The 57,671-nt window shown below is 53.1% G+C and carries 44 protein-coding genes and 1 tRNA gene (1 of these 45 running past the window's edge); 26 read left to right on the top strand and 19 right to left on the bottom strand.

Annotated features, from left to right (window positions below):
* The 3 genes in view from JIN87_RS19520 to JIN87_RS19510 are tightly spaced (at most 49 nt apart) and all read right to left on the bottom strand, a layout consistent with a single transcriptional unit that may run on beyond the window.
* On the bottom strand, window positions 1-1,088 hold the 5' portion of the coding sequence (locus JIN87_RS19520; protein ID WP_200357295.1) for a PQQ-dependent sugar dehydrogenase. 2,161 nt of this gene lie to the left of the window's left edge; 1,088 of the gene's 3,249 nt are visible here — the first part of the coding sequence; it begins with the start codon at window positions 1,086-1,088; its stop codon lies beyond the left edge, outside the window.
* Between the two features lie 15 nt (window positions 1,089-1,103).
* A complete protein-coding gene (locus tag JIN87_RS19515; protein ID WP_200357294.1) occupies window positions 1,104-2,303 on the bottom strand; it encodes a serine hydrolase domain-containing protein in 1,200 nt (399 codons plus the stop codon).
* 49 nt (window positions 2,304-2,352) lie between these two features.
* A complete protein-coding gene (locus JIN87_RS19510) occupies window positions 2,353-3,084 on the bottom strand; it encodes a 3-keto-disaccharide hydrolase (RefSeq protein ID WP_200357293.1) in 732 nt (243 codons plus the stop codon).
* Window positions 3,085-3,355: 271 nt separating this feature from the next.
* Here JIN87_RS19510 and JIN87_RS19505 point away from each other — a divergent pair, with 271 nt between their 5' ends.
* The 3 genes from JIN87_RS19505 (at window position 3,356) to JIN87_RS19495 (ending at window position 8,188) form a co-directional block, all read left to right on the top strand.
* On the top strand, window positions 3,356-4,969 hold the full coding sequence (locus tag JIN87_RS19505; RefSeq protein ID WP_200357292.1) for a right-handed parallel beta-helix repeat-containing protein: 1,614 nt from the start codon (window positions 3,356-3,358) through the stop codon (window positions 4,967-4,969).
* Between the two features lie 36 nt (window positions 4,970-5,005).
* Complete coding sequence (locus JIN87_RS19500) at window positions 5,006-7,507, top strand: beta-mannosidase (RefSeq protein ID WP_200357291.1); 2,502 nt, start codon at window positions 5,006-5,008, stop codon at window positions 7,505-7,507.
* Between the two features lie 117 nt (window positions 7,508-7,624).
* Window positions 7,625-8,188, top strand: a complete 564-nt coding sequence (locus tag JIN87_RS19495) for a thioredoxin domain-containing protein (RefSeq protein ID WP_200357290.1) — start codon at window positions 7,625-7,627, stop codon at window positions 8,186-8,188.
* 19 nt (window positions 8,189-8,207) lie between these two features.
* Here the strand turns inward: JIN87_RS19495 and JIN87_RS19490 are convergent, their stop codons facing one another.
* Together JIN87_RS19490 and JIN87_RS19485 are read right to left on the bottom strand one after the other, a co-directional pair.
* The gene (locus JIN87_RS19490) at window positions 8,208-9,911 is read right to left on the bottom strand and encodes a potassium channel family protein (RefSeq protein WP_200357289.1); all 1,704 of its coding nucleotides are present in this window, start codon (window positions 9,909-9,911) and stop codon (window positions 8,208-8,210) included.
* A gap of 210 nt (window positions 9,912-10,121) precedes the next feature.
* Window positions 10,122-11,996 (bottom strand): tagaturonate epimerase family protein, encoded by a 1,875-nt coding sequence (locus JIN87_RS19485; protein WP_200357288.1) that lies wholly within the window; start codon window positions 11,994-11,996, stop codon window positions 10,122-10,124.
* Between the two features lie 152 nt (window positions 11,997-12,148).
* Between JIN87_RS19485 and JIN87_RS19480 the strand changes: the two genes are divergently transcribed.
* A complete protein-coding gene (locus JIN87_RS19480; RefSeq protein ID WP_200357287.1) occupies window positions 12,149-13,186 on the top strand; it encodes a LacI family DNA-binding transcriptional regulator in 1,038 nt (345 codons plus the stop codon).
* 6 nt (window positions 13,187-13,192) lie between these two features.
* On the opposite strand, the gene JIN87_RS19475 is transcribed toward JIN87_RS19480, so the two are convergent.
* From JIN87_RS19475 to JIN87_RS19460, 4 genes are all read right to left on the bottom strand, one after another.
* Window positions 13,193-15,496 carry an Ig-like domain-containing protein gene (locus JIN87_RS19475; RefSeq protein WP_200357286.1) on the bottom strand — a complete coding sequence of 768 codons (2,304 nt, stop codon included), beginning with the start codon at window positions 15,494-15,496 and terminating at the stop codon, window positions 13,193-13,195.
* A gap of 163 nt (window positions 15,497-15,659) precedes the next feature.
* A complete protein-coding gene (locus tag JIN87_RS19470) occupies window positions 15,660-16,796 on the bottom strand; it encodes a Gfo/Idh/MocA family protein (RefSeq protein WP_200357285.1) in 1,137 nt (378 codons plus the stop codon).
* A gap of 196 nt (window positions 16,797-16,992) precedes the next feature.
* Window positions 16,993-17,772 (bottom strand): 3-keto-disaccharide hydrolase, encoded by a 780-nt coding sequence (locus tag JIN87_RS19465; RefSeq protein WP_200357284.1) that lies wholly within the window; start codon window positions 17,770-17,772, stop codon window positions 16,993-16,995.
* 57 nt (window positions 17,773-17,829) lie between these two features.
* A complete protein-coding gene (locus JIN87_RS19460) occupies window positions 17,830-19,140 on the bottom strand; it encodes a Gfo/Idh/MocA family protein (protein WP_200357283.1) in 1,311 nt (436 codons plus the stop codon).
* Between the two features lie 90 nt (window positions 19,141-19,230).
* Between JIN87_RS19460 and JIN87_RS19455 the strand changes: the two genes are divergently transcribed.
* From JIN87_RS19455 to JIN87_RS19435, 5 genes are all read left to right on the top strand, one after another.
* Window positions 19,231-19,971, top strand: a complete 741-nt coding sequence (locus JIN87_RS19455; RefSeq protein WP_200357282.1) for a helix-turn-helix domain-containing protein — start codon at window positions 19,231-19,233, stop codon at window positions 19,969-19,971.
* Between the two features lie 118 nt (window positions 19,972-20,089).
* A complete protein-coding gene (locus JIN87_RS19450; protein WP_200357281.1) occupies window positions 20,090-21,265 on the top strand; it encodes a PHB depolymerase family esterase in 1,176 nt (391 codons plus the stop codon).
* The gene (locus JIN87_RS19445; protein ID WP_200357280.1) at window positions 21,255-21,785 is read left to right on the top strand and encodes a GNAT family N-acetyltransferase; all 531 of its coding nucleotides are present in this window, start codon (window positions 21,255-21,257) and stop codon (window positions 21,783-21,785) included. Before JIN87_RS19450 ends, JIN87_RS19445 begins: the two co-directional genes overlap by 11 nt.
* Window positions 21,786-21,991: 206 nt before the next feature.
* Complete coding sequence (locus JIN87_RS19440) at window positions 21,992-23,503, top strand: alpha-L-fucosidase (protein ID WP_200357279.1); 1,512 nt, start codon at window positions 21,992-21,994, stop codon at window positions 23,501-23,503.
* Between the two features lie 20 nt (window positions 23,504-23,523).
* On the top strand, window positions 23,524-24,564 hold the full coding sequence (locus JIN87_RS19435; RefSeq protein WP_200357278.1) for a glycoside hydrolase family protein: 1,041 nt from the start codon (window positions 23,524-23,526) through the stop codon (window positions 24,562-24,564).
* Between the two features lie 22 nt (window positions 24,565-24,586).
* On the opposite strand, the gene JIN87_RS19430 is transcribed toward JIN87_RS19435, so the two are convergent.
* From JIN87_RS19430 to JIN87_RS19420, 3 genes are all read right to left on the bottom strand, one after another.
* A complete protein-coding gene (locus JIN87_RS19430) occupies window positions 24,587-24,778 on the bottom strand; it encodes a histidine kinase dimerization/phospho-acceptor domain-containing protein (protein WP_200357277.1) in 192 nt (63 codons plus the stop codon).
* Window positions 24,779-25,045: 267 nt separating this feature from the next.
* A complete protein-coding gene (locus JIN87_RS19425; RefSeq protein WP_200357276.1) occupies window positions 25,046-26,026 on the bottom strand; it encodes a family 16 glycosylhydrolase in 981 nt (326 codons plus the stop codon).
* 114 nt (window positions 26,027-26,140) lie between these two features.
* Window positions 26,141-28,522, bottom strand: coding sequence for an alpha-amylase family protein (locus JIN87_RS19420; RefSeq protein WP_200357275.1), 2,382 nt, complete (start codon window positions 28,520-28,522; stop codon window positions 26,141-26,143).
* 170 nt (window positions 28,523-28,692) lie between these two features.
* On the opposite strand from JIN87_RS19420, the gene JIN87_RS19415 reads away from it, so the two are divergent.
* From JIN87_RS19415 to JIN87_RS19400, 4 genes are all read left to right on the top strand, one after another.
* Window positions 28,693-29,883, top strand: a complete 1,191-nt coding sequence (locus JIN87_RS19415) for an AraC family transcriptional regulator (protein ID WP_200357274.1) — start codon at window positions 28,693-28,695, stop codon at window positions 29,881-29,883.
* Between the two features lie 104 nt (window positions 29,884-29,987).
* Window positions 29,988-31,460, top strand: a complete 1,473-nt coding sequence (locus JIN87_RS19410) for a sulfatase (RefSeq protein WP_200357273.1) — start codon at window positions 29,988-29,990, stop codon at window positions 31,458-31,460.
* Window positions 31,461-31,691: 231 nt separating this feature from the next.
* Window positions 31,692-34,451: a response regulator gene (locus JIN87_RS19405; protein WP_200357272.1), complete on the top strand. Its 2,760-nt coding sequence runs from the start codon at window positions 31,692-31,694 to the stop codon at window positions 34,449-34,451.
* Window positions 34,452-34,603: 152 nt separating this feature from the next.
* Window positions 34,604-34,810: a hypothetical protein gene (locus tag JIN87_RS19400; RefSeq protein WP_200357271.1), complete on the top strand. Its 207-nt coding sequence runs from the start codon at window positions 34,604-34,606 to the stop codon at window positions 34,808-34,810.
* A 31-nt stretch (window positions 34,811-34,841) separates the two neighbouring features.
* On the opposite strand, the gene JIN87_RS19395 is transcribed toward JIN87_RS19400, so the two are convergent.
* Window positions 34,842-34,926, bottom strand: a tRNA-Leu gene (locus tag JIN87_RS19395).
* A gap of 272 nt (window positions 34,927-35,198) precedes the next feature.
* On the opposite strand from JIN87_RS19395, the gene JIN87_RS19390 reads away from it, so the two are divergent.
* Both JIN87_RS19390 and JIN87_RS19385 read left to right on the top strand, forming a co-directional pair.
* Window positions 35,199-36,491, top strand: coding sequence for a TolC family protein (locus tag JIN87_RS19390; protein WP_200357270.1), 1,293 nt, complete (start codon window positions 35,199-35,201; stop codon window positions 36,489-36,491).
* A gap of 23 nt (window positions 36,492-36,514) precedes the next feature.
* Window positions 36,515-37,630 carry an efflux RND transporter periplasmic adaptor subunit gene (locus JIN87_RS19385; protein ID WP_200357269.1) on the top strand — a complete coding sequence of 372 codons (1,116 nt, stop codon included), beginning with the start codon at window positions 36,515-36,517 and terminating at the stop codon, window positions 37,628-37,630.
* Window positions 37,631-37,669: 39 nt separating this feature from the next.
* Here the strand turns inward: JIN87_RS19385 and JIN87_RS19380 are convergent, their stop codons facing one another.
* The 3 genes from JIN87_RS19380 to JIN87_RS19370 all read right to left on the bottom strand — a co-directional run bounded on the left by JIN87_RS19380 (window position 37,670) and on the right by JIN87_RS19370 (window position 41,834).
* Entirely contained in the window at window positions 37,670-38,566 is an 897-nt protein-coding gene (locus JIN87_RS19380) for a nucleotidyltransferase family protein (RefSeq protein ID WP_200357268.1), read from the bottom strand.
* A gap of 95 nt (window positions 38,567-38,661) precedes the next feature.
* Complete coding sequence (locus JIN87_RS19375; RefSeq protein ID WP_200357267.1) at window positions 38,662-39,834, bottom strand: energy transducer TonB; 1,173 nt, start codon at window positions 39,832-39,834, stop codon at window positions 38,662-38,664.
* Window positions 39,835-40,046: 212 nt separating this feature from the next.
* Entirely contained in the window at window positions 40,047-41,834 is a 1,788-nt protein-coding gene (locus JIN87_RS19370; RefSeq protein ID WP_200357266.1) for a DUF255 domain-containing protein, read from the bottom strand.
* A gap of 143 nt (window positions 41,835-41,977) precedes the next feature.
* Here JIN87_RS19370 and queF point away from each other — a divergent pair, with 143 nt between their 5' ends.
* The 3 genes from queF to JIN87_RS19355 all read left to right on the top strand — a co-directional run bounded on the left by queF (window position 41,978) and on the right by JIN87_RS19355 (window position 43,732).
* The gene (gene queF, locus JIN87_RS19365; RefSeq protein ID WP_200357265.1) at window positions 41,978-42,358 is read left to right on the top strand and encodes a preQ(1) synthase; all 381 of its coding nucleotides are present in this window, start codon (window positions 41,978-41,980) and stop codon (window positions 42,356-42,358) included.
* Between the two features lie 11 nt (window positions 42,359-42,369).
* Complete coding sequence (locus JIN87_RS19360) at window positions 42,370-43,149, top strand: rhomboid family intramembrane serine protease (RefSeq protein ID WP_200357264.1); 780 nt, start codon at window positions 42,370-42,372, stop codon at window positions 43,147-43,149.
* A gap of 307 nt (window positions 43,150-43,456) precedes the next feature.
* Complete coding sequence (locus JIN87_RS19355) at window positions 43,457-43,732, top strand: response regulator transcription factor (protein ID WP_200357263.1); 276 nt, start codon at window positions 43,457-43,459, stop codon at window positions 43,730-43,732.
* Between the two features lie 275 nt (window positions 43,733-44,007).
* On the opposite strand, the gene JIN87_RS19350 is transcribed toward JIN87_RS19355, so the two are convergent.
* From JIN87_RS19350 to ychF, 3 genes are all read right to left on the bottom strand, one after another.
* Window positions 44,008-46,332: a carboxy terminal-processing peptidase gene (locus JIN87_RS19350; protein WP_200357262.1), complete on the bottom strand. Its 2,325-nt coding sequence runs from the start codon at window positions 46,330-46,332 to the stop codon at window positions 44,008-44,010.
* A gap of 151 nt (window positions 46,333-46,483) precedes the next feature.
* Window positions 46,484-47,353 (bottom strand): rhomboid family intramembrane serine protease, encoded by an 870-nt coding sequence (locus tag JIN87_RS19345; protein WP_200357261.1) that lies wholly within the window; start codon window positions 47,351-47,353, stop codon window positions 46,484-46,486.
* Between the two features lie 167 nt (window positions 47,354-47,520).
* Window positions 47,521-48,624 carry a redox-regulated ATPase YchF gene (gene ychF, locus JIN87_RS19340; protein WP_200357310.1) on the bottom strand — a complete coding sequence of 368 codons (1,104 nt, stop codon included), beginning with the start codon at window positions 48,622-48,624 and terminating at the stop codon, window positions 47,521-47,523.
* 94 nt (window positions 48,625-48,718) lie between these two features.
* Between ychF and rpsP the strand changes: the two genes are divergently transcribed.
* The 8 genes from rpsP (at window position 48,719) to rfbA (ending at window position 56,792) form a co-directional block, all read left to right on the top strand.
* Complete coding sequence (rpsP, locus tag JIN87_RS19335) at window positions 48,719-48,988, top strand: 30S ribosomal protein S16 (protein ID WP_200357260.1); 270 nt, start codon at window positions 48,719-48,721, stop codon at window positions 48,986-48,988.
* Between the two features lie 134 nt (window positions 48,989-49,122).
* Window positions 49,123-49,800 (top strand): tRNA (guanosine(37)-N1)-methyltransferase TrmD, encoded by a 678-nt coding sequence (trmD, locus tag JIN87_RS19330; protein ID WP_200357259.1) that lies wholly within the window; start codon window positions 49,123-49,125, stop codon window positions 49,798-49,800.
* Window positions 49,797-50,162 carry a 50S ribosomal protein L19 gene (rplS, locus tag JIN87_RS19325; RefSeq protein ID WP_200357258.1) on the top strand — a complete coding sequence of 122 codons (366 nt, stop codon included), beginning with the start codon at window positions 49,797-49,799 and terminating at the stop codon, window positions 50,160-50,162. The genes trmD and rplS overlap by 4 nt, the downstream gene beginning before the upstream one ends.
* Window positions 50,163-50,475: 313 nt before the next feature.
* The gene (tkt, locus tag JIN87_RS19320) at window positions 50,476-52,449 is read left to right on the top strand and encodes a transketolase (protein ID WP_200357257.1); all 1,974 of its coding nucleotides are present in this window, start codon (window positions 50,476-50,478) and stop codon (window positions 52,447-52,449) included.
* A gap of 464 nt (window positions 52,450-52,913) precedes the next feature.
* Window positions 52,914-53,543 (top strand): polysaccharide biosynthesis/export family protein, encoded by a 630-nt coding sequence (locus JIN87_RS19315; RefSeq protein ID WP_200357256.1) that lies wholly within the window; start codon window positions 52,914-52,916, stop codon window positions 53,541-53,543.
* A gap of 26 nt (window positions 53,544-53,569) precedes the next feature.
* Window positions 53,570-54,496, top strand: coding sequence for a sugar nucleotide-binding protein (locus JIN87_RS19310; RefSeq protein ID WP_200357255.1), 927 nt, complete (start codon window positions 53,570-53,572; stop codon window positions 54,494-54,496).
* Between the two features lie 109 nt (window positions 54,497-54,605).
* A complete protein-coding gene (gene rfbB / locus JIN87_RS19305) occupies window positions 54,606-55,712 on the top strand; it encodes a dTDP-glucose 4,6-dehydratase (RefSeq protein WP_200357254.1) in 1,107 nt (368 codons plus the stop codon).
* 198 nt (window positions 55,713-55,910) lie between these two features.
* Entirely contained in the window at window positions 55,911-56,792 is an 882-nt protein-coding gene (gene rfbA / locus JIN87_RS19300) for a glucose-1-phosphate thymidylyltransferase RfbA (RefSeq protein WP_200357253.1), read from the top strand.
* Window positions 56,793-57,671 lie beyond the last annotated feature (879 nt).

Raw genomic sequence — 57,671 nt, 5'->3', positions numbered from 1 at the left:
CCGTCGTAGACCCATGCGTTACGGTTTAGGTAGTAGAGGTCGCCTTCAGGTCCCAGGTGAATGGCGACAGGACCAGCGAGTCCGGTTGCGAAGGTTTGGACATCTTCCGGGTTTTTAGGGTCGAGGGTGTTTACCCAGTTTGCCATGTAATCCATGAAGAAAAACTTACCGTGGTATTCTTCTGGATACGGAAGCTGGGAGCCCTCGTAGAATTCTCCTCCCACGATGGATTGGCCAATGGCGGGGGTGAAGGCATGGATGGGGGCGATTGATTCGAAGGTATCGGACTTGGTGGGGGGACCTTCTTCCTCTGGCCAGCCGTAGTTACCTCCCTTCACGATGACGTTGACTTCTTCGTACGCGGTTTGGCCAACGTCGGTTAGGTAGAGATCTCCGGTTGACTCCTCGAAAACGAGGCCAAATGGGTTGCGGATGCCAGTCGAGTAGATCGAACGGTAGACGCCTTCGAGCTGATCGTAGTAGGGATTGTCGCTTGGGATTGTACCGTCTTTGTTGATACGGAGAACTTTCCCGGCGATGGTTTCGAGTGACTGGGAAGGCCAGCTCGCAGTGTACTCGCCTGTCCCAATATAAAGTTTCCCGTCTGGCCCGAAGGCGAGGACGCCGCCTTGGTGACCCGCTGGCTTGAATCCGCCGTAGGCCAACTGGTCTTTGCCTTCGATAAGGACTTCCTCGCTTTCTCGGAGGGCACGGTTTCCGTCGATTTTGAAGCGACTGATTACTGTCTTCGGGAAGTCGACATTGGTAGCGTAGAAAACGTAGATCCAAGGCTCGTTTTCGAAATCGGGATCGATCGCAAGACCGATGATACCGCGTTCCCAGTAGTGGTCGACCTCGAGCTCCAGCAGTGGTTCTGGGAGCAGTTTCCCGTCTTGGTGGACGAGGATACGCCCCTTTTGCTCGCACAGCAGAATTCTACCGTCGGGAAGAAAAGAGAACGCGGTCGCAGCCGAAATCTCGGGGACCACGGTTTCTTCTATGAAACCTTCGGGGAGTTTGATGCCTCCGGAAAGAGAGAATGGGAGGGCGAGACCTGCGAGAAGGGCTGCGAGTCTTAGCTTGAGCATGCGATAGAGCTGGGGTCAGCCGTTTATGTTTTTGTAGACGAGACGCTTGAAATCGGCTCTCAAAGGGAGTTGGGCGAAGGGGAAAACCTGAGTCATCAAAATACCGATGAGCTCTTCCTTGGGATCGACCCAATAGTAGGTGTTGAAGATGCCGCCCCAGGAGATGGAACCGATGTTGGATGGATCGGTGCCTTCATCCTTTTCGGTTACGACTCCGAAGCCGTAACCATAGCCGCTGCCATGTCCCTCCAGGTAGATCGGAAAGTCGCCCGTGTGATTCTGGCACATCAGATCAATCGTATCCGGGGAAAGTATACGATGCCCTTCAAAGACTCCTTTGTTGAGCAGCATCTGGAGGAAACGGAAATAGTCGGCAGCAGTCGTGCAGAGTCCGCTGCCAGCCGAGTGATAGTTCGCGTTACCTTCTGTGATGTAGTCGCTGGAAAACTCTAGAAAATCACGTTGGGTTCCGGAGCCAGTTTCACGATTCAGGGGCGGAACTTTTTCGAGATTCTCGTCGGCATCGAAGGTATAGAGTTCCGTAAGGCGATTCGCTTTCTCTTGAGGGACTTCGAAATGGGTGTCGACCATGCCGAGCGGCGAGAGGATGTGCTCGTCGAAGTAGGCGTATAGCGATTGGCCGGAGACAATTTCAATAACACGGCCGAGTACATCGTAGCTGAGACTGTAGTCCCACATCTCTCCTGGCGTGAACTTGAGTGGGAGGGTGGCGAGTTGATCGATGCGTTGTTCCAGTGTGTCGCTGGTCGGCAGAAACAGACGGTTGAGCTCCTTTTCCTGGTATTTCGCATCCAGTTCCTCGGGGCCGAACCAGCCATAGGTGATGCCGGAGGTGTGAGTGAGCAGGTGGTGGATGGTAGGAGCGATAGGGGTAGGACTTGTACTCTCTTCTCCCGACTCGCTTACCGCGAAGATCTCGAGGCCGGTAAATGCGGGGATGATCTTGGCTAGCGGATCTTGCAGCGAGAGCTTGCCAGCCTCAACGAGCTGCATGACCGCTACTGCGGTTATGGCTTTGGTCATCGAAGCGCCGCGGTAGATCGTGGTTTCGGATGGGGGCTTGTTTAGTCCTTCCTGTACCTTGCCAGCTCCAAACGAATAGAGCGGACGTTTTTTTTTGGATACGAGCGCATAGAGGCTCGGAACCTCCCCCGCATCGATAGTGGATTTTAGGTAGTCGGTAAGCTTATCCATGCTCGCTTGATATGGATCTCCTCGTTAGACGGGCACTTTCTAGCGGTGGCTAGAGCTCGGTTACTTGGATGTTCCGGACTTCGATCTTCATCGGTGGGCCGGAATGAAGCTGGAAGCCGATGTGTCCCTCGGAGGAGGCCTCTTCCGAATCTGTGTCTATGGTTACGGAAAGGACTCGTCCATTGACGATGTGGGTCAGAGCATTGCCGGAAGCGATGATGGTGTACTTGTTCCATTCGCTGGGCATGAGAATTGAGGTGAGGTCTTCTGGGGTTCCGAGCGAGCCGTATTTGATAATCTGGGACTTTCCGTCGTCGCTGTCTTGCGGGCGAGTAACGACGAGTTCGCCGCGTTGGGCGATAAAACCGCGTCCGCCTTCCTCGTAGTTCATACCAGTGAAGCGGTCAAAGGGGGCTGGCTCGGAGTCGTTTTTGTGCCATTCTGCTTCGAAATCCGCCTGTGGTCCTTTCATTGAGAAACCGTCTAGAACTTGCGACCTGTACTGGACCCCCGAATTGAAGCCTTCTACCTTGTATTCAAATTCTAGTACGAAATCGGAAAAGGTAGAGGCAGTGTAGGCGAGGAAAGTGTTTGATTTGAGTGGATTCTCCTTTGTTGTTTGGCCAATTATCGAGTTGTTGGACACACTCCAGATTGCAGGGTCTCCCTTCCAATTGGTGAGATCAGTCCCGTTAAAGAGGCTCTTGGGGGCGGGAGAGGCCGCTAAGTTGAAAGTGCAAAGTAGGGTCAAAATAGCGAACGTGAAAGCTGTTCTTTTCATCAGTTTTTGTTGGGTTGTCGGCTTTTTAGAAAGGCTCGTGGTGGGCTTTTGAACGCTCGATGTACGGGTGCCCAAGCTGCCTTGTCAATGGCCCCAAACCGTCAAATTGTTGACCTGAATCGTCAGTTGAATCCCCGTCTCGCTGGGAGTGTTTAGGTCTGTTTGAACGGGAACAGTCGTTCGTTTTGTTGAGCAGGATCAGAGAGTGCTCTTGCTTGAACTGTATGTCTGAAGAGTGGTCCCTTGTGTCTATAGAGAGAGGTGGTGAAGGATGAGAGAACTGCAGCTTAGCATCAGCTCTGGCTCTTATCTCGAAAACGATCTTTGCCAGGTGGCAAGGGAAGCTCGATCGGAAGCGTCTTGGAGTAACACGAGGATATCTCTGGATGGGGAACGCTGGAACCTTTTCCCGGAGTCAGCGGAGGAAACCTATATCTCGCCTTCCAATAATGACTGCGGGCTGGTTCGCTCGCCTTTCATTTTGGAGGATTTGAAGGATGTTGTCGTCGATGGAGGCGGAGGCCTCTTGATGGTGAGGGGAACGCCGCTGGCTGGGAACGGTCGGGTTGGCGTTATTGATTCGCCTGTAGTTCCGTTTGTGATACGGAATTGCCAAAACGTGACGATCCGAAACCTATCGATCGATTGGCAAACTCCGGCAACGGTTCAAGGGCTATGCGTGGCTTCAGGTCGTGGGTATTTCGATGTGGCGCTGGAGACGGATCAGCGAGTTTGGTGTTGGAACGACATGATGTACCTTGAAGGCGAGGGGTGGACCTGGCCCGTGACCCGTTTGTTAGCGGTCGATGCTGAAACGGGTGCCACCTTGTCTGGTACGGGGGACAACATCGGTTTGGGATACGAGCAAGTTTGGCGGTACGAAATGGTAGAGGAGGGGATCGTTCGCGTAAAAGGGCCGGATTTGCCAGTGGATGTGCAAGGGGCGAAGATTCTCTTTTGGTGCAGCTTCCCAGATACTGGGGCGCGTCGCGCTCCTGCCATTTTTATTGAACGGTCCTCGAACGTCCGCGTAGAGGACGTGACTTTGCATTACTGTCGTGCGATGGGTGTGATCGCTCAGACCAGCAGCGACCTCTTTTTCGAGCGGCTGAACGTGCTGCCGAGTGGAAACCGAAAATTCTCCCTCGCAGCGGATGGAACCCATTTCGTGAATTGCAGAGGAAAGCTAGAGTTCACTGATTGCGTGATGCAGAACCAATTGGATGACGCGATCAACAGTCATGGTCTTTACTATCAGATCGTGCGAAAACTGGATGCGCGAACGCTTCGTGTCAGGACGGCTCACCCTCAGCACGTGGGAGTAGAGGGCTTTGTGGTAGGAGACTTAGTTCGACTTTGCAAAATGCCTTACATGGAGGAGATCGGAAAGCTGCGACTTAGTCGTATCCGGACATTGAATTCGGAGACGCAGGATTTTTGTTTCGATGAGGACCTACCGGAGGGGCTGGGCGAAGGCGATATGGTGGAGGACTTGGATGCCTCGCCGGAAATCGACATTCGCAACTGCACTTTCCGTTGGAACAGAGCTCGTGGAATCTTGATCAATGGCTCGAAGCCGATTCGGGTGCGTGATTGTGAGTTCGAGAGTGCTGGTTCGGCGATTATGATAGAGTCCTCGCCACTCTGGGCAGAGGCTGGACCCGTTTCTGACGTTAGGATCGAAAACAATAGCTTCCGTAACACGGCAAATTGTCCTATGTGGGGAGCAGCGGTGATAGAGGCGAAACCGACGTTTCGAGAAGGCGCTCCGGAGGGTTTGAAACCGTTTCATGGGAAACTCTGTGTGAAGGACAATCGATTCGAAAACTGCATGGGTAGCGAGCTGTCTGCGAGTTCCTTCGAATCCATTGAAAGCGACGTGTGATCAGTTGCGGCTGTCTTAGATTTTAATCAATTATACATGAGAAAAGTAGATTTGAATGGTGAGTGGACCCTCGCTCAAGTAGGTCGTTCGAAGGAGATTAAGGGGACTGTCCCTGGTTGCGTGCATGCGGACTTGATTGCTGCTGGCGAGATTGATGATCCTTACTATCGCGACAATGAAGACCACCTGCAGTGGATAGGAGAGGTGGATTGGGTCTACAGTCGAAGTTTTGAGGTTTCGAGTGAGATCGTGGAGTGCGACACCGTGCTGCTTGATTGTGAGGGTTTGGATACGTTTGCGGAGATTCGTCTCAATGGTGTCGAAATCGCAAAAACGGACAATATGTTCCGTCATTGGAAAGTAGATACGAAGAACGCGTTGAAGGCTGGCACGAATGACATCTCTATTATTTTTCGCTCAACCTACCCTTACATAAAACAAAAGCAGGAAGAGCACCCTCTTCATTGTGTTGGTAGAGGCGAAACTACGGTGGATGGCTCTAACTGGGTTCGAAAAGAGCAGTGCAACTACGGTTGGGACTGGGGACCTATCTTGGTTACTTGCGGTATTTGGCGGTCAATTAGTGTCCAAGCTTGGAGCCATGCTAAGATTGGCGATTTGAAGATCGAGCAATCGCACATTGATGATGGGAAGGTTCGAATGCTGTCGAAAGTGGGAGTGACTGATTTTGACGCAGGGAGTCCAGCGACGCTCGAATGCACCTTAAGCTACAACGGTGACGTTTTGAATACGAATGCAGTTCGCGTGGATGGCGACGAGCTTGAAGTCGATTTTGTGGTGGATCAACCGCAGCTTTGGTGGCCTGCAGGGACGGGGGCGCAGCCGCTCTATGACATTGAGGTCAAACTTCTGAGTTCGGATGGCGAGTGTCTCGATTCTCAGCGCAAGAGGATCGGCATTCGGAGATTGGAGCTAATTCGTGAAACGGACGAGTGGGGTGAGTCTTTTGTGTTTCGAGCGAATGGGCGCGACTTCTTCGCGAAGGGAGCGAACTGGATTCCAGCAGATACCTTTGATGCTCGTGTAACCTCGGAGCAACTACGAGACCTGCTTGTGAGTGCGGTCGACGCGAATATGAATTGCATTCGAGTTTGGGGTGGTGGCCTTTACGAGAGGGACGAATTCTATGACCTCTGTGATGAGCTTGGTTTGGTGGTTTGGCAGGATTTCATGTTCGCGTGTTCGGCCTATCCTGCGCACGAAAAGTCGTTTTTGGAGAATGTAAGACAAGAGGCGATTGATAACGTGAAGCGTTTACGCCACCACGCGTCTATCATTCTGTGGTGTGGTAATAATGAGCTCGAGCAGATCGATCCTGTCATTGGCGATGGGGAGAGGCAGATGCGTTGGCATCACTATAGTGAGCTTTTCGATAAGCTGCTTAAAGAGGTTGTGGACTCTTGTGATGGCGAGCGTACCTATTGGCCTTCGAGCGAGCATAGTCCGGTAGGCAACCGAGTGGGGTATGACGAGGATGGAAAGAAGTGCTCGCAAGATCCACGTTGGGGTGACGCTCACTTGTGGGATGTCTGGCATGGCCGAGAGCCGTTTGAATGGTACCGTGGAAGCTATCATCGCTTTTGCAGCGAATTCGGTTTCCAGAGTTTTCCGCATCCGGCGACGGTTGAATCGTATACGAAGGAGTCTGATCGGAACATTACGAGCTATGTGATGGAGCGACATCAGCGAAGCCCGATTGGAAATAGCGCGATCATCAATTACATGCTGGACTGGTTCAGGTTGCCAGTTGGTTACGAAAACACCGTATGGCTTTCGCAAATTCTGCAAGGGTTTGCGATCAAGTATGCGGTTGAGCATTGGCGGCGAAACATGCCGCGGTGCATGGGAGCCGTGTATTGGCAACTCAATGACTGTTGGCCGGTCGCTAGCTGGGCGTCCATCGACTCTCACTATCGCTGGAAGGCTCTTCACTATGCGGCTCGCAAGTTCTTTGCTCCGGTTCTGATTTCAGGAGTTGAGAAACCAGAGTCGAAGTCGGTTGAGATCCATCTCACGAGTGACGAAGTCGAGCAGCAAGAACTGAGAGTGGAGGCTTATTGGTGCTGTATGAACGGTGATGTGGAGTTGGTTTACAAGGAAACGGAGCGAACTCCTCGGAATGGATCGCGGAGGGTAACTGATTTGGATCTATCTGCTGTTCTGGAGCGTGATGGTCCAAGAGGAGGCCTGCTTTACCTGAAGGCCTTGTCGGGGGAAGAGGTGATAACTGACAACCTTGTCTATTTCGCGAAGCCTAAACACTTGGATTTCGGGAAACCTGAGATCACGACTGAGTTGAGCTCGAATGACGCTGGTGACTCGATCCTGACTGTTTCCACGGACAAACCGAGTTTCTGCGTGTGGCTGGGGATCGAGGGCGATCCTGACGTGCGTTGGAGCGACAATTTCTTTCCGTTGATGCCAGGGCATCCTGTTGTGGTTCGAATGGGCGAGAGCTCCAAGGTTGAGGATCTGAAAACGGCGATCGTTGTGAAGGATCTCACGGACACGCATTGAACGATTTCGTTGTTCCAGCTCCAAGCTTGGAGCTGGGGCATTGAGTGCGGGGGCGATTTAACGGGTCCGCTTCATCAAGGGTTGATGTCTTGGGCGCGTGAATCTAGGGTTCGAGGCATGCGAGTTTGCTATGCCTTTTTGCTTTGCTTGATTTTCGGGTCTTTGATCGAGGCCAAGGATTTGCCTGTGGGCTTGGAAGGCGAGCCGGTTGATGTATTTTCCGAGGAGGACAAGGATGTGGTGGTCCTCTTTTTTGTTGAGGATATCTGCCCGATTTCGAATCGATACATTCCCAAGATGAAGCGGCTTGGGGAGAGGTGGAGTGAGACTGCCCGGTTTTTAATGGTGTATCCGGGGGTGAATACAAAGGTAGAGAATGTGAAGGAGCACCGAACGGACTTTGAGATCGGCTTACCGTGTGTGATTGATCGAGATCACGTGCTCGTTGAAAAGGTCGATGCTAAGGTGACGCCCGAGTGCGCGGTTTTTGCTCGAGGGGAATCGGGTGCGTTTGAGATGGTCTATCGCGGTCGTATCGACAATCAGTACGTCGCTTTTGGAAAGTGGCGCAAGGAGGCGACGGTGCACGATCTGCGGGATACGCTGGGATTGATCGCGAAGGGGGAAGTGCCGGGGTTTCGTAGCGAAAAGGCGATCGGTTGCTATATCGATCGGGAGTAAGGGCGAACGCCGGGGAGCCTTATTTCTTTTGGCTGTAGCGTTCGAAGAAGCGTTTTTCGGATTCGGCGTCGCTGATTAGGATGAGCTCGGCTCCTGCAGGGATGGAGGCGTTTGGGTTTGGCGGCGCTTGGAGGCCGTCCTCGGTTTTGAGAGCGATGACGTTGCAGCCGGTGTTGGTGACTAGGTTCTCCTCCAAGAGCGTTTTACCAGAGAGTGCAGCAGGAGCTTCGACTTTGAAGATGTTGAGCCCTTCGGCGACCATAAGGACGTCGCTGTGTTTAAAGTAGTTGGAGAGGATGTTCGCTCCCATGGAGGCGTAGGAGAGGACAATGTCCGCACCCGCGCGATGGAGTTCGCCGATCGTCTCTGGCAATGTGGCGCGGCAGACGATTTGGATATCCGGGCGTAGCTTGCGGCAGAAGATGGTGAGGTAGGTTTCGAGGTCGTCGTTGTGGGAGGTGATGACGACGGTGCGGGCTTCGATAATGCCGGCTTTCTGGAGAACTTCAAAAGAGGAGGCGTCTCCTTGGATCGCTTTGCCGGCGAGGGGCTTGAGAACACGAGCGGATCGATCGATGACGCAGTAGTTTGCCCCTTCTGCGTCTAGGGTGCGGCAAACTGCAGCTCCGACGCGTCCCGCTCCGATGACAATGATGTGGCCCTGGTTGTGGTCGGATTTCCGATACGAGTTGTCGAAGGCTTCGAGCTGCTCTTTCGAACCTGCGAGCAGAAGAGCGGTGTTCTGTTTTATCAGTGAGTTCGGGCTAGCGAGCAGGAATTCGCCACGTTCCCAAAGTCCGATCACGTTGACCCCAATGGTGGCACGGAGGTTTGCTTCGGCGAGCGTTTTGCCTTCGAGGTTTGGGCAGTCTGCGAGCGCTTCAGCTATGAGAAGCTCGTCGAAGTGGGCAACCACGTGGGTGATGGAGTTGCCCCCGTGGGTACGGCGGGCGAGAGCTTCGCCTACGAGGGATGCGAGTTGGAAGGTCTTGTTGGCGCCGGAAAGGCGAATCACGTCGCTGGAGGATTTGGATTCCGCGGACGCGATGATGGGTATGTCTTTGCGGAAGGAGCGGACGGTAAAAGCGAGGCGGGAGTTTTCGAAGTCGTCTCCAGTTAGGGCGACCATGCCTGCGTGTTCGAGACGCAGGCGTTCGTAGGTGGCGGCTTGTCTTGGATCGCCCCAGAAGGCGTTGACGCCCATATCCGTGAGGCGGATACACTCGTCTTGTTCTGCGGTGAGCAGGGCGTAGTCGTGACCGTGGCGATCCAGTTTCTCGATCAGGGCGGCGGAGACGGCATCGTAGTGCAGCAGGATGACGTGGCCGGTGATGCTGCTGGAAACGCGTTCGCGTATGACGCGTTTGGCTCGGCTCTCAACCCAAGGCGCGTAGAAGAATTCGATCAGCGTAAAGGGGAGTAGGACCAGGAGGAAGATGACGCCTGTGATGAGGACGAAAATGCTGAAGAGACGCCCGAGATCGGAGTGGAAGGTGATGTCTCCGAAGCCCAAAGTCGACATCACAGTGAGGGACCAATAGAAGCCGGTGAGCCAAGAGTGGTCCTGGCCTTCCCAGGCCATAATGATGTGGAAGAGGACGCTGAAAACGCTCACTACGGCCGCGATAATGACGAGGAAGCGGACGAGCAGGCGTAGGTTTCGACGGCGTGATTCGGTCTCGCCTCGGAGAAAGGAGGCAACGCTGGAGGAAAAGAATTTCAAGGTCGTTGGGAAGTTTTCGGGGGGAGCTAGGGGGCTGGCTAATGAAACCGATAGGCGACTTTAGGCATATCGGTCTCTTTGGCCAGCTTTGACTCTGGTCTTGTACTTTCCAACGAGGAGGGGCGGAGTTAGGTTGGTGCGGCAACGACGGTACCGAGGAACGTATGTGACGACACTCGAGCGGAGCGAAGACACGTTGCCCTCCGGTTCTTAGACTCCGACGTTTGGAGCGATGCTGTTGAGGAGGTCTGTGAAGCTTTTGTAGGACTCGAGCTCGGAGCTGACTGCTTGGGCGGTTTGTGCGGTGCTCAGGCCGGTCGCTTTGGCTAGGAAGATGATGTAGCTGGCGACGCGTTTCGAGTAGGCCAAGCGTGCTTCATCGCTGATCGAGTAGAAGCGTTTGCGTTGCTGGTAGCCGGCCGGGCTGTGATCTCCGAGTGCGGACTTATCGGAAGAACCGTTAGCGGCGAGGACGTAGAGGAAGTTGTACTCGAAGAAGAGCATATGGTCCGGATCGGGCGAAAGGGTATCCAATACGGAACGACAAGATTCTGGCGAAGAGAAGAGGTCCTCGGTCGTTTGCTCGTCAGCTAGGCTGGTTTCTATAAACTCGCGAGCGGCAGCGCGTTCGGTTTCGTCTTCCGCGAAGGCTCCGGCGAGGGCGAGTTCCTTGGTGAACGCGTACCAATCTCGCCACAACTCTTGGTCGCTAGGGTCCGTCGATTGAGAGAGGGCGATCCCCATTTCATAGGTGTAACGGCCGCTGGTTTTGATCTCCAGGTTGGAGCCGGTGGCTTCTCCCATGATGCGATAGTTCTCCTCGGACTTTCCGGAGCCGGAGTGGAAGCCGATCGATACGCCGAACTGCTTGCAGATGGTCCACTGGATATCGATGAGCTCTCGAAGGCGTTGGTTGTCTGGGTAGGGCGCGTTTTTCTGGAATCCGAAAGCGGGGGCCACGAAGTTGATTGGCATCTCAAGCGCTTCGCAGAAAGAAAGCATGATAGCGGTTGTCTCACCAGTGGTAAGGCCCGGAAGCTCGTCGATTGAGAGCTCACGCAGGTAAGCTTGGCCTTCTGTAGTGGTGAAGTGCTTTGCGCGGATCGCGGCGTATTTCTCGTCGCGCTGCTTCATTTTCTGGATGGCGGGCCAAACGAGACAGCTTAGCTCTGCGAAGGCGTCTGGATTGAGACTGAGGCCAAGCGTTTCGACGCGAGTTCGCACCGTCTGGATGAGTTCGGAAGAGATGTTTGCCTGGATGTACTGGGAGCGAGCGGATTCGGAGTCAGGGACTTCCGTTATGGCGAGCTCGGGAGAGAGGTCGAAGGTGATATAGCTGGCGAATAGGCAGCCTTCTACGAGCAAGTCTTCCCGCTTGTCGAATTTTCCGCCAATGGGTTGGTGGTCGGCGTTGAAGCTCCAGGCGATGCGATTGAGATGGTAGCCCGTTTTGAGTTTGCTGAGGATTGAGCCGTGGCTCATGCCCTCGACGCTTTGGCCTTGATGGCCCTCAGGGACGTCGGTGCCGATGAAGGGGAAGGGGACGGTTTCCAGATTGTCCTCAAGCATGGCATCGACGTTATAAACCAACTCGCGCGGGATGCTGTTTTGGTTGGCGGTGAGTCCGATGCCGAGTTTGGCCATGGCCCATTCGACAGCGGGCCAATGGAGAGTGGTGAAGCGAGTGCCTATGCCGAGGGTCTTCTTGCCGAGATTTCCAGCAGTGCTTGGGAAAACGGTTGATTCTGGGTCCGCCTCCTGGAGACGGTTTTTGAGGAGGATCAGGTTTTCGAAACTGGCAGGAAAGTAGAGAGCGTCGTTGATGGGCGCCCCGTCTTGCAGGAAGTTGGCATTGCTGGAGCCGATCAACTTCCACGCATGATCGTGTTGGGTGTCTTTTACGAGGCTGAGTGTGGCTCCTTTTTCTAATTGGATTCGGCTGAGTTCGAACTCCTTGCAATTGCCTTTCGAGATCTCCTTTTGGCAGCGTTCCCAGTCTAGGCAGAAGTCCGGGCTGACGCAGGGATTGGTTTCCAGATCGAAGGAGTTTTGCAGGAGAAATTCGTTTATTGGCTTTGCCGTCATGTCGCTGAGGTTTGTTTTTGAAAACCAACTCAGCCTATCACGTGTTAGGCCTCAAGTGAAAACTGCTGTACACTAGCGTTGAAACATAACACTAATGGAGCGTTTTCCTTTTCGTCCGTTCTCCCTAGCGTCCCTATGACTGATGTTTCCTAATGCCTGAAGATACCAACACGCCCACTATCAAATCGATTGGCGACTTCGCCAAACACCTCGGATTGTCCCGCTGGACGGTGTCGCGTATCTTGAACGGACACAAGGGGTTCCACGAGGAGACTCTGAATCGGGTGCAGTCGGAGATGAAGCGACTGAATTTCCAACCGAACCTGATGGCGCGGAGTTTGCGTGGGGCGAAGACGGGGCTGGTGGGGGTGTGCATGCAGGGAATGGGCTCTCCGATTTTGGCCAGAAAGATTTCCAGCATCCAGGAATCGCTGCAAACACGTGGGTTGCGAGGCATGATTGAGATCACTTCGGGCGATGCGGAGGCGGAGCGTGACGTGATTAACCATTTTCTCTCCCTGAACGTGGATGGCATCATCATGGTCGGGTCGGTGTTGCGGGAGTCGGATCCCATTTTTGAGCGTATCCAGGAGGCTAAGGTTCTGTCGGTTTCGGTGGACCCGGCGAATCCGGTACCGATTCCTAGAGTGGAGGTAGACCGTCGGATGGGCATGGGGCTTTGTTTGCGTCACCTTCTACAGAAAGGGCATAAGCGGATTGTCTTGCTCGGGCTGGAGAGCGATCCGGTTTATGGGTCGAAGCGAATCGAGGGGCTGAAGGAAGCGTGTAAGACGCTCGAGATGTCTTGGGAGGAGACGTTTGTTTCGCTAGTGATCGATGGCGAGAAGGACTGGTCCTTCGATTATGGATACGCCTTGGCTCAAAACCTGTTGCAAATGGAGGATCCTCCGAGAGGGGTGATCGCTCTGAACGACGAAGTGGCGGTTGGGGCGATGCAGGCCATCAATGAATGGGGGTATGCGGTGCCGGGCGATTTTTCGGTGATCGGGTTCGACAATCTGGGTGTTGGGGAGTGGACGAAGCCGAAGCTCACCTCGGTCGCCCAAAATGTGGAAGAGTTGGTCGAAGCGTCGATCAGCGTATTTGAGCGTTCCAAGGAATTGGAGGAAGGGGAAGGGCCTCACGTTTCTCTCGTTCAACCGCGTATGATTGTGCGCGGCTCTTCGTAGCTCTCGTTAGTTGGGAGTTACCTGAATTTTGAAAAAGGCGCCAGCGTTTGACGCTGGGGAGGAGACGCTGAGGGATCTCATGCCCTGCGAGTCGGGTGGTGAGACGGAGGTGGTTTGCCATTCCTCCAAGTCGGAGGCCGCAAGGGCGCTGTAGGAAAGATCGCTTCGGCTACCTTTGAAGTGGGCAGTGATTCGATTGTCGCTGGTGTCGAACTGGAACTGAATCGCCTGGCTTGGCGGCGTGTCGAGTGCGTAGTGGATCAGAAGCGGATTCCCGGTCGGAGCGGTATCGGCAAGGTCGGATTGGTTTGGGTCGAGTTGGTTGTCCCACATCCATTGGCGTGCGTTGGCACTCATGCTAGCTGAGACGTTTCCTACGATGATGTAGCAACTGTCTGATTGACCGTTGTCGCTCTTCGCGGTGAGGAGGGCGACTCCCTCCGAGTGTGTAGTCACTGTTCCTGAAACATCGACAGTAGCGACGGAGGCGTTGTCGCTGCTCCAGACAATGCTGGTGTCGTCCGCAAGGGCAGGGCTAGCGAGAGCTGTTAGTTTTTCCTCACTCCCGTTTTGAGTGTGTAGTTGATTTGGGAATACTCTTATCTTTGAAATCGGGGATAGCGGACGCGATTGGATTTCTCCGTTCTTTGCATTGCAGGCTCCGATGTTGGGTGTGCCGCTGGAAAGATCGATTGGGTTGCCGTAAAAATCGACTTTTGGGTACGGGGTGAGGTCTTTGAACACACCGGTCCCAGCTCCAGGGATAGGGGGACCCAGTTGAGTTGTGCCCGCGTTGATGGCCGGGCTGCTCGCTTGAAGTTGGTAAGCGTATTTGTTGGTTTCACCTGGGCGATCGAAGATCGGGGTTCCTTCGATTGGGGCGGTATCCATATTCTGGAAGCGTGAATCGATGTTTCCAGAGAATAGGTTGTTTCGCATGAAGAGCTCGGTGCCGTTGTTCTCTACCACAACTTGCTTGCCACCAATGTCACCGCCTTCGGCGTGAAAGATGTTATTGTAGATGTACGTGTGTTTACCGTCGATATCGATGGCAGTGGAGAAGTCGCGATCCATGTACACAGTGTTGTTGTAGATATATGTGTGTTCGCAGCGATGTACCGTGTCTCCGGGACCCTTCTCGTTGATCCAGATCGTATGGTTTGAGTTTTTCCAATTTGGATTGTCACGCCAGCCGTCGTTGACGCTTACGTTGAAACGGTAGACCGAGTTCACATTGCCGCCAAGGATCTCAACGAAGCCGCCCTCGCAGTCTTCCATATAGTTGTACTGCACGAACGTATTCAGATTTTCGTGGTCGATGTGGATGCCATGGGAATCGAGGTAACCGCGGGTACTGATGCAACGATTGTATTGGATGACAGTGTTGATGCAGCGCCAGGTCCAGACGGAGCTGCCACGGTTGGGCATGCGTGAGTCGGCGTCGGAGCCAGGGCGGTAGAAAAGGTTGTTTTCGATAAGGCAGTTGTAGGTGCGGATAGGGAGCACGCAGGTTCCGCCTGTGTTTTGGAATTCGTTGTTGCGAACGATGATGTCTTTATTGCGGTTTAGCTCGTCGTTGCCGACTCCGTTGCTCGCTCCGCCATGTTTGATATGGATGCCGAGACGTTGGAGATCAGTGAAGAAGCAGTCTTCGACGAGGATGTTTCGGATTTGCTTTTCGTTTCCAGCGACTGCGTTCCAGGCGGTGAAGAAGCGGATGCCAGCGACTTCGAGACCGTTGAAAGCGTCTTCCCCCTCATCACGGAGAATTGGCTTGGGGGCGTAGACCTTGCGGACAGTCAGATTCCGGAAGGTGAAGTTTTCCATGATCCCGGCGCTGGTGTTGAGAATCTGGATGCCGTAGGCGTCGATGTCGTCGATGCCTGGGCGTGAGGAGAGGCGCTCGTTTTGGATTTCGAGAAATTCGAAAGTGATGTTGTCCTGATTTTCCACCAAGACGGCTTCTTGGTAATCGCCGCCTCCTGCCTCTCCGACTTGGCCTGTCAAGATCGGTAAATCACCCTCGCCGTAAGAGGAGATCACGATTGGTTCGAAAGCGGAGCCGGAGCCATTCACCGCAAAATGTCCGGCGAAAATGTCGCCTCGTTTGAAGAGAACCTCATCGCCCGGAGAAAGCTGGAGGGAGCTAGCCTTGGCCAGGCTTTGCATCGGGGCGTCGTACGTGCCCGGATTGTTGTCGTCGCCGGTTGACTCGCTAAAGTGATAGGTCGTGGCCTGAGTAAACGGGAGTCCTGAAGCGGCGATCAGAGCGATCGCTAGGTATCTGAATACGGGGATGGGAGATGACATGTTTGGGAGAGGGAATCCTAACATGTCGTTTGTTGATTATGGTATCAGATTTGTTTCAGCTGATAGGGATATCGTTTGATTTACGCTTTCATTACGGACTGATTCTCAAGTGACTTTGCCGAAGCGTTCACACGTTTGTGCAGGGTAACACAAAGTCGATGAACTAGCTGTCTTTCTCCCAGTTTCGACCAGGGCGTTGGTAGACGCTACTCGCTTGGTGTTCTGCTGCGTCTTTGGTGAACGATTCGCTTTGTGGATCCCAATAGATGGTCTTGTTCGCTCGCACTGCTATGTGGCCAAGGTGAAGCATGCTGGACAATCGATGCCCTGCTTCGGGATGATAGGTCGTTTGGCCGCGACTTATGACAGCGTCGATAAACTCCTTTTGTTCTCGTTCTGAGCGTGGCCAAAAATCGGGATGGTTACCGAGCTCCTTGTTGCGGAGGAGGGTGGGGTCGCTAGCGGTCAGTTCTCCATTCCAATTGGTGCATTGCACCCAGCCTTTGGTGCCCTCGATGCGGATCGAGATCTTGCGACCCGTGTCGCGGGCACGGATGGTTTTCCGGTTCGAGTAGCGGTACAGGATATCGAATCCGGATGGGACGTCGACGTAAGAGCCTTCCTTTCGTTCTCGGCTTGTGCCGAGGATTTCCGAAGGACCGCTATCTTCCATGCCGATGGCGACTTGGGCGGTGTCGCAGAGATGGGCACCCCAATCGGTGAGACTACCACCGCTGTAGTCCATGCGTTGGCGCCAGCGCATGCGTTCGGTTATGCTAGGTGTGTGCTCAACATAAGGCGCGGGGCCGAGCCATAGATTCCAGTCGAGATCGCTCGCGGCAGGACTAGGATTTTCGACCTGGTACTGCTTCATGAGGGGAAGGCAACATTCGACCGAGTGGACATCGCCAATGGCTCCGGTGCGGGCGATGCCGGCAAGCAGCCAGTACTTTACGTAGCTGCGGTCTTCGATGCCCCATTGGAAAACGCGACCGAGTCGCTTTGCCTCTTCGACCAACTCGCGGCCTTCGTAGAGGGTGAGACTCGGCTTTTCGCAGAGTACGTCCTTTCCGGCTCGCATCGCCATGAGCGACATGGGGACGTGCCAATGATCAGGGGTAGAAATGGATACAGCATCGATGTCCTTGCTTCCTAGGATCTCGCGAAAGTCTTGGTAGACTTTGCAGTCTTGATTGCCGTAGGTCTCGTCGACAATTGCTTTTGCTGCGTGTGCGGCACTGAGTTTACAGTCGCAGACGGCGACAACTTTCGCACTCGGGTGCTTGAGGATGCCGGCCATGTTTGACCTGGGTCCCTTGTGGTCCCATGCCTATGCAGCCAACCGTTATCTTCTTGGACGGTGCGGTTGAACCGAAAAGGGTGGAAGGAAGAACGAAAGGGGCTGCGGCAGCGAGGCCAGCGGTGGTGGTGCGATTAACGAATTGGCGGCGATTCATTTGAAGGATGAATTATGAGGTATGACTTGTTTGGGGGCACTAGAGTTCGCGTATCCAAATATTGCGGTACTGGACGGGACTGGAGTGGCCTTGGAAGTAAATCGGAAGCTTCGAGGGGTGAGCTTCGTAAGGACGGTAGTCCTTGTGTGTGGTTGGGCCGAGGATCTCGGTGTTGTTTTGGACAAGTACGCCGTTGTGGATAACGGTGATGCGTGCGGGGGAGACGAGTTTGTCTCCGTCGAAGACTGGGGCCTTAAACGCGATGTCGTAGCTCTGCCACTCGCCAGGTTTACGGCAAACGTTTACCAGTGGTGGAGTCTGGCCGTAGATGGCGGCAGCAGAGCCGTCGGCGTATATCTTGCACGAGTAGGAATCGTAGATCTGCACCTCGTATTTGCCCATAATGTAGATTCCGCTATTGCCCATGCTGCCAGTCTTCTTGGCGGCGATAGAGGGATCTGAGGGAGTACGCCATTCGAGGTGCATTTGGAAATCGCCAAAGGCTTGCTTTGTGGAGAGCCCTTTTTCTCCAGCAACGATGTTGCCATTCACAATGCTCCAGAGGTTGTCTTTGAATTGGTTGAGAGAATTGCCATCGAAGAGAACGATCGCGTCGGAAGGAGGCGGTGTGCTCTTGATTGTATCCGGAGGCTGGATGCGTGGTGGCTGCGGCCTATCGACCTGGTGCACGGTGAATTCAGATCCTGGAATCTGGGCAAGGTCCTTGTAGCCGGGAAACTCGTAGCTGTGGAAGCCTCCGTTGGCGTGGGATAGGGTGGTGCCGAGTAGGAACGTGAGTGTGGCTATCGGAATTCTCATGGTGTTAGGTTGAAGGATGGCGGGTCGGCGCGCCGCCCTACAGTTTGGGATAATGGGCTACGATTCTTTTTCCCAATCGCGAGCGGTTGGAAGGAAGCGCATTTGATTGGCTTCCTTGTCGTTTACGAATGCTTCTTTCTTGGGGTTCCATTTCAGTTTGCGTCCGAGCTGAATGGACATGACCCCCATGTGAAGCGTGGTGGACATATGGTGAAGATCTACAGCTGGGTAGCTTGTTTTGGAGCTACGAACTTTAAGATTGTCGATGAAGTTGCGCCATTCGTTTTTTGGAAGCGGCCAGTGCTTGCTCTCTCCTTTCGCGTATTTGGTGCGGAGAATCTGCTTGTCGCTCGCTTCGAGACCGGCCGTCCAGGTTCGGCGACGTACCCAACCTTTGGACCCCTGGAATTCTAGAAAACAGCTATCGGGATCCCAGATAAGGCCTTCTCCATTGCGGATATTCATCTCGACGCCGTTTCCGTATTTGTAGGTCAGGTCGTATTCCGTCGGGACGTTGGTCATTCTGTTTTGGGGAATGTAGCCAGTGCCTGATACCTCGATCGGGCAAACGTCTGGATCGTTCACACCGATTTGAGCTGTATCCGCAAGATGAGTACCGATGTCTAGGATCGTCCCTTTCGAATACATCGAGATTTGTCGCCATTGTCCTGCTCCTGCCCGGGTTTGGGAGTATTCGGTGAATGGGGCCGGTCCTTGCCAGAGATTCCAATCTAGATCTTCAGGAATTTGGCTCGGTTCTTCGAGGGCGTAGTCTCTGCCTTTAGGCATGATGACCTCCACTCGTTCGAGTTCGCCGATCGCTCCGTTCTTCACCCATTCGACCATTTTGTGGAAGTGGATCGTTGATCGGTCTTCGATACCCGCTTGGAAAACTCGATCTGACTTCGCGAATGCGTCCGTCAGAACGCGGCCTTCGTTGATGCTCTGGGTTGGCTTTTCGCAAAAAACGTCTTTGCCGGCTTCGAGCGCCATGAGCGACATCGGGACATGCCAATGATCGGGAGTGGAGATGACCACTGCGTCGATGGCTGGATCATTTATTATTTGGCGGAAATCTTGGTACGCCCGGCAATCGTTATTTTTGTAGCGCTCGTCAACCATTGCTTTGGCCCGGTGGGCCCGGCTAAGGAAGGCGTCACAGACGCTGAGAACCTGTGTATCCGGTAAGCCGAGGAATCCAGTCAGGTTGTTTTGAGTTCCTTGCCCGCCCATACCAATGAAACCGAGTGTGATTCGTTTGGATGGGGAGTTCGCTCCGAGCACGTAGGACGGAATGATACTCGGAAAAGCGAGTGCGGCGGCCGCGGTTCCGCTTCGCCTGATGAAAGATCTACGATTGAGGCTCATATGGTGGGTGGGGGTTAACAGCCGCTATTCTCTCATATTTCGTGTAATCGTTACTTGTAGATGCAGCTCAAAAATGTGTATATATGACGCATGAATGCGAAGGCCTTTAAGAAGGCGTTTTGGGATAAGGTAGGAAACTTCGATCAGATATTGCCTCTGCTGGACAGTTTGCATGATACAGCCTTCTTTTTCAAAGACTTAGAGTCGCGGCACACCATGAATAATCAGCGTGCGGTGGCGTCCGCTCGGGTGGCTTCGGAAGCGGAAACGATTGGTAAAGTTGGCGACGAATTTTGGTATTCGGACCGCGTGGCCCTTTATCGCAAGCAGGACCAGGAAGTAATGCGTACGGGCAAGGCGATTATTAACGCCATGTGCCCGACTCCAGAGATCGGCTCTAACACCGCTATCATCTACAGCAAGATTCCGCTCCGGGATAAGGAAGGGAAGATCGTGGGCTTGGCGGGTGTTTGGCGGGAGACGGATAGTATGAGTTCGATGCCGCACTCCTACAGCAAGCTAGCCGGCATCGCGGAGTATTTGCACAGTCAGTTTGCGGAACCTATCACGGTGGAGGAGCTCGCCGCTCGGGTGGGTTTGTCGCGGAGCCAATTCAATCGGCTCTTCCGCAAACTCTTTGGCCTAAGTCCCTACGATTATCTGAAGAGTCTGAGGATCAGTGCAGCGTCGAAGCTACTGCGGGAAACGGATCTGAAGACGACAGAGGTGGCTTTGCTGACTGGTTTCTACGATCACAGCCATTTCTCGAAAGTATTCAAAGATCTCATGGAGCTAACGCCCCGAGCGTACCGGAAGATGCACTCGGTGTGATTGGTTTTTCATTACGCTGGAGAGGCTTTAGGTGGGATTCGTCTTGAGTGTGGCTGCATTAGCTTGAGATGTGTAGAAGCGCATGTTGTCTTGGAGACTCGATCTCTGCGAACCGCATATGAAATGGTGTAGCCTTATCCTGTTTGTCCTAGTGACTTCTGTCTCGGCACAGACGTCGCCGAAGTGGCTTGAGATGTTCAGGGAGCTGGACGCCGATGGAGATGGAGCTTTATCGACTGCCGAGACCCGAAAGAAACCAGGTTGGAGGAAGGCTGATTTGAACAATGATGGGTCGATCACCTTCATGGAAGCGCAGACCTTTCTGAAGCGGAACGCGACGCCGAGGGTGCCAAAGATCTCTGCGGATGCAGTGTTTGCCAATTCGGAGCATTTTTTGACCGTAGATGGAAGAGAGCGTTCTTACGTCCTCCAGTTGCCGAAGCGGGAATTCGAAAAGAAGGTTCCGCTCGTTGTTTTCTTTCACGGTGGGGGCGGTTCTGCCCAGCGCTTGGCAGTTCCTGGAATGGGTCCTCTCATGGGAGGGGACGACTTTATCGCGGTTTACCCAAACGCGTGGAAAGGTAACTGGAATGATGGTCGTAGCGCTCGTAACATCGTTTCTCAAGTCGAGGGTGTGGATGATGTGAAGTTTGTACGCCAGATCGTCGAGAAGGTGAGTGAACTCTATGCTGTTGATCGCTCACGTGTCTTTGCAGCTGGGATTTCTAATGGAGCTATTTTTTCGCATCGTCTCGCTGTCGAAGCCTCCGATGTTTTTGCTGGAATTGCTCCAGTCATCGGAGGATTGGCAGAGCCGTTAGCGAAGGACTTTAAGCCGGTCTACCCGGTCTCTTTGTTCGTTATTCAAGGAGATCAAGATACGTTTGTTCCAATTGATGGTGGTGCAATCCTCGGGCGTGATCGTCGTGGTCGAGTCATCGCGACCGAGGAGATGTTAGGATTATACCTTTTGCATAATAAAATTTCGGCTAAGCCAACGAAGTCGCTGCTTCCCGATCTGGATCCAGAAGATGGAACACGGACTGAATGTCGACTGTATCCAGCTGGCGATGACTGTGTGCTCGTGCAGTATTACTTGATTCGAAACGGTGGACACCGAATGCCCGGCATCGCTCAGGTTGCGGAGCGAGAAGCGATCACCGGAAAAGTGAGTCTTGATTTTAGCGGATACGAAGAGATTTGGAAGTTCTTCAAAAAGTGCCCGCCGCGAATCATTTATAGCTGTACACAAAATAGGGATACGAAGGAGGAAAGGAACCTAAGTGAAAATTAGGAACGCCAAACTCGCTGACGAAGCAGTTATTCGTGAAATCTATCTGGAGGCTTTCCCTGCGGAGGAGAGAGAGGAGGTGGCAGACCTCGCGATCGAGCTGCTAAAGGAAGAGAGCGATCCATCGGTATTGAGTCTTGTTGCTGAGGAGGGTGGGCGCGTCTTGGGGCATGTAGCGTTTTCACCTGTATTTTCCAAGATCAAGGGAAACATTGTTGGTTATACCATGGCACCGCTGGCGGTGGAGACTACAAAGCAAAGGAAGGGGACTGGTTCACGATTGGTCAGGAAGGGAATGGAGGAGATTGTGCACTGCGGAGTCTCGGCTCTGCTCGTTTATGGAGACCCTGCCTACTATTCTCGTTTTGGATTCTCGCCCGAAGTCGCTGAACGATTCCTCCCACCTTATAAGCTTCAGTATCCGTTTGGCTGGTTGGGCATCGTATTGAACGAGGCTGAGATGCCAAAGTCCACGATTCCGATCTCTTGTGTAAAGCCGTTGAGAAAGCCGGAGCTCTGGTAGTTTTCAGGGAGTCGCCTGTTGGTAGCGATGAACTCCTCGTTCTACGTCGAGTTGTTTTGCCAAATATTAATCTTGTTTAGGTGGATTTGAACCCTCGATGGGCAGGAGTTTCCGGCTCAAATGCTTGAGTTGACAATCTAGTCGTTTCGGAGGTCTGGGGGTGGTCTCATACCTTTTTGTAGCACTATCTTAAACTACCCCGAGATATGAAAAATGTTCTGACGGCTTTCTCCTTGCTGTTTACTTGCTGCGGCTCGTTGGCGGCAGCTCCTTACTCTGCTGATTGGGATTCGCTCAAGCGGCACGAAGCGGTGCCTGAGTGGTTTGCGGATGCGAAGCTCGGTGTTTACTTCCACTGGGGCGTTTATTCGGTGCCGGCGTGGGGAAGCGAATGGTATCCACGCTGGATGTATATACATGACCGCGAGGGTTGGGGGAGTGATATTTACGAGTATCATAAAAACACCTACGGCCCCGAGATGCATTACCATGATTTCATTCCTCAATGGAAAGCCGACAAGTTCGATGCTAAGGAATGGGTAGATATGTTCGAGGACATGGGAGCAAAGTTTATCGGTTCGATCGCGGAGCATCATGATGGTTTTTCGCTTTGGGATAGCGAGGTGAATGAATGGAACTCGGCGGTTATGGGGCCGGGGATCGATGTTGTGAAAGCGATTGGTGACGAGGTGAAGAAGCGTGACCTAAAATATATGGCTACCTTTCACCACGGGTTTCACATGATGTTCTACCCGAAGCCTGAGAATACTTGGCTGCGGCCAGTTAGTAGACACAACTGGGTTTACGAGGATGTCGAGGTGCCGCAAGACGAGCAGTATCGAACACTCTACGGTAACATGACTTACGATGAAGCTAATGAACTTTGGTTGGGAAAGCTGAATGAGGTGATCGAAGCGCATTGCCCCGACTACATCTGGATGGACTTTGGGCAACGCTACATAAAGGAGTCTCATCGCCAGCAGTTTTTAGCCAATTACTTCAATAAGGCGGCCGCCGAGGGGAAGGATGTTGTGGTGAATACCAAGGGGACGTTCTTCCCGACAGACTTAGCCGTGGTAAACGTGGAACGAGCCACGATGGAAGACATCACCTCGGAAGTCTGGATTACCGATTTCATTCTGGGAGCATCATGGTGCTACAACCAAGCGAAGCGAACGGCGTTAGACCCGAAGCAGGCGATCCGAATGCTGGCGGAAGTGGTGAGCAAGAATGGAGTCATGCTGCTCTCTGCGGGACCGATGGCAGATGGAACGATGCCCGAAGAGCAAGTCGAGGCGATGAAAGGAATAGGAGCTTGGATGAAGCTCTACGGAGAGGCCATCTACGAAACACGGCCTTTTGTGGTGTTTGGTGAAGGTCCCACTGAGTTGAAACGTGACCCTGAGGATGTCTGGAATGAATACGGGGCGATTAAGAAGGGTCTAAAAAAACTGAATGCAAAAGACATCCGGTATACCCAGAAAGGGGATACAGTCTATGCTATCCAGCTTGGTTGGAACAACGAGCAGAGCGAACGTGAGCTGACGGTTTTTGCGGGTGATGCGAAAGGGCTGAAAGTGAAAGCTGTATCCGTTCTTGGCAGTAAGGAGCCGGTTAAGTGGAAGCGGACGAAGAAGGGACTGCTTGTGACGCAGCCGAAGGTGAAGCCTGCTGAAGCGGATGCCGCTTTGGTTTACCGAATTGATCTGAGTAATTAAACGTTAAGAGAGGAATCGAAATGAACCAACTGAAGAGCATTGTTTGTATCCTTTGTTTTATTGCTTCGCTTCTTTTGGCTTCGGCGGAGGCTCCGAAGCTCGAGGAGTCTTGGTTGAGCAAGAGTCTCAGCTCAGAGGGGAACTTGATATTGCAAGACCAAGATGGGTACCGCGTTTGGGGGTGCTCGGCGGTCTATGACGATGAGGGAAAGGTACACGTCTATTTCGCGATCATTCCGGATAAAGGGCATTGGCTGAGAAACGGCGAAATTGGTCACGCGGTGGCTGACAAACCTGAAGGCCCTTACAAGGTGCAAGGTAGCATTTTACAGGGCAGGGGACCTGGGTACTGGGACGCTAGTTCGATACACAATCCTTCAATCTACCGTGTTGTTGGAAAGTACGTGCTGCTCTATATCGGTAATGATATCTCGAAGGCGGAAACGTGGAGAGATCGTGCGCAGGAGGCAGGAAGTCAGCGAGTGGGGATGGCGATCGCTGACAATCCGTATGGTCCGTGGAAACGTTTCGATAGGCCGATAATCGATGTATCCAATAACCCAGACGATTGGGATGAATATTGCGTGGTAAATCCCGCGTTTGTGAAGCACCCGAATGGCCAATACTGGATCTACTACCGGGCTTGGGATCGCAACCACGATGATCGTCGGAAGACGGGAGTAGCCTTTGCTGATTCGCTGGAAGGTCCCTATCTAAAATACGAGGGGAACCCGGTCATCGATAAGTTCGAGGGAGTAAACGGACAGACGGAAGACCCCACCTTGTTTTATTGGAATGGAAAGTTCCATTGTGTGATCCGCGATATGGGAAACTGGGATTGGCTGAGCAGTTTGTATTTGTCCTCTGAGGACGGATTGAACTGGTCCTATCCGAAGCGGGCCAAACACCAAGGAGCGACTTATTATCCGATGAGGGATGACAAGCGTTGTGAACGGGACCAGATTTTGCTGAAAGACGGGAAACCCGATTATCTTTTCAACGCGGTCCAGAGACCGGAAGGGAATTGTGGTGGTGTTGTGAAGATTAACCTTTCCGAGTGAGAGGCCTAACTTCAAGTTGCTGTTAGGAAAGGTGGCGGTGGATCTGGCGATTGAGTTCGTTGCCTGCTACGATGATTCGTTCGACGAGGTCACGCTGATCCGGATCTAGATTGGTCAAGTTGAGCACGTGCCCCATTCCTACTATGTGGTTGAGAGGGGTGAAAAGTTCGTGGCTCTTGAGCGAAAGATCGGAGGGTGTTTGGGAGGTTTCCATGACCTTTAAGGGAGTATGTTGTTACGAGAGGGTTATTCGATGAGGTCAGGAGTTGGAAAACGGTGATCGCTCGGGCGAAGCAATCGGTAGGGTTTGAAAGGAGACTCGTGGTGTAGCTTCAGAGCATGTCTGGGGGCGATCAGACTGCGAGGTGCCTAGAAGTTACACTGGTTGAAACGTTTCAGTTTTTCTAATTTAGAGGATTAGAGTGAATCAGCAAATATTAGGGATACTAAACCGTTAACCTAGTGGTTTTGGGGGATTCGTTCATCGTTTTTGCCAGACGCGGACGTACTCGATTTCGTAGTCCACGCGGCCGTCATGTTTAAGGTGTTCGGGGCTGTTGCGTTCGAGGTCTTCCAAGCTTTTTGGGATGCCGTGCCAGGGGAAGATCTCCATATCCAGCCAGATATTGATGGGGACGGTGGCAACGTAGCCGTTGTAGTCCTCATCTACTTCGCGATTTTCCCTGGCCCAGGTTGTTGCTTCGTCTGCTGTTACGGAGGAAAATAGCTTTCCGTCGATGTAGTATTTGATGCCGGTTTCGTCCCACTCTACTCCGTACACATGGAAGTCGTCGGCGACTCGAAATCCTAGGTCTTTTCGTTCTGTGTAGGATGGTTTGCCTCGTAAGGTTTTCCAATCGCGAATGGACCACCAGAGTTCGCTGTCGAGGTGCTCTTTGCCTTCACCCCGTCCGTCACCGTACTGTTCGAAAAAATCGAATTCAATACCGGGGCCCATGGACCAAAAGGCGCTGGTTACTTGCGCGTCGGCCGCTTTGCTTCGGATCTCGATATAGCCGTATTTGAAGGCTTTTCGCGAGATCAGGCAGGCTGTAGTAATGTTTTCGTAGGGTAATGCCTCACCGAATACAGGTTGGTGGATTTCTTTCTCGAATGGGAAGTCCGGTTCCCAACGAGCTTCCAGTTTGAGCATCCCGTCTTCGAGTCGGTAGTTCCGGCCTGAAAACTGTGAAGGGGCGCGACCTTTCCAGACTTTCTTTTTCGGTTTGTCCGGATGGATGTAGGTGGGCTTCCCGTCAACGAATTTTCCGACGATGAACCAACGGTCTTCGTCGAGCGTATCGGACTCAAACTCGTCACTGACTTCGGCGTTATAGACCCAATTTCCTTTGTTTTGTAGATCCGAAAAGGGAAGTGGTGTCAGTTTACTGGCAAAGCCCTGACTGCTGAGGAGCAACAGGGCGATGCATGAGAATTTGGATACTGTGTTTTGGGGGAGCATTAATTGTAGGGCGGGGCGGTGGCCCGCCTGAGAGAGATTTCGCCTCAGCGCGGCGACCTACAGTAGGAGCGACCTTGGTCTCGTGGGTTCGCGTGCAAGCATCGCCCTCCTATTTTATTTCACTTCTAGCAGCAGAACTCCATTTGGCTTGAGTTCGAATTTGGATCCTACCTTTTGGCTGGTGAGCATGTTGATTGATTTCACTCCTTTGCCTTTCTGGTTCTTGAGGGTGAGGTTTGCTGTGTGTGTGCCGAGGTTCAGGATGTTGATTAAAGTTGATCCGTTCGGGCCTTCGACCACGCGCCAGGTGCAGCCTTTGTGGCCAGTGCCATTATCTTCGGTGAGCACGAGTTCTGGCAGGCTCGCTTCAACTAGCTCGAGGGCTTTGACCTTTGTTTCGCTTAGGGATGCGTTCTTGCCCATGACGATCAGCTTGCCCTTGCTGCTTTTGAGCGAGTCGAGGCGTTTGTGACCGTGCTGGTTTTTCGAGAGGCTAGACTTGTTGTCCAATAGAACTGTTCCACCTTGGTCGAGGTAGCTCTGTAAGGTTTCGAACTCCGAGTCTGTTACGTATTCAGTTTTATATACGACGATCGCATCCCACTGTTCGTGGTCCTGCTTCTTTATTATTTTTTCGGTAGCGAATCCCATTGGGAATCCTTCGAAGAAGAGTTGCTCGTAGACTTCGAAGAGGTCCGTCATGTGCCTCGGTTTGTTGATCGCAGATGTTTCGGAGTAGAATACTCGGAGTGGGCGACGCTGTTTGCGAATGGCCATAATCTCCTCAGAGAAGCTATTCATGTCGTACATGACTTGAGTTACTTCGTTGACGATGTGTGGCTGCTGGTTGGCAGAGGCGGCGTAAGATCCGGCCAGGGCAGGGTCGAAAAAGTCGAGTTCGCCTTCCATGCGATCTTCCGGGGAGCCGTTAGGGTCGCGTGCCCACCACCAAGCGATGTTGGCATCCATGCCTTGGATGGTTGCGAGCCAGTATACGCTGCGCACGTATTCCTCTGGCTGATCAAGTTCGCGTACCCATGAGGCTGATAGGAAGTGGTTTTCCGAGTTGAAGTGGATTTTCTCGGGAGCGACTGACTCCATGAAATCGTAGGTGAGGCTGAGCTCTTCCCAGTAGTAAGCGTAGTGCGCTTCCCAAGGATCTGGCTTTTTGCGATTGAGGTTGCGTATCCACTGAGTCTTCGCGTCGTCGCCGATCATGGATGTGAGCTCGGTGAGGGCTTCTACGTCGATACCGTGCGAACGATAGTTTTCCGAGAAGAGATTTGGCTGGAGCTTGATGCTTGTATCCGCATCTGGATTACCTTTACGGAGTTCTTCTTGGATGTAAGTGAACCAATCTGTACCGCGATCCATATTGAATCGGCAGAAATCGTACCAGAGAGGTTTGCCGCGGAGAGCGCGCGGTAGTGGGAACGGATAGGTGACTGAGTCGAAGTCAGCAAAAGACGTTTCCCAGTTCTTGTTTAGGGCCTTGATATCTCCGTTATAGCTCTCCTTCAACCACGCCTTGAAGTTGGCGTCGGTGTAGGAGGAAATCGAATTCATTTCCAGGTAGCGCTGGGTCCAGTGCTCTTTGGCGGCGTACCAGTGTGGTTCGTTTGAGAGGATATAGCCGAGTTGCGTTACTTTTTTGCCTTGGGTGAGTTCGCCGGATTTGCGAGCGATTTTACCCCAGACGTCGCGTACGAGCGGGTTGTCGATATCGAAGCCGGTGAAGAGGCCGCGACCTTTGTTGGCTTCAGGCTCTTTGTTGAGAACCCAATCGGGAATGCCACCGTTCCAGAAAAGGAGAAATCCCACGTTTGTATCAACAATGTCGGTGATCTCCTTTAGCAGTTCTTCATTCCATGTTCCATCCTCGTTTAGCAGGAAAGAGTTGATCGCGCGGTCGTGGTCTACTGGATACAGATTTTCGCCGCCGTGGAAAATCGCTCCAAGGTGGTCGTTGTAAACTTGCGTGTCGGTAAGGGGACGTCCAACTGACTTAGAGAAATAGTCGTATAGGAAGATGGGCTTGCCGTTGCTGAGCAGTACGTCGTCGGCGACTTCGATGTTTTGCCAATCGACTTTATTGACGGGGCGGCGGACGATTTTTCCTGCTAGTACGTCTTCTAGGGTGGCGATGCCCTTATCGAGAATCTCGATGACTTTTGTACGTTCGAAGTCGGGAAGCTCTTTGGCGAGCTTCTCTTTCTGGCTCCTGAATGGCTCGTGGTAGACACCGAATAGGTACTCGTTGGCTTCGATGTTCGCTTCGTCCCAGTTGGCGAATTTGATGAACTCTTTGGAGAACCAGACTACGGTTTCTTCACGAGTAACGTCGATAGATTTGGAGCGAGCCTCATCCATCAACTCCTCGAGAGAGCTGAGCTTTGCGAGCGCTTCTTCTTCGAGTTTGCTTTTCGCGATGCAGGTGCAGCCCAGCATGAGAGCGAGCAAGCAAGACATTAGGAAAGTGCCGGTTTGTTTAGTCATGTTTGGTGTAAGGGGAGTGTTGGAACGGGCAAATGTGCTGATCCTACGGGATAGGGGTTCCCTGCCTCGATCGTTTATCAGGAAAACGATAGCAAATGGCGCAAATATTGACAATCACCTTTTGCGTATCGATTGTCTCAAAACACGCAGACTTTGTAATCATTTGCTAAATGAAGCCGCTCAAGCAGATCGCGATTCTTATTGAGACCTCTTCTGGTTGGGGGCGACGCTTGATTGAAGGCATCCTCTCGGAAGCGAATAAGCACCATCGTTGGCATAACTGGGTCAGTCCGGAAAAGCCGGAGCATGGCTCGTTCTTTTTGCCCAAGAGCTGGGAGGGGGACGGGATAATCGCCATGCTCGACAGCCGGAAAACTGCACGACGTTTAGAAAGGTATGGAGTGCCGATCGTAGACGTATCGGATATTATGGTCCCCGATCAGCCGCACCCCCAAGTGATGACGGATCATATGGAGACGGCTCGCTTAGCTCTAGAGCATTTGCTGGCCAAAGGTTTCAAGCGTTTTGGATATGTCGGCGCGACGATGCGGCCGGGCGTAAGGGAGCAGCACCAAGCTTTTCGCCGGGTGGCCCGAAGTTTGGGAATCAAGCATGAGCTGCTTTCCATGCAGCCGGATTATTCATCGCTCGAATCATGGCAGGATTGGAGTCAAAGCGTCGTGGACTGGCTCAACGAGCAGCCCAAGCCGATCGCGGTTGTGACATGGAACGCCCCGATCGGACGGGAGGTAATCGATGCCTGTCGAATGGCGGGCATACTGGTCCCGCACGAGGTTGCAGTGATCGCGAGCAATACGGACGACTTGCTCGATAACGCTTGCGATCCCCGTTTGACCGCGGTGGAGGATGCGGGGATACAGATAGGAAAGCTGGCCGCTAGCTATTTAGATAAGCTGATGGAAGGTGAGACTGATTTGCCGTCTCTGGCCAAGGTGAAGCCGACTCGTGTTATCCTAGGCGGATCAACGGATACGTTGGCGGTCGACGATCCGCAGCTTGAGCAAGCTCTTCGCTATATAGATGAGCATGCCTTGGAGGAGGGGATTAACGTTTCCAAGATTCTCAAACATGTGCCGATGGCCCGGCGTGCACTGGAGATGAAGTTCAACCAAGCTTTGGGACACAGTCCGGGGGAGGAGATTCGTCGCCGAAAGTTAAGCAAAGCGAAGGACCTGCTCGTCGAGACAAAGCACACGATGTATGAGATTGCTGAGATCTGCGGGTATTCGTCTTATACCTACCTGCACAAGGCCTTCAAGAAGGCGACGGATCTCTCTCCGTCGCAGTACCGTCGCCAGTGGTCGCTGGAGCAAGGGCATCAGAGGTCGGACTTGGAGTAGGTCTGCTTTTTCACAGTCCGATGATGGGCTCTCAACAGTTAGAGCAACGTTCGGTATGTACATTGCTGTGTATGTTTCGGAGGATAGGGGACCCAGAAAAGATTATGAGATTAACCTCTGCTTTGCGCTACTTGTTTTGTTTGTTCGCTTTCACGGCTTCGGTCGGTCTAGACGCGAAGGCTCCTGAAAGGCCGAATGTGCTTTTCTTGATCTCGGATGACCTGAATACGGCGCTCAGTGGATTTGGGCATGCTCAGTGCAAGACGCCGAATCTGGATCGCTTGGCGGCTCGAGGGGTGAAGTTCGAGAATATGCATTGCCAGTATCCCGTTTGTGGCGCTTCGCGAGCTTCGATGCTGACAGGGTTGTATCCGTATTCCAATGGCACGTTAGGGAATTGGGGCGTGGAGCGAGCTGAGGGAAAGTCGCTGAATACGCTTCCGGAACTTTTCCGGGAAAATGGCTATTTCTCGGCGCGAGTCGGGAAAATCTATCATATGAACGTGCCGAGCGATATCGTTAAGGGGAGTACTTGGTGTGATGACGAACCGTCTTGGGATGAAGTGGTAAATATCAAGGCTCTGGAGCATGAGGCCCCAGGGGTGAGTGTGGATTGGTCACCGGCGTTCAAGGGATCGCAAACGTTCCGTAGTGTTGAAACGACTACGGGGGATTCTGAAAACGCTGATGGTATGTCTGCCGACGGAGCCATTCGCTATCTGGAGAATATGGGGGATCGTCCATTTTTCTTGGCGGTGGGATTCGTGAGGCCGCACGTTCCGTTGGTCGCTCCGGCCAAGTATTTCGAGCTATACGATCGTGAGGCGATGTTGCCGCCTGTTGTGCCTGAGGATGATCTGTTGGATGTGCCCAAGGTTATTCGTGGCTACAAGGACGCGGAAGACTGGGGGGTGACACCGGAGTTGCACAAGGGGCTGATGCAGGCGTACTACGCGAGTATTTCCTACATGGACGCTCAGGTCGGTCGAGTGCTGGATGCTCTCGAGGAGAATGGCTACACGGAGAATACGATTGTGGTATTCACCAGCGATCACGGCTACCAGTTGGGAGAGCATCACAAGTACCAGAAGCAGCACCTTTTCGAGGAGTCGACGAGAGTGCCCTTTATTGTTAGCGTGCCTTGGCTCAAAGGCGAGCATGGGAGAGGGACTTTGAAGATAACCGAGCTCGTCGATCTGTATCCGACGATTGCGGAACTGACAGGCGTCGCGGCTCCGGATTGGATTCAAGGGGATAGTTTAGTTGGCTTGTTGAGCGATCCGGATTCAAGGAGTTGGGCGAAGTCGGATGCGTTTACAATTAGTCGAAGCGGCGGGGAGTCGCTGCGGACTGATCGATGGCGTTTTACGCAATGGGGTTGGGGAAAAAAGGGGCTGGAGTTGTATGACCGTCAAAACGATCCCGGCGAGTTCACGAATCTGGCCGAAAATCCGGAATACGCTGCTACCGTCAAGCGGCTGCAGGCGCGTTTGGTCGAGCGAAGGGAAGCTGCCGGCTACGATCCCGAAATCCACAACGCGAAAGCCATCCAAGCCGCGAACAAGTGGCAGGAGTGAGAAGGGGCAGTGCCCTGATCGTGGCCGGTTTGGGAAAATACGCTCTACCGGAGTCAAAAAACTTATGGCGGACTCCACGCGCGGGTTACTGACTAGTCTGCGAATAGGTCTCTAGCGAAAGCACTCGCTAAATGCAAAGGGGACGAGAAGCGGTTGGTTGCTCTCGGGGGTAAGATGTGTATCGAATGTGTGGATAATCACTCGGAATCCTTCTCACCGTATCGATTGCCTATGAAATTTTGGAATGTAGGGGCGAAGATCGGCGCCGGCTACATGGTAGCTCTCGCCTTTGTCGTGTTTATCGGCGCGATGTCCTACCGTAGCACTTTGGAGCTGACCGACACTGCTAAGTGGCGGAGTCATACTCATGAAGTTCTGGCTGCTCTAAAGAATGTGATTTCGACCATGCAGGATGCGGAAACGGGCCAGCGTGGCTTTCTGCTGACGGGGGAGGAAAGCTATCTCGAGCCCTTCAACGATGCGGAAAAGAGTATTGATGACCACTTCCAGAGGCTCATCGAGTTGACGCGTGACAATGATCTGCAGCAGTCGCGTCTGAAGGAACTGGCTCCTTACATCGATGGCCCAGATGGGAAGTTTGCCGAGTTGCGTGAAACGATCGTTTTGATGAGAAACGTGGGACCGGAAGCCGCTCTCAAGGTGGTAAAATCCGATCGAGGCAAGGATATCATGGATGAGATCCGCCGGCGTGTGAAAGAGCTGGAGGATGAGGAGCGGAGGTTGCTAGAGCTGCGGACAAGGCGTGCGGAAGAGAGCGCTGATCGAGCGGAGTTGGTGACGATCTTCGGAGCGATCGCAGCGTTGCTGATTCTGACTGTGGCGGGGTTTGTGACCACGAGGAATATTGCGGTACCGTTGCGGGAGTTGTCATTGGGAGCGGAACGCGTCGCTGCCGGTGATCTGACCTCGAAGTTAGATATTCAGGCTCGTGGAGACGAGGTGGGCTTACTTGCGAAGACGTTTTCCGAGATGACGGTCTCGCTAAAGGAGAGCGCGAAGAAGCGGGATGAAGCCCTCGTTCAGGCGAAGAAAGCGAACGAAGCCAAGAGCGAATTTCTGGCGAATATGAGCCATGAGATTCGTACTCCGATGAACGGTGTGATCGGGATGACGGATCTGCTTTTGGATGCGGACCTGAATGATACGCAGTACGAGTATGCTCGGAAGGTGAAAAGCAGCGCTGAATCGTTGTTGAGCTTGATCAATGACATTCTCGACTTTTCGAAGGTCGAAGCGGGAAAGCTGGAGTTGGAGGAAATCGATTTCGAAGTGGGCGCCTTGATGCAGGATCTCGCCGCCAATTTGGCGTTTCGGGCTCAGGAGAAAGGCTTGGAGTTCGTCTGTCCTGCGGGGCCTTTGCTGAACAAGTGGTTGAAGGCGGACCCAGGCCGTATTCGGCAAGTGATTACTAATTTGGTCGGGAATGCGATCAAGTTCACCGAGCAGGGCGAAGTTGCGGTCTATGGAACGATTGTCGAAACGGGAGAAGAGCGAACTCTGCTGCGTATGGAAGTCGTTGATACGGGTATCGGGCTGACGGAGGAGCAGCAAACGAGTCTGTTCACCCGATTCAGTCAGGCCGATGGGTCAACGACTCGGCTTTATGGCGGGACAGGCTTGGGGCTAGCGATTAGTAAGCAGTTGGTTGAGATGATGGGGGGACAAATTGGCGTCGAAAGCGAATTTGGAAAAGGCTCGAGGTTTTGGTTCACTATGGACCTTGAGAATGCAGCGGAGCAGGACGAGCTAGCGATCACTGTGGATTTGCCAAACGAGAAGGTGCTGGTTGTGGACGACAATGCCACGCATCGGGAGGTGCTTCATTACATACTCGAAGGCTGGGGAATTGAGCACGCCATGGCTGAGGATGGCGGATCTGCAATCGCGGCGCTGCATGAGGCTCACTCGTCCGGCAGCCCTTTCGGCATTGCCATTTTGGATTGGCGAATGCCAGGGATGGACGGATTGCAGCTTGCTCATGCCATTCGTGATTCAGGGGTGTTGCGACATACTCGTTTGATCATGATGACGGGATACGCTCGTCCCGGAAAAACGGAGATGTTTGAGAAGGCAGGATTCAGGTCCTTCGCGAGCAAGCCGGTGTGTCAGTCTGAATTATACAACGCTTTGTTGGAGGCCTCAGGGGTCGCGGCTGCGATTCCTCGTCGCTTTTCGGAGTTTGCGGATGTGAAGTTCACCGCGAGGGTGTTGGTGGTTGAAGACAACGTGACCAATCAACATGTGGCCAAGGGAATCTTGGAGAAATTTGGTTTGAAAGTGAGCTTGGCAGCGAACGGGTTGGAGGCGTTGCGAAATTTGGAGCAGTTTAACTATGACCTTGTGTTCATGGATTGCCAGATGCCGGAAATGGACGGTTATGAAGCGAGTCAACGTATCCGTGCGGATGAGATGAAAGAAGAGCGTAGTCGTACGCCAATCGTCGCCATGACCGCTAATAACATAAAGGGCGATCGCGAGAAGTGTCTGGAAGCGGGGATGGATGACTACATCGCTAAGCCGATCAAACCCGATAAGCTCCTTGCTATTTTGGAATCGTGGCTCGGGTCGAAGGTTCAGGCTAATGGTGCTGGAGATTTGGATACTGTTTTGAAACAAGGAGATTCGGATGAATCGTTACTCGATTTGGAGAAGTTGAGAGCTAATATGATGGGCGACGATGGGCTCGTCCGACAGGTTGCCGCCTCGTTTCTGGAGGAAGTTGAAATCAGGCTGGCTCAATTGAAACGATCGATTGAAGAAAAGAACGCTTATGAGCTGCTTTCGAGCGGCCATGCCGTGAAGGGCATGTCGATGAATATTGAGAGCTCAGCGCTGTCTTCGGTTTCCGGGGAAATGGAACAGGCTGGGAAAATTGGAGATTTTGACCAAGCCAAGCGACGTTTGCCTGAGTTCGAAAGACGCCTGGAGGCAGTCAAGGGTGAGATCAGCAAAGCGCTCGCAGTTCTGTAGCTTTGCCGGAAGTTGAATTTTTTCCGAACGCTCTCTGTTTGAGATCCTAGGTGGAGCTGGCGGAGAACTTTCATTCGTTGAGGAACGGATTGGGATATTCCCATTTTGGGAGGCTTGCTGATGACGCTAGTGCCCCTAGACTTGTAGATTCAATGGATGCCGCCGATATCATTCGCGAAATTGAGGCTCTTCCCGAAGAAGAGAAGAGGAAGGTCATGGACTTCGTCCTGTGCCTAGCTCAGCAACGATTCGAGGAGGCGCAAATTCGCATCGCTTGCGAACGACTCGACGACTACGACAAGGGCTTGGAGGAGGGTATTCCGCACGAGGAAGCCATGCGGCTTTTGCGGGAGAACTAAACAAAAAAGACCGCTCGAAGCGGTCTTTTTTTGGTGCCCAGGGGGGGAGTCGAACCCCCACACCTCTCGGTACTAGAGCCTAAATCTAGCGCGTCTGCCAATTCCGCCACCTGGGCTTGTGTAGGAAAGTCGCTGAAAAAGACGCGCTTCGTTGGGGAAATCAATCAAATATTTGAGAGATTTTGGAGAGGGATCCGACTGGGGCGTTCTTGGCACATTAGTGTTGATACCAATAGGCGCTTTTCACAGAACCGAAACTTCCTTGCGGTGTCTCTGGGGCGACGAGCGGAGCTTGCCCCCGGTTTTAGCCGTTAGCCCTTTATTCCTTTGCTGAAATTTCCCACCTGAAAAAGTCTCTATGCGCGCTTTGTTTTGTTGTTTTGCCCTGATGGTTGGCGTCGCTTCCCATGCGGAAGTCTCGCTCGCGGGGAAAATGCCGGAAGAGGTTCTGCCTCAAATGGGAGAGGTAATCGCCTTGGCTTTGGAAAATTCCGATACGGTGAAGGTGAGGGCGTTCGTGGAAGGCGAGGCGAAGGGGAAGCGGATTTCGGCGAACTCGGCGGTGATGCCGAAGTTCACGAGCTCTTTCTCGTTTCGGCAGGAGAAGGACGAGGATACGGATGGAAAGGCTGAGTTTGAGGACCGCGTGGTCTACAGTATCGTTTTCAAGCATCCTTTGTATCACTGGGGCTCTCTTCAGTCACAGAAGAAGATTGGCCAGTTGCAGTTCGATATGGAGGGGCTTTCGTCGGCCCGGATCATTTCGGATCTGATTCAGAAGGTCAGACGGGATTATATGGCGTTGGTGATCCTGAAGCAGAAACTTACCCGTAGCCGCGTGGATTTGGATGAGGCGGTTGCTAGGTTGGAATACCATCAGGAGTCGGTCGAACAGGGGAAGGCGAGCAAGACTTCGCTTTTCAACTACGAGTTGGCTGTGGAGCGCCAGGAGTTGGCGGTTTTGAGAAATGAAAGCGACTGGGATTATCGTTTAGGTTCGTTCGCGAGGCTTACTGGCGTCGATGCGGAGGTTTTGGGAGAGAAGATCGCTGACGAGATACCGGAGTTCGAAATGCTGACGGCCGAGTCGATCTACGGGTTTGATACGTTTTTCCAGCAAGGGGTGGAGCTGGACGAGGATTATCAGCGGATGAATTTGGACGTGGAAGTCCAAAAGCAGAACTTGAAGATCATCAATCAGTCTCTGAAGCCGAAGCTGGACGCCCAATTGGGACTGAGTTCCAATGCTCTTGATTTGGACGGGACGCGTCGCGAGCAGAGCTATTCTTACTTCGGCGTCGCGGTGGGGTGGAGCATCTTTGACGGGTTTCGAAAGAAAGGGCGCTCGATGGAAGCGATGCAGCGTCTCTCTCGCATGGAGTTTGGGCTGGAAGGCGTGGAGACCGACCTTGTCCGTGGCTTCGAGCAGATGAGGACTCGACTGGAAATCGAGCGTCGATCTTTGGCGATCGAGGAAAGGGCTTTGATCGCAACTGAGGGGCGTTTGGAGTGGATACAGTCTCGCGTGGAGGAGGGGCTGGATTCCGAGGCTGCGCTGGAAAAGATTCAGAAGGATTACGACAACGCGTCTTTGCGTGCTCAGAATCTCCGTATCAGTTATCTCACCGCTCTGTCTGCTCTAGTTTCTGAATTAGGGCTTGATGCTCTCTCGGTCGATTAGTCGCTTTTGAAGCCTGTATTTTTATGAAAGCAAGTTCCCTGCTAAAAATTCTTTTTGTGTTAATCGCTCTGGCTGGAGCGGGCGCGTATTTTGTGAGTTCGATGAAGCCGGTCGCCTTGGTGGCGGTGGCGAAACGACATGTCGCGGTTCGGTCGGTGCCGGGTACGGTGCAAGTGACTGCAAAGCAGGAGACTGCGGTCAGAAGCGATTTGCAGGGACGTGCGGTATCCACAAATTTGGTACTAGGCGAAACGGTCAAGGAGGGGGATGTTCTGGTGTCGCTCGATTTGGGCGACATCGAGATTAGCATCGAAAAGGTGCAGATCGATATCGAGGCGGCGAAGCTTCTTCTGGAGCAAGGCTCGAGCAGGCAGTTTGATTTGGTGACGCTTGAAGAGCGGCTGGCTGAGAGTGAGCGAAAGCTGGAGGCTGGGATCGCGAGCGAGTCTGAAGTGGAGTCGAGACGTCGAGATGTGACGGAGCTTGAACAGACGATCGAAGCGGAGCTGAATGCGAAGGAGGTTCGGATCGCTCAATACGAGAACGAGCTCAAGCTGCTAGAGCGTAACCGGGAAAAAATGACGATTCGCGCTCCGTTTGATGGCGTGATCACTGACGTGTTTGCTTACCGGGGCGACTTGATTGGCGGAGGGCAAGAAATTGCTCGTATCATCAGTTTGGATCGCATCGTGGAGGTGAAGGTGAGTGAGGAAAATTTCTCTGGGATCGAGATCGATCAGATTGCTCGTGTAAAGTTTCTTGGATACGGGGATGATACGTTCGACGCGACTGTATCCAAGACCCTGCCGGTCGCGGATCCGCTGACGCAGCGTTATACGGTGCACTTGGAGGTGGATATCCCGACGGAGAAGCTGTTTCCAGGATTGACTGGGGAAGCGACGATCACTCTGGATGAGCGTGATAAGGCGATTATTATTCCGGGAACGGCGATCATCGGGGACCGCGTGTTCGTGGTTGAGGATGGCGTGGTAGGGATGAAGAAAATCCAGAAGGGCTACGGTAGCTTGACCAACGTGGAGATTCTAACCGGCTTGGACGAGGGTGAACAGGTGATCGTGGAGGATCTGGACCTGTATAAGGTGGGAGACCAGGTCCGTACGACTGAGAAAATCTTTTGAGGAGCTATAGGCGTGGCACGGCGTCCACGCCCTACCTTTTTAGTATTCGCCGTCTGAGCACAGTTGTGCGATCGCTTCGCGAACGGACGGTAGGTCTTCGCGATAGGTGACGCCGAGCCAGCGGGAGTCACAGGGAAGAGCGAGTGTACGCGCGTTTTGGGTACGGATTAGCTCGTCCACTGCTGCTGGCAGGTAGAACTCGGATTTTGGTTCCGCTCCGCGTTCCTCGAGGAAGCTTTGAAAGAGAGGTTCGAGTTTGCTGGCCCAGCCAGCGGGGAAGCCCCAGCAATTGAGGGAGACGAGCGTGTCCTCGCTTAGAGTGACCGATTCGCTTGCGGCATTCTTGGCTTGGATGCTGTCGCCGCCTTGGTAGCCGATATCGGAGTGTTCTTCAATGGAGAGTAAGGATCCGGTGTCGTCGGTTTTGCAGACGCCTCGAGATACGGTACCGTGTTCGGAAAGGGTATTGGAGAGCTTGTAGCCGACGAGGGCGTAGGTCTCTTGGTCGGCTTGCTGCTTGGGGTCGGTGAGGAAGTTGGCGAGGGTCTTGAAGGCGTCGGCTCCGTAGAAGTCGTCGGCGTTGATGACGGCGAATGGGGCGTCGAGGTGCTCGCGGGCGGCGTAGACGGCGTGGCCGGTGCCCCAAGGCTTTTGGCGTTCTGAGAGGGTGGGAACCTTGATCGGAGTGTCTTGCTTTTCCTGGAAGGCGTAGGCGACTTCGATCTTATCGGCGTACTTGCTTTCGGTGAGCTTTCGGAATTCGGCTTCCATCTCCTTGCGGATCACGAAGACTATTTTTCCGAATCCGGCCCGGCTGGCGTCGAGGACGGAGTAGTCGAGGATCCACTCGCCGTTTGGACCGACGGGCTCCATTTGCTTAAGTCCGCCGAAGCGGCTTCCCATTCCAGCGGCGAGTACGAGCAAGGTAGGTTGCATGGGCTCGATTTGGAAGCTGTGGGCTGCGGTGGCAATAGAAAAGGCGCGACTCTTGATCGAGTCGCGCCTTGGAAAGTTGGGGTGTTACCGTGCGGTCAGGTTTGTTCGTTGAAAACGAAGGGAATGGTAACGGAGGAGGGGACCCTTTCGCCGCCGCGGATGGCTGGCTTGAAGGACCACTTTTTAGCCGCTTCGATCGTTGGGCCGACGAGTTCGTCGTGCGAGCTTTTGGCGACGGAGGCGTTTACTACGTTGCCGCGGTCGTCGAGGCTGACGCGTACCTTCACATAACCTTGAACCAGAGCGAGGGCGTCGGGGATTCGCGGTTGCTGGGTCCGTTTGACTTCTGGCATCTTGTCCACTGGCACGTCCGCCGCGAGTAGTCCACCGTTGAAGGTGAAGGGTTGCTCGACGGTGGAAGCGACAGCTTTGCCATTTTTCATCGCGGGTTTGAACTTCCACTGAAGGGCGGCGTTTTGAGCGGCCTCGGACAGGGCGTCGTTTGACGACTCGAGGATCTTCACGTTTGCCACGTATCCAAATTCGTCGACAGTGAGGCGGAGCTTGGTAGCTGCTTGCTCAGCTGTTAGGTGACGAGGGATTTCAGGTGAACGCTGGCGAATGGCGAAGGCTGGTGTATCCAAACTTTTGTTTCGCTTGGCGGCTGCGACGACTCGGCTCTGTCCGGACGCTTTGAAGTGAAAGGGGATGATCACTTTGGAAGCGACAGGTGTTCCGGCCTCGGTCGCGGGCTTGAATTTCCAGTTTTTGAGAGCGGCGGCCGCGGAGTCTTCCAGTTCGCTGTGTGTGGAGGACTGTACGGAGACTTGGCTTACGCCTCCTTTGGAGTTGAGGCTCGCCATCAATACGACCTTGCCAGTGATGTGCTTTAGCTCGCTGTCGAGCTTTGGCTTTACTGTGTTTTTGGCAATCGGGTGCGTGTCCTGCGGGGTTTTCTTCTCCTTTAAAACGATAGAACCACGATTGAAGTAGAATGGCTGTATCAATCTCGATGATACGGGGGACCCATTCTCTTTCGCGGGTTCGAAGGTCCATTGGTGGATGGCGTCAAGGGTGACTTGATTCAGGGATTTGTTCGAGGACTCCCAGATTTGCGCATCGATGACGAAACCGTATTCGTTGACATCGACGAGCACTCGAACTTCACCGGCGTCGTCGTCCAGCTCTGAGGAGAGATGAGGCGCGACGGTTTTTTTCGGGGTAGGTGCCGAAACGGTGGCATACGCCACCCAGGGTAGTAGGAACATGCAGAAAAGACCTATCTTACCCAGTGTTGGTGTGCGATTTGAGTGATACATGTGCTGTGTTTGCACAAGTAAATCGACAGGAGAGCTTATGAGCTTTATCACCGCGATTACTCAATTTTTTCGGGCTCGGTCTCTAAGCATTTTGAGCGCCCTACGCGGCGATGCTGGGGACTTGTCCCCAGTGTGGCTGTCAAAATTCTGTGAGAGAGGAGCTAGTTCTCGCTTATTGCGAGACCGTGGGCCGCAAACAATGAGCGGTAGCGCTCTGGCGTTGATTTAACGGAGTTCGGGAGAGTGTCGAAAATCTGCTTCAATTGGGGTTCTGGGGCCTTGTTTAAGCGTTTGAGATTTTCGATGTGTACGGATGCGGCGGAGGGGATCGTGCTGTCGAGGTAGTTGCTGAACCAAATGGAGTCTATGCCAGATGATAGAAGGAGGGGATTTGCTTTTTGAAAGCGATCATCGCTTTGCCATGTGTTGTATATCGTTTTGGCTGTATCGAGATATTTGATATCCTTGGTTACGTCGTACAGGTCGAGCGCGACAGAAGCGATGTAGGTGTAGTCGAGGGTTGATGCTGTTTGGGTGCGGCTGTTTGAGTTGTAGAGCGTCTTGCCGCTGGAATTAAAAGTGCTGGTTAGAAGAGTGTTGAATCGTTCTTGGGCTTGGGCGAGGCGGTTGCTGTGTTCGGTATCCTTGGCGATCGCTACGAGCGCTTTGATGATCAGGGCGTTTGTTGCGGTGTATCCAGTGTCGTCGGACAGTGGACGAGGTTTAGTTTCGCGTAGTTTTCTGAGTTCCAGTCGAAGTTCGTCCTCTTTTTTCGAGTAGATGGATTCTGAGTTGGCGAACGGAATATTTTGTTTGGTGTAGAGTCCGAGGATGTCGGTTTCTTGGTCGAGGTTTCCGTTTGGAGAAAGTCCCCAAAGTTCGGTGGTTTTAGGTGAGAGCGTGGAAACCTCATCGCTGCTTACGAGGTAGTAGGATCCTTCGGTGGTGTCGGGGCTTTCGCCTTGGGCGAAGCTGTCGAGATATTGGCGAGCGAGTCCGTCGGGTTTGGTAAGATCGGAGTCGATGTGTTCGAGCGTGAGGCGGATCAGGTCGCGGTAGATTGGTTTGGGAGCCTTCTGGCTGAGGTTTGAGACGGCGAGGAGTAGCAGCGCTTGGTCTGTCGTAGATTTTTGAAAGAGAGGGAGTTTCCAATTGGCGTCGTTGGATCCTGAGAAGAAGCCGCCGGATACGCTATCGAATCCTGCTCCGCTAGTAATTTGCGAGAGGTTGGCCTCGAGGGCTGAGAGGATCTCCTCGGCGTGCTGTTCGGGAAGGAGAGGGAGGATTCTGGTGTAGTTGAAGAGATCGAGGGCGGGGAGAGTGGGGGATTCGGTGCTTAAGAATGGGGTGGTGGGGAATCGGGCTGGGGTTGGAAGGAGCTCAGGGGAGGGCATGCTTCTTGTTTGAGAGCTTCGCTTTAGGCGATCGGCGGCAATGCTCCGATACTCGTCTGGGTTGTTTTGCCATTGGTCGGAGACGTTTCTAGCGAGGCTTAGGAAGCCTTGGCCGCCCCAGTCGTCGGTAGGCGGGAAGTAGCCGCCTCCGTTGAGTGGAGCGAAACTGGTGTCGGTCCAAAGGCAGGTCGGGAGCTCGTTTCCGTCGAAGTGTTGATAGGCGAGATCTTGCAGGAAGGAGGCGAGCTCCGGTTCTTCGTTTGTCTCGACGAGAATGGGGATGGCCGTGTCGTTGAGGGTGGCGGCGATGGTTTTGTTTTGGAAGGTCTCGTTTAGCATCGCCTTCGCTAGGCTGTTGCCGAAATGGGCGACGAAGAAGAAGAGCGGCTTGTTCTCGTCTTTCGCTTTTTCAAGCAGGGCGGGATCCCATGGGTGCCAATTTACGGTGTCACTCTGGTGAGCTTCCCAGAGGGCGGACTTTGCGTTCGCGAGGGAGCTTGAAAAGGCGAGAAGGCAGGCGGCAGCGAAAAGGGGCAATTGGCGGATCAACGACATAAGGGCAGAACAATTACCGAGGGTATGGGTCGCAAGACCTTCTGTGTGCTCATTGCCTTTTTGCTGCTCTCTTAATTGCGTAAAAGGCAAAGCTTGATGTTGGGGGAAGAGGCTTCGATAGTCTCGCGATTGGACAGCAGCTTATGGAATCGAAGTATTTAGGAAAGACAGTAAGGGAAGCGATCGACGAGCTCGATAGTTTTGAGGCTCCGGAGGGAGTCTCTGTTGTTACCATGAAATCGGACGAGCTTACGAGTTCGTGCCCTATCACCGGGCAGCCTGATTATTACACGCTTTCGATCGAGTATGTGCCCGCTAAGCTTTGTATCGAGAGCAAGAGCCTGAAGCTCTATTTGTGGAGTTTTAAGGAGAAGGCGATGTTCGCGGAGAAGATCGCTGCAGTGATTTGCGACCGTGTGGTAGCGGATATCGCTCCGCTTCGCTGCAAGGTGACGACGGTGCAAAAGGCGAGAGGTGGAATCACCATCGAGACGCTTGCCGAGTATCCAAAGAGCGAGGCTTAATTCACGGTTGTATGAGTTTGATTGATAAGCTTGAGCGGAAGCTAGGTTTTCTGGCGATTCACAATCTGACTGTCTACCTGGTGGTCGGCCAGATTGGGATATTCATAATGGCCGCGGCCAAAGGCTCTTCGATCATGGGCTTTCTGGAGTTTGTCATGTACAGCTTCGATGGGTTCATCGATGGCAAGCCTTGGACGATTATTTCGTTTTTGTTGGTTCCGCGACATTTGGAGTTTTCCGGGATGGGCTTCTTTTGGACCATCGTCTCGTGGCTGATGCTTTACTCCTTGGGGAGTCAGCTGGAGAGAGCGTGGGGGGCGTTTCGCTTCACTCTGTTCATTCTCATCAGCTTGTTGGGCATTATCGTCACAAGCCTATTCTATCAGCAGACTTACATGACGAACTACTATCTGCTGTCGTCTATCTGGTTCGCCTACTTCATCACCTTTCCGGACGTTCCGTTTTTCTTCGGAATCAAAGCGAAGTGGATCGGTGTTTTCTTGGGAGTGATGACCCTGCTCGATTTTCTCGCCCAGCAAGGAGTTGGCCGGATGCTCATCGCGTTTTCATTGATCAATCTTCCTGTGTTTTTCGGCAGTGAAGTGTTGGGATATATTCGTGGCAAACAACGTATCCAGCGATTGAAAGCGGAGAAGAAACGGCAAGAGACAGAGCCGTTCCATACGTGTTCGGTTTGCGGCGCGACGGACCTTTCTCACCCGGATAGGGACTTTCGATATCGAAAGGAAGGGGCTATTTGTTCCGATTGTTTGGGCGATAAATCGGACTAATGTCCTTCGTACTGTTGTAACTCTTTGCGGGAGAGGGAGTCGCGAAGGGTGCATTCTCAGGGAGCTGTTGGGAGTATCCCTGAGGGGGTGTTGGTAAAAATATCCACTGTTGACTAAGGCGCGATCTTGGTATTGGTAGAAACACTGTAAGCCAACCAAGTATACCTAGGCCTATTCTCGGTTCCTTTCGTAGATCAGAATCAGTGTAGGACCTGCTTTTTATCTCTTTTCGTTTATTTCTGCGTTCCATTTGGGACGGGAGGGAAGAGGCGTCGTGGAGAGGGAGAGCGAACTGGAATCCAAACTAGTGAACACAAACAACATGTCCGAAAACGGACTACAATCTGGCCAGGCGACTGCTCCTGGAACTCAACAACTCGAACGCCTTACGAAACGGGAGAAGCAAGTGCTTTACTGGATCGTTGAAGGAAAGACGAATGGGGATATCGGAAAGATCCTCGAAATTAGCCCTCGAACGGTGGAGAAGCATTGTGAAAGCATCTTCCGTAAGCTGGGGATCGAAAATCGTTATGCCGCGATCGTTTTCGCTCTAACGAGCAACTGGGGACTCCAGCCCGAGTAAAAGTAAAGCAGCTAAGGCGTTCTCGAGGTTGAGGTTTATCCTCAGCTAGAGCCTTCGCGTTTCCAATTTGAATACAAACAGGCCGTTCTCCGAAAGGAGAACGGCCTGTTTTGTAAATTGTCTTCGAGATCGACTAGAGTGTTTTCCTTTTGAATAGGCACGATCTCAATGGCTGTGAAAGGTAGGGCGGCCTCGCCGCAGGCCTCCGTGGAGACGGTCCGATCCTGCATTGCGGCTGACTGGGCCAGTCAGCCCTACCTCGTGCGACTAACGATCTAGTTGAGGAGTCGTTCGAAGCGAGATTTTGAAGCGATCGGAAGAGCGGGTTGGCTCCAATCTACGGGATTCGGGGAGATTCCGATGGCTTCGGTCATGATACGGAGCGTTTCGCGGAGCTGGATGTCGAAGTCGGGGACTTCTTCTTCCTCTTCTTCGGATTCAGCTTCGGCGTTTGAAGCGCTGTTGCTTGCAACTTCCTGATCGGAACCGCCTTCGACGGGGAGGGCGGTGGATGCTGTTTCCGGCTCTGGCGTTTCCGTTTCGAGTTCGGCCTCTTCCTTTTCGCGTTGGGCTTCTTCTCGGATTACGCTGTCGAGTTTCACTTCGGTGAAGTCGAAATTGTTTTCGGCGAGCAGGCGTTGCTCGTCCTTGATTTGGTCGAGGAAGGCTTCGTCTTCTTCCATCATCACTTTTCGAGTCTCCATGTTGAGGGAGATCTCTTTGCGCTCCTCGCGTTCGAGGTACCAGTCGAGGCGCTTTTTCTGGAACTTGAATTCCTCGAGCGATTGAGTGCGAGCTTCGCTGTTTGTGGTTAGCGTATCGAGTAGGCTGTTCTTGAGCGTCATCTCAACGAAGCGAGCGACCGGCTTGATGTAGTCCCAGGAGAGTGATTCCGGCAAGTCAGCCTCGCCGACCGCGGTGACTTCTTCGATCGATTCGATTTGGATATCGGGGACGACACCCTTTCGCTGAGTGGAGAAACCGTTGGGGAGGTAGAACTTGCGGATGGTAAGTTTCGCAGCGCCTGCCCTGTCGTTGGCGATATCTTTGCGGAGCACGTATTGGTCGAGGGAGAAAACCTGTTGTACGGTTCCTTTTCCGTGCGTGGAGGTGTTGCCGATCGTGATTGATCGTCCGTAGTTCTGGAGCGCTCCGGCGAGAATTTCAGAAGCGGAAGCACTGTAGCGAGAGGTGAGTACCGCGAGTGGACCGTTGTAAGCGACCTTTGGGTCGCGATCCATGTGCGGGGTGACGTAGCCGCTCTTTTCTCGGACTTGAACAACCGGGCCACGGCGAATGAAGAGACCTGTCATGCGGATCGCCTCGTCGAGGAGGCCGCCTCCGTTGCGGCGGAGGTCTAGGACGATGCCTTGTACGCCGGCTTCTTTCATCTTGCGAACCAACTCTTCTACGTCGGCGGTGACGCTGGTCATGTGACGTTGGCCGTTTTCGAAATACTCGTCTCCTCCGTAGAAGGAAGGAATGTCGATGACGCCGATTGGGCTGACGTTTCCGTTTTCGTCAGGGACTTCGAAGACCTTGCCGGTGGCGCGGGCGGAGTTGATATGAACTTCGTCACGAACGATGTCCACGTCTTCACGGACTGAATTGTCTGTGGCGTCTGCGGGGATGATGGTGAGTGTGACTTTGGTGCCTTTTTCGCCGCGGATTTGGTCGACTACTTTCCGGAGGCTCATGCCGATGATGTCGACGGCTTCCTCACCGTCCTGGGCAACCGCGACGATCTTGTCGTTTGGCTTCAGCTTCTTGGAGCGGATGGCTGGTGCGCCGGGGACGAGCTCGCGAATAACGCAGTAGCCATCTTCTTCGCTCAGCATGGCGCCGATTCCGATCAGCTTGAGTCGCATGCTGATGTTGAAGTCGTCGAGCGTGTCTGAAGACAGGAAGCTCGAGTGGGGGTCGAACATCTTGGTCAGGCTGGTGAGGAAGATCTCTTGAACGTCCTTTTTGTCGAACTCGTAGATGCTGCGGAGCATTCTCTTGTAGCGTTTGGATACGCGCTCCTTCGCTTCGTCCTGTGTCTTCTCGTTGAGGATCTCTTGTAGAAGCTCGTACTTGATGCGGAGTCTCCAAAGCTCGTCCGCTTCCTCCTCGGAGGAGGGCCAAGGGCTTTCGCTGCGGTCGTAGACGAAGTATTCGTCAGTGTCGAAGGTCCACTCTTGCTCTAGCTGCTCGAGGACCCAGTCGACCCGGTCGATCGCTCGATCGCGGTAAAGGGTGTAGATTTCGAAGGCTGCCTTGAGGTCGCCTTGGTAGCGAAGTTTGAAGCCGAGCGAGCTGCCGTATTTCTTCATGAACTCCTCTTCGTGCTGGGAGAGGAAATAGAGCTTATTGTAATCGAGGTCTTCCATGAACTTGGTGATCAGCTCGGCGAAAGACTCTGGAGAAATTTCAGCGCTCTCGAAGTGCATGGTTTCGAGCATTTCGACGATCAGTCGGGCCTCATTTTGCATGAGGGGGGTGCTCGAAAGCTCCGGGAGGTCCCCGGATGGCATGTCATCGATGCCGGTGACAGCTAAGGATTGGGAGGAGAGGCAAAGCCCAACAAGGGCTACGGCGGCGTAAAGGCGCTTTATCATACGGTTCTGATTCGAGTTCTGAGGGCCGGGTCGCGTTCGGTTCGTATTAATTGCGAGTCGTTCCGGACGGGGGTCTGTTGGAATAGTGTCTGCAAGGAATTGCTACGAATAATGGCGTCGTTTGCCAGCGCGTATTGCGGCGGAGGCATTCTTAGCGTTTACGTAGCAGATCCCGCGCTTCGTCTAGGATTTGTTTCTCTTTTGGGCTCAGGGAGCCGAATCCCTTGCTGTTGATCTTGTCTAGGATGCGGTCAACCTCGCCTTTGAGATCGCGGGTTTCCTTGGAAACGTTCACCCGGTAAGTGTATCCTGCCGAACTCTTTGCTGTCTCCTTCTTCTTGAAAAAGCGTGCGAAGGAGAGCGAGATCGTGCCGGAGTTGTCGTATGGATTTTTCAGGTAAACATATTTGTAGAAAAGATAACCGACGAGCATGCCCCCCATGTGGGCCGAGTGGGCGACTTTTGCAGCGCTGGTGGTAGAAATTTCCTGGGCGAAGAAGCCGACCACGGCGATGACGATCATGCCGTACGCGAGATAGCGGGCTTTGAGGGGGAGTACGCCGAAGAGACTTATCTCTCCGTCGGGGTTCAGGCAGACGAAAAAGATTATGAGCGCTGAGACGGCTGCGGAAGCTCCGACCACGGAGCCTGCTCCGGAAATGAAGCTCGCTGCGAACCAGAGCAAGCCGCCTGCGAGAACGGCCGCGAAGTAAAGCTGCAGGAAGCGTTTTTGGCCGAGGGTCTGGATGGCAACTCTTCCGAAGAAGAAAAGCATCAGCATGTTAAAGAGAATATGCAGGAAGGAGCCGTGCAGGAAGGAGTAGGTGAGGGGCGTCCAGATTAGTCCGCTTCCGAGCGAGCCCGATCGGAATGCGAAAAACTGGTCGACGATGCCCGGACCGCCTTGCCTGTCGAAGAGACCCTGTAAAACGAATACTACTAAGTTGGTGCCGATTAGCCACGAGAGCGTTTTTTTCGCTCTATCGTCCGGGTTCGTGCTCATGTAGTCTCGATCGTACATTCAGAAATTTGGGGTCCGCTTTTAAGGTCGCTGCTTTTCTCTTAATTACAAGTGAAGACGTTTCGAATAAATCGAGCTATTGCGCCGCATCCTTAGGATTATCTTTCGATCTGGCTGCGGTAAGTTGCAAATCGCTGCTTGGGTGGACCGGCTGCAGCGGAGTTGGTTCAGTTGTTGAAGCGGAAAAGCGCGACATCCCCATCTTTGAAGGGGTAGTCCTTGCCTTCGAGACGGTATTTCCCGGCGTCGCGAGCGGCGGCAACACTGCCGAGCTCGGAAAGATCCGTGTAGGCGACCACTTCAGCCTTGATGAAGCCTTTCTCGAAGTCGGTGTGAATTACTCCGGCGCATTGCGGGGCGGTCATTCCGTCTTCGAAGGTCCAGGCGCGAACTTCCTTTTCGCCAGCTGTAAAGTAAGTCTTCAGGCCAAGGAGGGCGTAGGTCTCGCGGATAAGGAGCGACACTCCTGAGTCCTCCACGCCGAGGTCGGCGAGAAATTCTGCTGCGTCTTCTGCCGCGAGATCGATGAGCTCTGATTCGATTTGGGCGGAGATGACGACACATCCAGCGTCGTGGGCGGTCTTCGCGTATTCACGTACCTTTGTGACGTAGGGGTTTGAGTCGGCGTCGGCTAGATCGTCCTCCATGACGTTGGCGGCGTAGATGACCGCCTTGGAGGAGAGGAGGTGAAGCCCGCGGAGAACGGCGAGTTCATCGTCGTTCATTTCTAGGGTGTTGGCAGGTTTTCCGTCGTTAAAGTGGGGGATGAGGCGATCAATCAGATCAACTGCTGCGGCAGCTTCCTTGTCGCCGGAGCGCACCTTTTTGACGAGTTTCTCTTTTTGACGCTCGACGGACTCGAGATCGGAGAGAATGAGCTCTGTGTTGATGACCTCAATGTCGCGAACGGGATCGACCGAGCCCATGTTGTGCACGATGTCGTCGTTTTCGAAACAGCGGACGACTTGCACGATGGCGTCGGTTTCGCGGATGTTCGCGAGGAACTTATTTCCCAAGCCTTCGCCCTTGCTGGCGCCTTCGACGAGGCCGGCGATGTCGACGAACTCGATAGCGGCGGGGATCACCACATTAGTACTAGCGATCTCGCGAAGTACTTCCAGACGAGGATCTGGCACATTCACGACTCCGACGTTCGGATCGATTGTACAAAAGGGGTAGTTGGCCGACTCTGCTTTGCGTGTGCGAGTGAGCGCGTTGAAGAGGGTTGACTTGCCAACGTTAGGAAGACCGACGATACCAGCTTTCAGCATAAGGGCGGAAACATCATTGTATTGGATGTTGCTTGACAAGATTCATTTTTGATTAATCTTCGCCGTCTTTTCCAAATTTCTAGGAGACGCAAGAATGGCACTTAAGATCAAACTCCAACGCGCAGGCGCAACACACGAACCAGTCTACCGAGTAGTGGTAGCGGAAGCACGCGGTCGCCGTGACGGTCGCTTTGTCGAGAAGCTCGGCACATACCTTCCAAAGCAGAAGGACGAAGCGAAGCAGCTCGAACTGAACGTAGAGCGTGCTGAGTACTGGATGTCTGTAGGCGCGAAGCCAACCGACACTTCCAACTCCCTCATCAAGCGTGCTCGCAAAGAGCAAGCTGCAGCCGCTGAGGCGTAAGACCAAGGGCTCGTCCCTGTAATCACACTTTTCCAAACCCGGCTTCTTCGGAATCGCCGGGTTTGTCTATTTTCGAGGTCGAACCGCTACATTAATATATAGACGGTTCAATTCAGTTTTCCGCACCACTTTCGATGAAGATCGATGTTCTCACACTGTTTCCCCAGATGCTCGATGGATTCCTGTCCGAGAGCATGATCGGGCGTGGAGTGAAGAATGAAATTCTCGATGTGGATGTGCACAATCTCCGGGATTGGTCCAAGGGGAAGCACAACCAGGTGGATGACCGCCCGTTTGGGGGTGGGGCAGGGATGGTGCTGATGCCCGAACCGCTCTTCGATGCGATTGAGGAAATCCAAACTCCCGACACGCATCGGATCTATCTCGCGCCGGACGGGGATCCACTGACTCCGGAACTGGCGAGAGGGCTCGCCAAAAAGAAGCGACTCCTTCTGGTCAGCGGCCACTACGAAGGAATCGATGACCGGGTGCGGGAGAATCTCATCGATCAAGAGGTGAGCATCGGGGATTACGTGCTCACCAATGGAACCCTGGCGGCCGCGGTTCTGATCGACTGTTTGAGCCGCTTTTTGCCCGGATTTTTAGGGGAAGAAAAGTCATTGACTAACGAAAGCTTCCAAGACAACTTGCTCGACTTTCCACAATTCACGCGCCCAGCGGTGTTCAGAAACATGCCCATTCCGGAGGTTCTTCTCTCTGGAAACCACGCAGAAATCGACAAGTGGCGGCAGCGGGAACGATTGGAAAGAACGCGAAAACGCAGACCAGATTTATTAGAGGATTCACCATGAACGCAGTAGTAAACGAAGTAACAAAAGAGCACCTCAAGGACGACGTCACCCCTTTCAAGGTTGGAGACGGTGTAAAGGTACACACCCGTGTTGTTGAAGGTGGCAAGGAGCGTATCCAGATTTTCTCTGGCATCGTTATCGCTCTCAAGGGATCTGGCATCAACCGCACATTCACGGTTCGTCGTATCTCCTACGGTGAAGGCGTTGAAAAGGTGTTCCCAGTTCACAGCCCACTCGTTTCCAAGATCGAAGTGGACAAGGAGTCCAAGACAATGCGTGCTCGCATGTACTACCTCCGTGACCTCGTCGGTAAGAAGGCGATGCAGGTTAAGGAAAAGCGCCTCGCGAAGGGCAACCACTAATCTGGTTCTCCAAATTGAATTTTTAAGAAGCCGTCCCGAACTGGGGCGGCTTTTTTGTGTTTCGTAGCGCGGCGCTTTAGCCCGCGTCGTCGATTCGGTTGATCCTGCATAGCGGTCGCGGGCTAAAGCACCGCGCTACATTTTCATTACCGAAATTCGGGTTTCCGCTGAGGGGAGTTCATTCGAGTGGCTTCAAGTCTGTATTTAGCGCAACGGTTTAGAATCTTTACCTCCTTGAGACTTGAAACCCCTGACTCGGCGCGGATGCTCGTCGGTCTCCATCTAGGGAAAAGATTCACCCTCGAATTCTGATATGAATAAAGAACTCCTACAGAAAGCAGCTACCCAAGCCCGTGGACTCGCGATCGACGCGATCCATGCCTGTTCCTCAGGCCACCTCGGCCTTCCGCTCGGTACGGCCGAAATCGGTTCCGTCCTCTTTGGCGACGCTTTGAGCATCAATCCCGACGAACCGCGTTGGGTAAATCGCGACCGCTTTATCCTCTCTGCAGGACACGGTTCAATGTTTATCTACAGCTGGCTGCACCTTGCTGGCTTCGATCTCTCTCTCGACGAGGTTAAGAATTTCCGTCAACTCCACTCCAAGACTCCAGGGCACCCAGAGTATATGGAGACTCCAGGTGTGGAGTGTACAACTGGCCCGCTTGGTCAGGGTGTTGGCAACGGTGTTGGTTTTGCGATTTCTGGAAAGATGGCTGCGGCCAAGTTCAACACGGCTGAGCACACGATTATCGACAACAATATCGTGGTTCTCGCTGGTGATGGCTGTTTACAAGAGGGTGTCGCTCAGGAGGCCTCTGCACTCGCTGGCCACCTCAAGCTCGATAACCTGATTCTTTTCTACGATTCAAACGATGTGACCCTCGATGCGATGGCTGACAAAAGCCAGTCCGAGGATACGGCTGCTCGCTACGTGGCGATGGGCTGGGACGTTTTAACGATCGATGGACACGATCTCGACGCTGTTGCAGAAGCCTACGCCAATGCAAAGGCCGCCACCGGCAAGCCGCAGATGATTATCTGTAAGACCGAGATTGGTCGCGGTATTCCAGAAGTCGCTGGCACAAGTGCTGGCCATGGTGAAGGCGGCGCGAAGTTCGCTGAAGGCGCTCGCAAGGGTCTCGGTCTTCCGGAAGAAACGTTCTATGTTTCTGAGGATGTTCGCGATTTCTTCGCTGCCAAGAAGGCCGCGCGCGTCGAGGCCTACAACGCATGGCTCGAAACGTACAATGCGTGGAAGGGGGCAAACGCAGAGCTTGCCGCTCAACTCGAAGCTGGTGCGGCCGCTCCAGTTGATGTCGAAGAGCTTTTCGCGGCTATCCCTGAGTCTGCGGAGGATGCAAAGGTTGCGACCCGTGGCTCTGGTTCCACTGTTCTTCAGCCAATTGCTCAAGCTCGCCCTGAGTTGATTTCCGGTTCCGCTGACCTTCACGGTTCTACCAAGAACTACATCAAGGACGGAGGAGACTTCCTTCCCGGAAACGAAACCGGCCGTAACTTGCTCTTCGGTATTCGTGAGCATGCGATGGGTGCCCTTATGAACGGTATCGCTTACGACGGAATATTCCGTGCATCCGGTGCGACTTTCATGGTTTTCGCTGACTACTGCCGTCCATCCATTCGTTTGGCTGCTCTCGCGAATCTTCCAACGATCTACATCTTCACTCACGATTCTGTCGGAGTTGGGGAAGATGGCCCAACTCACCAACCCGTTGAAACGGTTTCCGGTCTCCGCGTAATTCCAAACCTCGACGTTATCCGTCCTGGTGACGCAGAAGAAACAGCGGGTGCCTTCGTGGCGGCTATGGAGCGTCTCTCAGGTCCAACGATGCTTTCGCTCACTCGCCAAAACATCCCGAACATCAATACGGTATCTGCGAGCGAACGTCGTCACGGTGTTCTCAAGGGTGGTTATGTCATCAAGAAGGAGACTGCTGATCTCGAAACCATCATCATTGCGACCGGATCTGAGCTTCAGCATGCGGTTGAGGCGGCTGAAGAGCTCGGTGCAGGAACGCGCGTCGTGTCTATGCCATCCATGCTCCGTTTTGATGCTCAGTCTGATGAGTACAAGGAGTCCGTGCTTCCAGCGGCTTGCAGCAAGCGTATCGCTATCGAAGCAGGAGTGTCTGGTCTCTGGTACAAGTACGTTGGAACTGAAGGCAAGGTGATCGGTATCGATCGCTTTGGTATCAGCGCTCCTGGCGACACCGTTATGGAGATCCTGGGAATGAGCGCTGCGAACATCGTAGCTGCCGCGAAGTAGACGACATCGTAAAACGACAACTTCCGAATCCCCGGATGCATCACGCGTCCGGGGATTTTTTTGTTAACCGCTAAGGGCTCTAAGATCGCGAAGTTTTGTGAGCTCAAATATCCCGTCGGCTTTCATGGCTCTAGGGAAAGTTTACCCTGTAGCTACTGTAGGGCAGGGCGCTGACCTGCCATCGTTTTGTCGCCTCCCGCGGCGACCTACAGTCGGATTCGCATTTGCATCCCCAATCAGTAATTCCTCTGCGAACTTTGCAGTCTCCCGGTCGTAGCTTCATCCGAAGTCCGATTCTTCGCGGTTAAGCCATTTCTCCTTTATTGCAGGAAACCCTGATTGCGGACGCAAAGATTCCGCTATATCTTCACTGCAAGTAAACCCCCTAGGGCTTTCTTCTTGAATGAGGGATTTAAGTCAGGTGGGATTGCGCCGTTCCCTTAGCGGTTAGTCTGAAATAAATTATGAATTACCGATCCCTCCTTGTGCCGGGTGAGCTAGCGTTGAAGCGGCTTTCACTCGTGCGAATTTTCCTGATCTCGGCTCTTTGTGTGGCTTCAATCTCTTTTTCATCCGCCCAGGTGGACGAAGGTGAGCCGCTCGAAAAGTTCATTTTGCAGGCTGAAGACCAGTTGCGCATCACGTTTCCGGGAGCTCCAGAGCTGGATGCGGACATTCAGGTTCGTCGTGACGGCGTGATCTCGGTTCCAATCGTGGGCGAGGTGGTTGCCGCAGGCAAAACCCCGAGCGAGCTAGAATCATTCTTAGCTGATAAATTCGAAAACCAGCTGGTATCCAATGAGGTGATGGTGACTGTGGTCGAATCGCACTTCACCTATTACCTCGAAGGAGAGGTGATGAGCCCTGGGATCATACGCTCATTCCGTCAGCTTTCTGTTTTAGAAGCGATTATTGCGGCGGGTGGCATAAACAAAGTCACGGGTAAGATGAAGTCGGTAGTGGTGATCCGCCGGCAAGGTGACAAGTACCAGCATTTCGAGCTCGATCTCGCTGCAGTGATCGATGGCAAGAAAGACGGAGCCTTCGTGCTCGAATCGTACGACATCGTCTCCATCCCCCAGCGTGTCTGGTAGACTCATTTAATCTAATCCTCCTTAATATGATAGCACTTGTAGGTTCGACTGGATACGTCGGAACCGCCTTTCGCGTTCTCCTCGAAAGCAAAGGCGTAGAGTTTAAAACTCTGAGCGGTCGCGAGATTGCGAATGGTTCAAAAGAAGACTTTTCTGATTCGCTCAGAGCGATCGGCGCGAAGTTTCTTGTGAATTGCGCGGGGTACACCGGTAAGCCAAATGTGGATGCGTGCGAGCTCGATAAAGGCAACTGTCTCGACGGAAATGCCGTACTGCCAGGAGTGATACGTGAAGTTTGCTCTGACCTTTCGATTGGTTGGGGACATGTTTCTAGCGGATGTATCTTTGGTGGCGAACGCCCCGGAGGTGGAGGATGGAAAGAGGATGACGCTCCGAACTTCTCTTTCCGTAAGCCCCCTTGCTCGTTTTACAGTGGGACGAAAGCCTTAGGAGAAGAGGTTCTCGGCTACCGTGAAGTCGATCGTGGAGAAGGCGAATGGCCGGCCTGGGAGCACGAATCTGAGGCGGAAGGTTATGTATGGCGTTTGCGGATACCTTTTAACCACATTGACAATCCTCGGAATTACCTGACGAAGGTCCAAAGCTATGCAACCCTTTTGCAGGCTACCAATTCACTGAGCCAGCTTGAGGATTTCGTGACTGCTTGTTTCGAGTGCTATGAAAAGGACGTTCCTTACGGGATCTACAACGTAACAAACCCGGGTGCGGTGACCACTTCTCAAGTTGTGGATCTCATCAAGAAAAGTGGCGTAAACAACAAGGAGTTCCAGTTCTTTGCGGATGAAGCTGATTTCATGTCAAAGGCTGCCAAGACTCCGCGCTCGAACTGCGTACTAGACGAAAACAAGCTCAAGGATGCAGGTGTGATCATGCGTCCTGTCGAGGAAGCCCTCGAATGGTCGCTGAAAAACTGGCAGAAAGCTGCTAATTAACCGCGAAGATCGCTAAGTGCTCTAAGTTCTTTAGAGATTAGATTCTACATCAATAAATCCCAGAACCTCTTAGTGACCTTCGCGTCCTTTGTGGTTAAAAAATGACATCATGAATTCAATACTCGTTACTGGAGGCTGCGGCTTCATTGGCTCTAATTTCGTTCGCGTGCTTCTACGCGATGACGCGAAGCTCCTCAAGGAGAAGGGCTTTGATCGTATCGTAAATGTCGATTCGCTCACCTATGCGGGCAATCCAGCTAACCTGAGCGATCTTGCTGGCTCTGATGCGTATGTTTTTTCAGAAACCAGTATCCTGGATCAGGATACGATCAGTTCTCTAATCAAAGAGCATGGGGTAAACTCAATTGTACACTTCGCAGCAGAAAGCCACGTAGACCGCTCGATCGATACTCCTGAGCCCTTCATTGAAACCAATGTTACTGGAACGCTAAGGATGCTCGAGGCGGCTCGTCATCATTGGGCCGGTCTTGAAGGCGAGGCGAAGGACGCGTTTCGATTCCTTCATGTTTCAACGGACGAAGTCTACGGAACGCTTGGTCCCAACGATCCCGCTTTTTGCGAGACGACCCCGTACGCACCGAACAGCCCTTATTCCGCATCCAAGGCGTCTAGCGATTTTCTAGTTCGTGCTTACTTCCATACCTACGGAATGCCGGTCGTAACGACGAACTGTTCCAATAACTACGGCCCGTACCAGTTCCCAGAAAAGCTGATACCGCTGGTAACCCTCAACGCGCTTGAGGCGAAGCCATTGCCGATTTACGGCGACGGCAAGCAGATCCGTGATTGGCTTTTTGTTGAGGACCACTGTACTGGGATTTTAGCCGCTCTGGAGAAGGGCGATCTAGGTGAGACCTACTGTATTGGAGGTCGTAGCGAAATGGAGAATATTCAGATCGTTAAACGCATTTGTGGTCTTCTCGATGAGCTCGCTCCTGTTGGCCAAAACGAAAACGCTCAGAAGGCAGGGATCGAAAAGTACGAGGATCTTATCACCTACGTAAAGGACCGTCCTGGGCATGACCGTCGCTACGCAATCAACTGCGAGCGAAGCGAAAAGGAATGTGGATGGGTGCCTGCCGAGACATTTGATTCCGGTATCCGAAAAACCGTACAGTGGTATCTCGATAACCAAGATTGGTGCCGCGACATCGCCGAAAAGAAGTATGCCCGCGAACGCCTAGGAAACGCTTAGCCTGTAAGCTCTAATTGTTTGACCACAGAACACACAGAAATCACAGAACGGGGAGAGGTGAAATTTGTTAGTCCGTATCCGAAATGTAATCTGTGTCTAGTTTATAGCTTAGATGAATCTGTGTACTCAGTGTAATCTGTGGTTAAGAAAATTCTTCGCGCCCTTAGCGGTTAAAACAAAAAACAACCCACTTTTTCTATGTCTTCTTCGAAACCAAGAAAAGGAATCGTCCTGGCGGGTGGTTCTGGAACACGTCTTTATCCCTGTACGATTGCGGTATCCAAACAGTTGATGCCGATCTATGACAAGCCGATGATCTACTATCCTATCTCTCTGCTTATGCTGGCTGGGATTAAGGACATTTTGATCATTTCAACGCCGCAGGATACGCCTCTGTTTGAGCGCCTGCTCGGTGATGGTTCCGCCTTTGGAGTCAACTTCAGCTACGAAGTGCAGCCGAGTCCGGACGGCCTTGCTCAGGCATTTCTGATCGGTGAGGAGTTTCTTGATGGAGCTCCTGCTGCATTGGTGCTGGGAGATAACTTGTTCTATGGTCACGAGCTCGTACGTACGCTCAAGAGCGCTGACGATCGCAAAGACGGTTCCACTATTTTTGGATACAATGTAGCGAACCCAACCGCCTATGGTGTTGTGGAGTTCGATCCAACTGGAAAGGTTATTTCTATCGAGGAGAAGCCGGAACAGCCTAAGTCGAACTATGCGGTGCCAGGTCTTTATTTCTACGATGAGCGAGTTGTTGAGTTTGCGAAACAGGTAAAGCCATCAGCTCGCGGTGAACTCGAGATCACAGACCTCAACCGTAACTATTTGGAGCAAGGTGACTTGAATGTGGAACTGCTCGGCCGTGGTACTGCATGGTTGGATACGGGAACTCACAAGAATCTCATGGAAGCCGGCCAATTCGTACAAGTTCTCGAAGAACGCCAAGGTCTTAAGATGGCCTGTTTGGAAGGGATTGGATATGAGAACGGCTGGCTTACTAGCGAACAGCTTGAAGAACGTATCCAGTTCTTGGGCAAGACGAGCTACGCTACGTACCTCAGGCAGTTGGTTAAGTAGGTTGAACCGCCAAGTTCGCCAAAAACGTAAGCTTTTAAAAAAGCCCTTCGCTTTCGACGGGCTTTGTGTGTGTTTACATGTTCTGTGGAAGTAACATTGGTAGCGACCATCGTCTCCGATGGTCACATAACGTTAATTCCAAATGGCCATCGAGGACGATGGCCGCTACCACACTGTAGGGCAGGGGGGTGACCTGCCTTATTTTTGTCGCCTCGACGCGGCGACCTACAAAGTGCTGTGATGAGCGAAGAGATTGTTTAGAAGCACAGATTACACAGCTGTGCACGGAATGTGTTTTGGTGAAGTAGGTTTGAACTGCTACCGAACGGAGTGACATGATAACAAGGTCCTGGGGCCGCTAAGAACGCCAAGTCTTAATAAAAGAGCCCGTCGCTTTCGACGGGCTTTGTTTTTTTTGAAGATGTCCGCTAGGGACTACCGAGCTACCGAGCTAAAGGCGACATGACCACAAGAGCCCAAGCGACAAAGCGAAAGCGCCCACGGACGCTACCTTGTCTGTAGGTAGGGCGGGGCCGCCGTGCCACGCCTTGAGAATAGGGTAGAGGTAACTGCAAAAAGGTTCGGGACGGGCCCGAACCCTACCTCGTTCTTTCCAACCAAACGAAAACCACCTTCGTTTCCGTATCGTCCGTTGTAGGGCAGGGCACTGACCTGCCATTCTTTTGTCGCCTCGACGCGGCGACCTACAGCTTCAATTGCTCTTCGCAATGCATATTGGCGTCAACTTAAGCCTATACGCTGTGCGCAGGAGGGCAATGCTCCGCGGGCTGTTGCCCAAAGGGGCAAGAAACGGACCGCTTTCCCGAAAGCGTAAAATTCAGAGGGAAAGACTGACGCGGGCCGAAGCTGGAGAGATGC

Origin of the sequence: Pelagicoccus mobilis, assembly GCF_016595505.1 — a bacterium.
GTDB lineage: Bacteria > Verrucomicrobiota > Verrucomicrobiia > Opitutales > Opitutaceae > Pelagicoccus > Pelagicoccus mobilis.
This window is presented reverse-complemented; position numbering and strand designations above follow the sequence as displayed.

Excerpts from the sequence above, each read along its gene's own strand:
- JIN87_RS19345 (WP_200357261.1), bottom strand. The coding sequence starts at position 47,353 with ATGTACGATCGAGACTACATGAGCACGAACCCGGACGATAGAGCGAAA.
- trmD (WP_200357259.1), top strand. The coding sequence starts at position 49,123 with ATGAAGATCGATGTTCTCACACTGTTTCCCCAGATGCTCGATGGATTC.
- JIN87_RS19450 (WP_200357281.1), top strand. The coding sequence starts at position 20,090 with ATGAAATGGTGTAGCCTTATCCTGTTTGTCCTAGTGACTTCTGTCTCG.
- JIN87_RS19315 (WP_200357256.1), top strand. The coding sequence starts at position 52,914 with ATGAATTACCGATCCCTCCTTGTGCCGGGTGAGCTAGCGTTGAAGCGG.
- JIN87_RS19385 (WP_200357269.1), top strand. The coding sequence starts at position 36,515 with ATGAAAGCAAGTTCCCTGCTAAAAATTCTTTTTGTGTTAATCGCTCTG.
- ychF (WP_200357310.1), bottom strand. The coding sequence starts at position 48,624 with ATGCTGAAAGCTGGTATCGTCGGTCTTCCTAACGTTGGCAAGTCAACC.
- JIN87_RS19380 (WP_200357268.1), bottom strand. The coding sequence starts at position 38,566 with ATGCAACCTACCTTGCTCGTACTCGCCGCTGGAATGGGAAGCCGCTTC.
- tkt (WP_200357257.1), top strand. The coding sequence starts at position 50,476 with ATGAATAAAGAACTCCTACAGAAAGCAGCTACCCAAGCCCGTGGACTC.
- JIN87_RS19515 (WP_200357294.1), bottom strand. The coding sequence starts at position 2,303 with ATGGATAAGCTTACCGACTACCTAAAATCCACTATCGATGCGGGGGAG.
- JIN87_RS19405 (WP_200357272.1), top strand. The coding sequence starts at position 31,692 with ATGAAATTTTGGAATGTAGGGGCGAAGATCGGCGCCGGCTACATGGTA.
- rfbA (WP_200357253.1), top strand. The coding sequence starts at position 55,911 with ATGTCTTCTTCGAAACCAAGAAAAGGAATCGTCCTGGCGGGTGGTTCT.
- rplS (WP_200357258.1), top strand. The coding sequence starts at position 49,797 with ATGAACGCAGTAGTAAACGAAGTAACAAAAGAGCACCTCAAGGACGAC.
- queF (WP_200357265.1), top strand. The coding sequence starts at position 41,978 with ATGGAATCGAAGTATTTAGGAAAGACAGTAAGGGAAGCGATCGACGAG.
- JIN87_RS19375 (WP_200357267.1), bottom strand. The coding sequence starts at position 39,834 with ATGTTCCTACTACCCTGGGTGGCGTATGCCACCGTTTCGGCACCTACC.
- JIN87_RS19505 (WP_200357292.1), top strand. The coding sequence starts at position 3,356 with ATGAGAGAACTGCAGCTTAGCATCAGCTCTGGCTCTTATCTCGAAAAC.
- JIN87_RS19495 (WP_200357290.1), top strand. The coding sequence starts at position 7,625 with ATGCGAGTTTGCTATGCCTTTTTGCTTTGCTTGATTTTCGGGTCTTTG.
- JIN87_RS19310 (WP_200357255.1), top strand. The coding sequence starts at position 53,570 with ATGATAGCACTTGTAGGTTCGACTGGATACGTCGGAACCGCCTTTCGC.
- JIN87_RS19400 (WP_200357271.1), top strand. The coding sequence starts at position 34,604 with ATGGATGCCGCCGATATCATTCGCGAAATTGAGGCTCTTCCCGAAGAA.
- JIN87_RS19480 (WP_200357287.1), top strand. The coding sequence starts at position 12,149 with ATGCCTGAAGATACCAACACGCCCACTATCAAATCGATTGGCGACTTC.
- JIN87_RS19420 (WP_200357275.1), bottom strand. The coding sequence starts at position 28,522 with ATGACTAAACAAACCGGCACTTTCCTAATGTCTTGCTTGCTCGCTCTC.
- rfbB (WP_200357254.1), top strand. The coding sequence starts at position 54,606 with ATGAATTCAATACTCGTTACTGGAGGCTGCGGCTTCATTGGCTCTAAT.
- JIN87_RS19460 (WP_200357283.1), bottom strand. The coding sequence starts at position 19,140 with ATGAGCCTCAATCGTAGATCTTTCATCAGGCGAAGCGGAACCGCGGCC.
- JIN87_RS19410 (WP_200357273.1), top strand. The coding sequence starts at position 29,988 with ATGAGATTAACCTCTGCTTTGCGCTACTTGTTTTGTTTGTTCGCTTTC.
- JIN87_RS19435 (WP_200357278.1), top strand. The coding sequence starts at position 23,524 with ATGAACCAACTGAAGAGCATTGTTTGTATCCTTTGTTTTATTGCTTCG.
- JIN87_RS19360 (WP_200357264.1), top strand. The coding sequence starts at position 42,370 with ATGAGTTTGATTGATAAGCTTGAGCGGAAGCTAGGTTTTCTGGCGATT.
- JIN87_RS19500 (WP_200357291.1), top strand. The coding sequence starts at position 5,006 with ATGAGAAAAGTAGATTTGAATGGTGAGTGGACCCTCGCTCAAGTAGGT.
- JIN87_RS19465 (WP_200357284.1), bottom strand. The coding sequence starts at position 17,772 with ATGAGAATTCCGATAGCCACACTCACGTTCCTACTCGGCACCACCCTA.
- JIN87_RS19475 (WP_200357286.1), bottom strand. The coding sequence starts at position 15,496 with ATGTCATCTCCCATCCCCGTATTCAGATACCTAGCGATCGCTCTGATC.
- JIN87_RS19390 (WP_200357270.1), top strand. The coding sequence starts at position 35,199 with ATGGTTGGCGTCGCTTCCCATGCGGAAGTCTCGCTCGCGGGGAAAATG.
- JIN87_RS19470 (WP_200357285.1), bottom strand. The coding sequence starts at position 16,796 with ATGGCCGGCATCCTCAAGCACCCGAGTGCGAAAGTTGTCGCCGTCTGC.
- JIN87_RS19415 (WP_200357274.1), top strand. The coding sequence starts at position 28,693 with ATGAAGCCGCTCAAGCAGATCGCGATTCTTATTGAGACCTCTTCTGGT.
- JIN87_RS19430 (WP_200357277.1), bottom strand. The coding sequence starts at position 24,778 with ATGGAAACCTCCCAAACACCCTCCGATCTTTCGCTCAAGAGCCACGAA.
- JIN87_RS19370 (WP_200357266.1), bottom strand. The coding sequence starts at position 41,834 with ATGTCGTTGATCCGCCAATTGCCCCTTTTCGCTGCCGCCTGCCTTCTC.
- JIN87_RS19485 (WP_200357288.1), bottom strand. The coding sequence starts at position 11,996 with ATGACGGCAAAGCCAATAAACGAATTTCTCCTGCAAAACTCCTTCGAT.
- JIN87_RS19440 (WP_200357279.1), top strand. The coding sequence starts at position 21,992 with ATGAAAAATGTTCTGACGGCTTTCTCCTTGCTGTTTACTTGCTGCGGC.
- JIN87_RS19510 (WP_200357293.1), bottom strand. The coding sequence starts at position 3,084 with ATGAAAAGAACAGCTTTCACGTTCGCTATTTTGACCCTACTTTGCACT.
- JIN87_RS19455 (WP_200357282.1), top strand. The coding sequence starts at position 19,231 with ATGAATGCGAAGGCCTTTAAGAAGGCGTTTTGGGATAAGGTAGGAAAC.
- JIN87_RS19425 (WP_200357276.1), bottom strand. The coding sequence starts at position 26,026 with ATGCTCCCCCAAAACACAGTATCCAAATTCTCATGCATCGCCCTGTTG.
- rpsP (WP_200357260.1), top strand. The coding sequence starts at position 48,719 with ATGGCACTTAAGATCAAACTCCAACGCGCAGGCGCAACACACGAACCA.
- JIN87_RS19350 (WP_200357262.1), bottom strand. The coding sequence starts at position 46,332 with ATGATAAAGCGCCTTTACGCCGCCGTAGCCCTTGTTGGGCTTTGCCTC.